Here is a 48,431-nt window from a genome sequence, read left to right as displayed (position 1 = left end):
AATCTGATGAAACAGCCTTTCCCATGAAGCACCTCCTGCTCACAGAGAATCAAACCGAACATCAAATGGGAACCCGTCGATTCAAATTATTCGCCGGATGCTCTAGCTGCCACAATTCGCATACCGATCCGTATAGTCGCGGAGCTTTCGAGGTCATGTCAGCTCACCACCTTGAGATTGACCGGGCAATCACGCCGGTTCGATCAAAGGGAAAATCAAGATGCAGACGATGAAACGCACGAGCGCCGCGATCCTCGGCACTGCCATGCTTTTGGGTGCCGGCAGTGCCGCAATGGCGGCCGATCACGGCAGTGGCGCCGAGACCAGGCTGGACCTTTCGAAGGTCACCAGCGCCAAGGTAAACCTCGCGCAGGCCATCGACGCGGCCCAGAAGGCCGCTGGCGGCAATGCGGTCGATGCTGGATTGACCGACGAGGCCGGCCAGAGCGGCTGGGAGATCGAGCTCGCCCAGGCCGACGGTACGATGAAGACGGTCCTTGTCGACATGACCAGCGGCACCGTCGACCAAAACCCCAAAATGGAAAACGAGAAGGACGAGCAGTCCGGCGCAGCCGACCGGGAGGAGTCCGAGGACGGCGAGGCAGGCGAGGGCGGCAAATAGGCCGGTCTACGCCTCGCCAACCACATGCGGCCCCCCGACGCGTTCGGGGGGCTTTCATTTGCGGGAGTCGGTCAATCCAAAATTGTGAACTATACGGAAGCGTATAGTTTCGGACATCTGACCACGAACACGGGTTGCTATCGAGGCCGGGATCGCGCCACGGCCGGCAGAACGCTAATGTGGGCGTCGGGATCGTGCCCCGTGCCCTGTCGCTCGAAGGGCCAGACCCGTCGTCGCCATGTCTTCTCGGTGGGCGAATTGTTTCATGGACCCGCGGGGTCCGTCCAAGCCGACCGGTGACGCAGACATGACGCAGACCATCGTCGATTTGATCTCCCAACACACGCAGACAGCGCTCGCGGTCGTCTTCTTCGTCAGTCTGGGCGAAGCCCTGTTCCTGATCGGCCTGTTCATTCCGAGCACCGTCGTCCTCGTGGCGGCCGGGGGGCTGGTGGGAGCCGGCAAACTTCCGTTCCTGCCGATCCTGCTGCTAGCCAGCGCCGGCGCCGTGGTCGGCGATGCGCTCTCCTTCTGGGTCGGCCACCACTTCAAGGGGCGGCTGCGTTCCGTCTGGCCGTTCAGCCGCTATGGCGCGCTGATCGACAAGGGCGAGGCATTCTTCGGGCGACATGGCGGCAAGAGCATCTTCATCGGCCGCTTCGTTCCCGGCGTGAAAGCGATCGTGCCGGGCATCGCCGGCATGGTGGGCATGAACTTTGGTTGGTTCAGCGTCATCAACGTCGTTTCGGCGATCGCCTGGGCCGGCGCTCACATCATTCCGGCCGCCGGTATCGGCCGCGGCCTGTCCCGGGTTCATAGCTTCGATCCACGTCTTGCGATCCTCGGCGTCGTTCTGCTGGCGACGCTCCTCGTCCTCTATTACCTAGGCAAAATCGCCTATGGCTTCGCTTACCCGGTCTTCGATCGATGGCGCCTTGGTCGGATCGAACGTCGTGGCCCGTCAGCGAGCCGGCTGGCGCGATACGAAACCCATATCCTCTCCAACCACCGCAACATCGTCGGATGGACCCTCGTCCTGATGGTCGCGGCATTGGCCGCCGGCGGCTTCCTGACGCTGCTCGGCAATCTCCTGTTCGATCCGGAATTGAAGCTGATTGACAAGGCCGTCTACAATTTCCTGCAATCCTTCCGCAGCGACGCGGGCACCCGCATCATCACGGCGGTCACCATGGCGGCGGACGGCTTCGTGCTGACCGGCCTGAGCCTGGCGCTCGTCGCCTGGCTGCTCATCCGGCGGCACTTCCGCGTCGCGGTAACGGCAGCGATGGCGGTCGCCACGTCGAGCCTGTTCGTCCCGCTCGTCAAGGGGATCATCCAACGGCCCCGTCCCACGATGCTCTATGCGGGTGCCGAATCCTTCTCCTTCCCCAGCGGCCACGCGACGCTCTCGATGACCGTGTTCGGTGTCCTGGCCGTGATTGTCGCTTCGCACCTCGCACCACGATGGCGTCCTCTGGCGATTGGGGCCGCCATTGGCGCTGCGCTGATCATTGCGTTCACCCGGCTGTATCTCGGTGCTCATTGGCTGAGCGACGTTGCCGCGGGCGTATCGTTCGGGTTGCTGGTGACGGCGATCTTCGCGTTCCTCACCCGGCGGCAGGATCGGGCCATCCGCCTGGGGCCGCTGCTGGCGGTTCTGCTGCCCGCCTATCTCGGGACCTACAGCTATCATCTGTGGAAGGACTACGATCGCTGGACCGTGAACTACGCGCCGGTGCCCATCGCGGAGCAGATCAGCCCGCAGGAATGGCTGGCCGACGGTTGGAGCAGGGTCGCCGAACGTCGTTTGACGATCGCCGGCGATCAGGCCGAGGTGTTGAGGATTCAGACCGATCTTTCACTATCCGGGCTGACCGCTCGCCTTGAGCCGTCCGGCTGGACTCCCCTTGCGGTCGGCGGTCTCCTGGAAACGCTCATGCCATCGCGCGTGCCTCTCGTCGAACGGCCAGCCGCACCGCTGCTTCACGACGGTCGCCGGCCCGTCGCGGCCTATACGAAGCCCGGGCCTGCATCCGATCAGCGCCTGGTTCTCACCTTCTGGCCATCGAGCTTCCAGCTCGGCCCCGGTGAGGACGGCCGTCCGGTTCTCGTCGGCGGCCTTTCCCTCGAGATGCTCGACCCGATCGCCGGCGGTTACGCGATCCTGGAGATCGCCGAAGATAGCCAGGTGCTTTCGAACGACCTCGACAGCCTGATCCAATCCCTCGCGCCGGGAGCCGCATCGACCGCTAATAGTGATATTCTCCTTCTGCCGAAGAACGGCGCTGCGATGATCGAGGCACCCGTGCTTGATGGACGCCGGCCGTGATCGGGTGGACCTCGAAGAAGGGGAGACAGTTACCCGATGCAGCCCCGCGGGCCGATGCGCATGAAATCGGCACACCGTTTCCGCTGCTGCGAACATTCCTACTCCTTCTCCTGCCGGTGATCATCGTCAGTTCGGTTGGCTTGGTGTTCACGTTGAACAACGCCATCTCCGCCAGCGCGGAAAAGCTCTTTGCCGAGCAGGAAATCCGGCTCGTCCAGACCATGCTTCTGGCGGACGGTCTTTTCGAGGGAGCGTCCCCGCCGTCGGCTTCAGTCCTTTCCGAATTGCGAAAGGAGATGGCCGAGACCGGGCTCACCTGCCTCTTGGTCCTCGACCAGTCCGGCGGACGCATCGCCGAGCTCGCCAATAACGCCGACTGCGGATCTTTGGACGCTGCGACGTTCGAGGGCCTGACGGCGACCGGGGCGGCGACCCTCAAGGAAAATATCGTTCTACCCGGCCACTGGACATCCCTGGGGGGCGTGGCTTTGCCGCGTTCGGGAAAAATCGTATCGCTGGCCGCGACGCGACGAAGCGGCGTGCTTGAATCTGCGATATCCCGATTGACGGGTTTCTGGACGAAGGTGTTTGCGAGCCTGCTCTTTGTCTCGGTGCTGGCGACCGGCGTGGTGATTGCCAAAGCCCAGAGGACGCTTGATCGCCAGGCGATCTACGTTCGTGGCGTTCACCTTCGACTGCAGCGTTTTCTGTCCGTTTCCGCGGTCCGCAATGCGATCAATGACGACACGTCAGCGACACGCTTCGAAGCGGTGGTCCTGTTTCTCGATCTTCGGGATTTTTCCAGTTTCGCGGAAGGCGCCCCGCCAAGCGACGTGGCTGATCTCATCGATGCCTTTGTTACGGCTGTCGCCGGGGCGGTGTCGCGGCACGATGGCGAGATCGACAAGATCGTCGGCGATGGGATCATGGCATTCTTTCAAGGCGACGATGCCGACGACCGCGCCGTGGCGGCCGCTGTGGAAAGCATAGAGGCCTGCCGGTCCCTGGCCCGCCGTCCCGGCGTCGGTCTTTACCGGGGCGAGGTCATCGCCGCCGCTCTTGGCGCCGGAAAGCGGGCGGACTTCACCATCCTTGGTCGGACGGTGAATCTGGCTGCGCGGCTCTGCGCTCTATCCGGCGAAAACGAGATCACCATGTCGGAAGACATGGCCGCCAAGCCGCGCCCCGCTCTCGATGAGGTTTCACGGGACGTCGTGAGACCCCGCCATCATAGCCGCGAAATGTCTGTCGTCCGGTTCAGACTGGTCGATGCCAGCGACGAGGTTCCCCAGTTCCAGACGGGACAAGGCCATCCAGCCTCAGTTGCGCGATCGACGGATTGATGTCTCGCTCGCTGCAAATGGCCCGCCCTGCGTGTGATCGGATCGCCGGCGCCATCGCGAGTGCAGCTGTCACAGCTTCCAAGGTTGCAAAACCGTATAGTTCCGGAAATGCCCCTGAAGACCCGTCCGATCTAGAAAGATTCTACATCGGCGGCGCAAGGGTCGCGCGCCGGAAAACCACCAGTTGAAATCGGAAGTGATCGGTTATGAATGCAAAGTCATCGCCCGCTGGCTGGAGCCGGCTCAACGTCGCCATGCACTGGTTGATCGTCGTTCTAATCATCGTCCAATATCTCGAAAGCGAGTTCATGGTCTCGCTTTGGGACGGAACGCTCGAGGGCAAGGCGGTTTCATCCACGACGACGATTCTCGGCTGGACCCATATCGTCCTCGGCTCGGCGATTCTCGTCGCGGCCTCCATCCGCTTGCTCGACCGCTTCTTCATCCATGGGCGTCCGTCGCATTCAGAGGGTGAACCCGATTGGGCGATGTGGCTCGCGAAGTTTACGCATGCATTGCTCTACGTCGTGCTGATCCTCATGCCAGTGGTCGGCCTCACGGCCTGGTTTACCGGCAATGACACGCTGGCCGGCTATCACACCGTCCTCTGGACGCCGCTGCTCGTCCTGATCGGCGTGCATATCGCCGGCGCGCTTGCCCAGCATTTCGTGTTCCGGTCGGACGCGTTGCGGCGCATGGTGCCGATGATGAAATCGCCGTCCTCGGTCGAATCGGCCGAATAGGGCGACAATTCGCGCGCAATACGACACAACGCTCGGGGTGACAGAGGCTCGTCCCGAGCGCACCGCGTTGGACTGCCGATCCTCCCGCTGCTTCCCCGAAGCGGCATTGACTGAACCGGCGCGGATCCTGCCGTCCACAAAGTTGAATGTCTCGCGAATTTTGTTCGCACAATACGGCGATGTCCCATGCTCCGCGGCATTCAAACTCTCGTCCTGCCGATCTTCGTGCTCGGACTTTTCATCCTCGTTTCGGCGGCCTTGCGACCGGTGCTGCCGCCGGACGAGACGCGCTATCTCACCGTCGCCTGGGAGATGATGGTCAATCGGGACTTCATCGTCCCCACTTTCAATTTCGCCGCTTATCACCACAAGCCGCCGCTGCTGTTCTGGTTGATCGATCTGTCATGGGCGGTCTTCGGCGTGTCGCGCGTCGCGGCGCTCGCGATGATTTTTACCGTGTCCGCCGCCGTCATGGTCCTCACGCGCCGCTTGGCCGCCGAGCTGTTTCCCAGCGATGACGTCCTCGTCGCGCGTGTCGGCTGGCTGACGCTGGGCAACGTCGTCTTCGTCATCTATGCCGGCTTGATCCTGTTCGATCTCCTGCTGACCGCCTGCATTCTCGGCGCGCTGATCGCACTTTTGATCCATGCCCGCTCACCGTCATGGCGCTGGATCGCCATCGCAGGCTTCGCCATCGGCTTGGGTGTTCTGGCCAAGGGGCCGGTGGTCTATCTCCATCTGTTCTGGCCAATTGCGGCCTATCCGCTCTGGCGGACCGAGCGTCAGGCGCTGGCGCCGAGGGCCTTTTGGCAAAGCGCTGGTCTCGCCGTTCTGGTCTCGCTGCTGCCGATAGCCGCCTGGGTCGTGCCCGCGCTGGTCGAAACCAATGGCGAGTTCGCCCGATCGCTGATCTGGGACCAGACCGCGGGTCGCATTTCCGGCTCGTTGTCGTCGAGCCATGCCCGACCATTCTGGTTTTACCTGCCGCTGCCGCCAATCTTCGCGATGCCGTGGATATTCTCACCTTATGTCTGGGCCGGCCACAAAGGCGCGATGAAGCGTCCGATGGCCGCGCTTCTGGGCGCCTGGAAATTCACGCCCGCGCTGCGCTTCGTGACACTCTGGTTCGTGCCGGTGGTCGCCAGCTTCAGCCTGATCGCCGGTAAGCAGCCGCATTATCTCGTGCCGTTGTTGCCGGCCGCGGCACTGGTCAGCGCCTATGTGATGCGCGGTATCAGCGTGAAGCTGATCGGGATCGGCGCCGGCATCGTCCTCGGTTTGACGATCCTTGGCCAAGCTGGTGCCGCGCTGTCGGTCTTCCCGAATTACGACCTTGCCCCGCTCGCGAGACTGGTCGCGGCGCGGGCGGGTCCGGTTGCCTTCGTCGGCGATTATCAGGGCGAGTTCGGGTTTCTCGGACGCCTGCGGCGGCCTATCGACGTGATCGACAGCGCCCAGGCGGAGCGCTGGCTCGGCGACCACCCAGACGGCATGGTCGTCGCCATTGGCCTAAGACAAGACGAGGGCCTGCCCGGTCGTCAACTCCTCGACGCACCGTTCGCGCTCGATCGGCACATGGTCGCCAGCGAGAGCGGGCTCCCGCCGGCCGCGCTGAACACCGGCCCGGCTGCCGATCGCGCTCGCTGACGCGGCGGTCACTTTTTTGCAAACCGTATAGTTTCGGCAATCTCGCCCCCATCGATGGAGCCTAAACCCACCGCCGAGTTCGGAGGGGTCATCTCGGGTCGGGTCCTCTGTTTAGAGCGTTCGGAGGACCCGGCATGCAACGCCGAATGCGTCAACTTTCCTGGAGAGAAAATATGAGATGGTTCCTGCTCGCTGCCCTCTCGGCGCCCTTTGTCACGCCCGCCGCGGCCGCGGATCTGATCGTTCCAAAACCACCGGCGCCGGCTCCTATCGAGATCGTGGCGCCGATCAACACTTGGTCCGGCCTCTATATCGGCGGACAGGTCGGCGGAGCCTTCGGTTTCGACGGCGCCGACACAGTTTATAATCCCCGGCCCGGCTATTCCGGCGCGTTCGCCGCCACGCCGTCCAGTAACAAATCGAGCTTCATCGGTGGTGGTCATATCGGCTACGACTATCAGACCGGCAACGTCGTCATCGGCGCGGTTGCGGACATCAACAAGATGAGCGGACCCTCCGAGCGCAGCTTCTCGGTCGGTGGCGTCAACTTCCCGGTCAAGGACAAGATCGATTACATGGGCACCGTGCGTGGCCGTCTCGGCTACGCCTACGATCGGTTCCTCGTCTATGGCACCGGCGGTCTCGCCTATGCCAAACGCAGCCAAAGCACGAGCTTTCCCACGACGACGTCAGGGCCGTTCACGGGCTACAATTTTTCCGAGAAGACCGACAAGACCGATACCGGCTACGCGGTCGGCGGCGGTATCGACTATCTCGTCTCGCGGAATATGTCGGTCGGTCTAGAATATCTTTATACAGACCTCGGCAAGAACGACTGGTCGGCGAAAGCGACCAACGGTGCCCAACTGGTCGACTTTACAGCGAACACGAAGGATCGGACGGATTTCCATACTGTCTGGGCCAAAATGTCCTATCGCTTCGACTGACGGCATCTGACGAGAATTTTTGGCTTTCCTTTCGCGCCCGCCACCCCGGCGGGCGCGTTTTCTCGTCGGGCGGATGGCACTGCCATATCGCCTTTTCTTCGCCGGATTACAAAACGGTATAGTTCTGGCCAAGGGCAGATCATCTGAGGTCGGCATTCTCTTCAGCGAAGGAGAATGAGACCGTGACGATCACTGCCCTCAACGACGCGATAGTGGCGGCGGCGCAATCCGCGCTGACAGCCATGTCCTGGCTTTCCGATCTGTCGGTCGCGACGGCCGACTGGGGAATTGGCATCCTGCCCGTCGTTCTCATCGTATTGTGGCTGCGCGGCGGGCCAGCGGGCAGACAGACGGCGATTACGGCGACGCTGGCGGCGGGTGTCGCACTGGCAATCGCCGGAGCCATCTCGTTCCTGTTCTACTTTCCCCGGCCTTTCGCGATCGGGCTCGCCCCCAATCTCCTCGCGCATGTCGCCGACAGTTCGCTTCCGAGCGACCACGCGGCGGTGATGAGTGCGGTGGCGATCGCTCTCCTGTTCGCCGCTCGCCGCTCGTTGGGGGTTTTGGTCACCGTCGCCACGCTCGCGGTCGGCGCCGCTCGGGTCGCGCTCGGCGTGCATTTTCCCAGCGATATCCTTGCCGGAATCCTCGTCGGAGGGGCAGCGGCGGCGGCTTTTCAGTTCAAGCCTTGCAACGACTTCGCCTGCTTCACCCGACGTCTCGCTGAGGCGCTTTACGCCGCGCTCGGCATCGAGGTGCTGGCGACGCGCCTTCACCTTCAAAAACAACAGGAGAACATCCGATGACCCACAATTCCGCGTTCGTCAGAACCGCGCTGTGGACGATGATGGCCGCAACCGCACTCGTCGCTCCGGCAAAGGTCTTTGCCCAATCCAGTCCCGCTACCCAACGCGAGACGGCCGTGGCCCCCGAGGTCAATCCACCCGGCGACATTCCCGATGATCAGGTCTTTATCACCTACAAGTCTGCGAGCGGGTTCTCGATGCAGGTTCCAGAAGGCTGGTCACGCAGCGACGCGGCGGATGGCGTCAGCTTCGCGGACAAATACGGTCGCATCGCCATCGACGTGACGAAGGCACCCGAAATGCCGACCTCCGCGAGTGTCAAGCAGAAGGAGGCCGCCGACCTCGTCGCCAGCGGCCACGCTGTCGATGTCAGGGACATTCGCACGATACCGTTGCCGGCGGGGGAGGCGGTCGCGGTCGATTACCTGTCGAATTCCGCGGTGAACCCGGTCACCGACCGTAAGATCCGCCTTGAGAACCGCCGCATCTACTTTTTCAAAGACGGCAAGGAAGCGGTCCTGACATTGTCCGCGCCCGCCGGCGCCGACAATGTCGACCAGTGGAAAATGATGGCCGAGTCGTTCCGGTGGTCGTCGTGACGCTTCTCGATGCGGAGGACCTGTTCCGCTTCTATCACATCGGCGATACGGAGATTCGCGCGCTGAAGGGCGTCAGCCTCGATGTGAGCGCCGGCGAGATCGTCGCCCTGACCGGCCCCTCGGGGAGTGGCAAGTCGACGCTTCTTTCGTGTCTATGCGGCCTCGATGAACCCGACGGCGGGACGGTCGATATCGGGGGGCGGCGGATGACCCGACGGCCGGAAGCGGAAAAAGCGGTGATCCGTGCCTCCACGCTCGGGATTCTCGCTCAGCGCGACAATCTGTTCCCGCATCTGACCGTCGCCGAAAATATCGCTTTCGCGTTGTGCCACCGAAGCGGCGGCGATCCCGTCGATATCGAGCAGATGCTTCACTCCGTCGGCTTGAGTGATCGCGCCCACGCCTATCCAGCCACGCTGTCGGGCGGTGAAATCGCCCGGGCGGGCTTGGCTGTCGCCCTGGCACTCGACGCGCCCCTGATCGTCGCGGACGAGCCGACCGCGGAAGTCGACGAGGCAACCGAGCGGATGATCCTCGCCATTCTGGTCGACAGAAGCCGGAAGGGGAAGGGAGCTTTGATCGCGACCCACAGCCGCGCCGTCGCGGCGATCGCCACGCGGACCCTGCATCTTCGGGACGGGCATCTCGTCGAAGGACCCTTCGTTGAAACCCTCGACGATGCCGAGCGTCTGTTTGAACGCACGGCTCATCCCGTGCTTCGCAACGATCGCGAGGCGCTGATCGAAGCGCGGGGTCTGGGCCGGAATTATGATCTAGGCGCTCTCTCGGTTCATGCGGTGGAAAATGCGGACATCGCCGTACGGCAGGGCGACCGCATCGCCGTCACGGGGCCGTCGGGAAGTGGCAAGTCCACACTGCTGAAAATGCTGGCCGGCATCGTGCGGCCGTCGTCGGGCCTCTTGTCGTGGTTCGGTACAGAGACCGCCACGGAGCTCCGTCCTGGCCGGATCGGAGTCGTGTTCCAGGAACCGAGCCTGATCCCGTCGCTGACCGTGCGGGAAAACGTGGCATTGCCGCTGCAATTGGCGGCCCGTTCACCTCAAGGTCGGGCGCATATGAGCGCTGACGAAGCCCTGGCGTTGCTGTCGCTTGCGGACCTGGCCGACAAGTTGCCGGACGAGCTCTCCGGCGGTCAGATGCAGCGTGTCGCCTTCGCCAGGGCCCTTGTCACCAATCCCGAGATCATCCTCGCCGACGAGCCGACCGGGCAGCTCGACCAGCCGACCGGACGAGCAGTGATGAAGGCGGTCCTCGATGCCCTCGGTGAGAACGAGACCGCGCTCCTGCTCACCACCCATGATGAGCGGTTAGCGGCGACCATGGCGACACAATTGCGCATGGACCACGGTCGGCTGGCCGAGGCCGCCTGAAAGGATTTCCATCATGTTCGGTCTTTGGATCAAAGGCATTTTCAAGCGTCGCGCCGTCCAGATCGTGCTGGCCTATTCCGGTGTCGCGATCGCCGTTGCGCTGATCGCGCTCATCGGCGTGTTCTCGGTGATCAGCGCGTCGACGATGACGCAGCGCGCCGTCGCGCAAGTCGTCGTCGACTGGCAGGTGCAGCCCAAGCCCGGCGCGGACTCCGGTGCGATCAAGACCGCGCTCGAGGCGCTGCATTCCATCCGCGCAGTCAGTCAGGTCGATTATGCGGACATGCGGGCGCTCCAGGCAACCACCGGCGGGACTGTCCAGACCACGGGGGCCGCGAAGGTTCTCGGCATCGATGCCGGTTACCGGTCTGCTTTCCCGGAACAGATGCGGCTTCTCCTCGGCAGCCTGGATGGCCCGGTGCTGGCGCAGCAGACCGCAGCGAATCTTCATGCCGGCATCGGCGACAGCATCCAGATCCTTCGGCGTGACGGCGCACCAAGCACGATCACCGTCGCCGGCATCGTCGAACTTCCCAATGCCGATGCCTTGTTCCAGTCGATCAGAGCGCCGGCCGGCGCCGGGCCGACGGCGCCCCCGGACAACGTCGTCATTCTGCCGGCGACGCAATGGTCGACGCTCTTCGCCGCTGATACGTCCCGGACGGTCCAGTTTCACGCCGCGTTTACCCGCGCCGCGCTGGCGAGCTATCCCGACACGGCCTTCATCGAGGAGGCGCGTCAGGTTCGAAACTTCGAGGCGTCCGTCGCCGGACAGGCTCTCGTCGGTGACAATCTCGGCGCCCGCCTCGATGCGGTTCGCGGCGACGCGATCTACGCCCGGGTTATCTTCCTGTTTCTCGGTCTGCCGGCGGCTGTGCTCGCCATCTTGCTGACCGTTTCGCTGCTCCTGGCCGACCGCGATCGCAAGAGCCGGAATGAAGCGCTGCTGCGGATACGCGGCTTCGATCGCTCGACGATACTGCGCCTGATCGCCTCCGAAGAAGCCATCGGAGCGGCTGGGGCCGCTATCGTTGGCTCACTGGCGGCGTTGATCCTGTCCGCCCTGCAATTCGGGACGGCCTCGCTGTCGTCGTCGGCACTTATGTGGATCGCCCTGTCAGGCATCGGCGGATTCGCCGTCGCGCTTCTCTGCGGCGTCCTGCCGGCGCTTCGGCGGTTGCGCGGGGAGACGGTGCTGCGCGGACGGACATCCATGAGCCGTAACAGCGACCCGCTGTGGCAGCGGCTTTGGCTCGATCTCATCTTCCTGGCCGGGGCCGCGGTGATCTTCCTGCAGTCGGCCAGTTCCAACTATCAGGTCGTGCTGGCGCCCGAGGGTGTGACCGCGACCGCCGTCGACTACACCGCCTTCCTGTCGCCGCTGTTGTTCTGGGTCGGCAGCGTGCTGCTGACGATCCGGCTGGCCTCCTGGTGGATCGGTCGTTCCGCCAAGACCCTGGAAGCGACGGCAACCCGTATCGGCCTGGCCAAGGCCACGGCGCCGAGCGTCGCTGCCGGCCTGTCACGGCAGCATCGGCGGATCGCCGGCGGCATCGCGCTGGTGTCTCTAGCCTTCTCCTTCGCTGTCGCCGCGTCCATCTTCAACCTGACCTACAACGGCCAGACGCGCGTCGACGCGATGCTGACCAACGGCGCTGACGTAACCGTCACCGGCTCCACCGCGACGCCGGTTGGTCCTGTTGTCCAGACGATTCAAGCGATGCCGGGCGTGGTGGCCGCCGTCCCGATACAGCATCGCTTTGCCTATGTCGGCAACGACCTCCAGGATATCTACGGCATCGATCCGACACGGATCGGCAAGGCGACGGCAGTCGAGGACGCCTATTTCGCCAACAAAAATGCAGCGGCGACGCTGAAAGCGCTGGAAACGAATCCAGACGGCGTGCTGGTCTCCCAGGAGACCGTCAACGATTTCCAGCTGGCAATCGGCGACCCGATCAAGTTGCGGCTTCAAAATGCCAAAACGCACCAATACGAGGCGATCTCGTTCAAGTTCGTCGGCGTGGCGCTGGAATTTCCGACCGCGCCGAAGGATTCCTTCCTCGTCGCCAATGCGAGCTACCTCGCAACGCAGACAGGCTCGTCGGCGCATGAGGTCTTGCTTGTTCGTTCGCTCGGCGACCCGAAAGCCTTGGCTGCGGCGATCCGCCAGGACCTTGGCTCGACGTCGGGCTATACGGTCACCGATCTGGAATCCGCCTTCCACATCATTGCCTCGAGCCTGACAGCCGTCGATCTCGGACGGCTCACCACGGTCGAAATCGCCTTCGCGGTCGTCCTGCTGGCCGCCGCGACCGGCCTGATGCTGTTCCTCGGCATTGCCGAGCGCAAACGCACCGCCGAAATTCTCGCCGCTCTTGGGGCTTCCAGCGCCGAAATCGGTGGCTTCCTGTGGAGCGAAGCGTTGCTGATCCTGGTGCCGGGCGCGGTCATCGGCTCGCTGATCGGCGTGCTGGCCGCCGACATGCTGGTGAAGCTCCTGTCCGGCATCTTCGATCCGCCGCCGGAGGCGCTCTCCTATCCGCTGATCCAGTTGATCGGCTTCGCTCTGGTCGGTGTTGTGGCGACGGTGGCGGCCGTTCAGATCGCCCGACTGCGGCTGGCGCGGGAGGTTGACGCCTAGCATGGATGGATTTCAACGCACCCCGGACTTTCCGCTTTGCGGGCAAGCCGCCCAAGACGTTTCAAACCTCGATGCCTCGACATCCACGGCGACCAACCAACCTGCGTCGACCGTGGCTCGGGAGGTCGGAACCGGCAGGGTCTTCGCTCTTGTGAGCATCGTCGTTCCGGCACGCAACGAGGCGGCAAATCTTGCCGTCTTGCTGCGCGAGATCGAGGCAGCTCTCGCCGCCCGCGGCCATGAGATCCTAGTCGTCGACGACGGCTCGACCGACGCGACGGCGGAAACCTTGGCGGGTCTTTTGGCTGAGGGCATCCCGCTTCGTCACATCCGCCACGATCGCCCTGCGGGGCAGAGCCGGGCCATTCGCAGTGGCGTTCTTGCCGCGAGCGGTGATCTCGTCGTCACCATCGATGGCGACGGCCAGAACGATCCCGCCTTCATTCCAGTGCTCGTTGCGGCGCTGGAGTCGGCCGGGCCAACGGTCGGCCTTGCCGCCGGCCAGCGCACTGGCCGGACCGACAGCAGGCTCAAGCAGCTTTCCTCGCGTTTTGCCAACCGCCTTCGCACGGCCATCCTGAAGGACGCGACCCGCGACACCGGTTGCGGGTTGAAGGCAATGCCCACCGAACTGTTCCGCCGGTTGCCCTATTTCGATGGCTGGCACCGCTATCTTCCGGCGCTGGTGCTCCGGGAGGGACTGACTGTCGTGCATATCGACGTCAAGGATCGCCAGCGCCGCTTCGGTCGCTCCAATTACGGCATTTTCGATCGCGGTCTTCGCGGAGTTCTCGATCTCTCCGGGGTCTGGTGGCTGCGTAAGCGGGCGCTGGTGCGGCCAGATGTCAGCGAAATCATCCCGGATCAACCGCTATGAACGACCTTATCACCTATCTCCGCCATGTCTTCGTCGACCAGTTCGACGTCTGGGTCGCGCTCGGCTTCGTCGCCCAATTGATGTTCACCGGCCGCTTCGTGGTCCAGTGGCTTGCCTCCGAGCGAGCCCGGCGAAGCGTGATCCCCGTCGCCTTCTGGATATTTTCCCTGGCAGGCGGGTCGTTGCTGCTGGTCTATGCGATCCAGCGGCGTGACCCGGTATTCATCTTGGGACAGGCGGCGGGCCTGTTCGTCTATACGCGCAATCTCGTCCTGATCTGGGGCGAGCGGAAGCGGGCCTCACCGGAGTTCGATTTGGCGGCCCCTTGAAACGGTGAGTGCAGCCATCGACTGCATTCCGTTTCGCCTGTGACGGGTTTGAAATGGGGTCGTCGGGTCAAGCCCGAAGCTGGCGCACGGCGGGACAAGGCTCGGCGTCTTCTCTGTCACAAGGGGCGAGAGGGCGCGTTGGATTGTAACGGCTTGCCCCGCCGCCCATGCCCTCGCGCGCGAACCAGCCCTCGGTGGCGAAATCCCACGCCAGCGTAACTGGTACAAAGGTGGCGGCGATCCCTTTCGTTCAAGCTTCCGCATACACCGCCAGGCTGACGGCTTGCGGAACGGGGCGGCCGTCCTCGGCGAGACCTTCGATATGAAAGCGGATGGCGTCGCGGATTTCGACCTCGGCGACCGTCGCACCGGTGGCGACACAGCCGGGAAGGTCCGGCACATAGGCGGAATAATTCTCTCCCGCCTTCTCGATCACCACTGCGTCGCGCATATTACTGAAAAAATTGGGGTTTTCTAAATTATCTTCCGCAGGCTAATTGCGGAAAATCGCGGACCTCAACGCTATCGCGTTCGGCAATATTGAGGGCAAGCGCGTAGGACTCAAGCTGATTTTCTTTGAAAGTTTCCGCACCTATCGAATTCATAGCCTCCTCAAGTGCGCAAGTAAGTGCTAAGAAATTTTTCTTATCCAATGAATATTTGGAGCGGAGGTTTCTTAGGTAGAAATTTTTAAATCCCTTGAGCTGAATTCCAATGGGACGACGGTCGCCAACCGAAATCATAAGCGTCAGCATTTCGTCTACCCGACGAAATATGCAGGGCCCATCTTCACTCACGTACTCGAGGCTATCGGAATCTTCAAAATACATAGCCGATGCCACAAATGGTCTTTGCCAATCGTGATCCTGGTCCATGGACGTTTACCACATTTTCCGACGATATCGATCCCCATGTCCGATTGGGAGCAAGGGATCAGTTGGATCACACTCAACTAATCCCCAATGGGTAATCATACCTTTAACCGGGAATTCCCGGAACTGTCGAGTCTTCTCATAAAGCTCGGCTCGTGCAGGCTGATCAAGCCTTACATACGTCACGAAAACTAAGTCCGGGGGAATGCGGTACGGTTCCGCAACACACACCATATTTGTCACAGCTTCGAATGTCCATTCCGGCTTCGTTATAAAGGCAAATGTGTCAAATCCCCGATCGTCTTCACCAATTGGTCTCTTGAGACCTCGAAAGCATGCGTGCGCCTTTGCGAACGGGGTCAAGGGGCGATAGATATCATCTCTGGTCCATCTTGAAATGTTGGGAACGCCCGGGGGCTGTCCAACAATCATGCACATGGCATCGAAAAGCGGTTGGCGCCGTCCCGATTCAAGAGCTTTTTTGATCGAAATTTGACCAAGCCGATAACCGACGAGCGTCGCCTTATCAAAGGGAGATCTCCCCGGAACAATTTGCGGCAATGTCTGCCACTTGCTGCCCTCAGATGGCGGCTCAAGGCCGCCGCCATCTATTACCTGATATCGGTATTTACGCTCTGCGCCGTCCATGGCTGACGCCCTTTCTACCCGTCAGCCTCAGCTACACCCGCTCGTCGAGCCACACGTGTCGCATTTCAGGCAGGTGCCGTTGCGGACCATCGAGTAGTTGCCGCACTCCGAGCAACTGTCGCCGGTGTAGCCCTTCATCATCGCCATGGCGCGACGCTCGGCGCTGGTCGCCTTCGCCCCGGCATCGGCCGAGACGTTGGCCGCGTCCCGGTCGCTGGCCGGGAAAGCCAGCGGCTGGTCGAACANTCGCCATGGCGCGACGCTCGGCGCTGGTCGCCTTCGCCCCGGCATCGGCCGAGACGTTGGCCGCGTCCCGGTCGCTGGCCGGGAAAGCCAGCGGCTGGTCGAACAGCCCCTGCGCCGGCGTGACGTCGGCGGTCGGGGCGGGAGTGGCGACCGGGGCCTCCTCGTAGTCGCGCTTGAAGGCGACGGCCGCGGCGGTTGCGGGCGCCCCCGACACCGCCGCCACGACGGCACTGCCGCCACGAGTGGAGACCGCGGTGGCCGCGACGCTGCCGCCGGGGCCGCTGGTGTTGGCGGCGGCGCGGGCCGAGGCCTTCACCACCGCCGCGCCTTTCGCGGGTTCGCTGCCGCCGCGATCGCCGGGGCCGGTGAGGGTGCCGCCGGCCGGCGATCCCGCCAGCGCGCCGGCCGGATCGTTCGAGACCAGCCGGAACTTCGCGGTCTGGCCGCGCACCATGCCGTGCGAGACCGGTGAGACCGGCTGCGGCTTATCGCCCTCGACGCCGCGGCCGAGGCCGGAGGCGCCGAACTCCTCCGGCTGGACATGGGCGAGATCGTGCCGGCCGAGATAGGAGACGGCGAGTTCCCGGAAAATATAGTCGAGGATCGACGTGGCGTTCTTGATCGCCTCGTTGCCCTGGACCATGCCGGCCGGCTCGAATCTCGTGAAGGTGAACGCCTCGACATACTCTTCCAGCGGCACGCCGAACTGCAGGCCGAGCGAGATGGCGATGGCGAAGTTGTTCATCATCGCGCGGAAGGCGGCGCCCTCCTTGTGCATGTCGATGAAGATCTCGCCGATGCGCCCGTCGTCGAACTCGCCGGTGCGAAGATAGACCTTGTGGCCGCCGACGATGGCCTTCTGGGTGTAGCCCTTGCGCCGGTTGGGCAGTTTTTCGCGGTCGCGCACCACCCGTTCGACGATGCGTTCGACGATGCGTTCGGCGACCTCGGCCGCGCGGGCCGGCGCGGCGGAGGCGATCAACGCCGCCGTCGCCTCCTCGATATCCTCGTCCTCGTCGTCATCGGCGATCAGCGAGGCGTTGAGCGGCTGCGAGAGCTTGGAGCCGTCGCGATAGAGCGCGTTGGCCTTCAGCGCCAGCTTCCACGACAGCATGTAGGCGGCGTTGCAATCCTCGACCGTCGCGTCGTTCGGCATGTTGATGGTCTTGGAGATCGCGCCGGAGATGAACGGCTGAGCCGCCGCCATCATGTGGATGTGCGACGCGACCGACAGATAGCGCTTGCCGATCCGCCCGCAGGGATTGGCGCAGTCGAATACCGGCAGGTGCTCGTCCTTCAGGAACGGCGCGCCCTCCAGCGTCATCGCCCCGCAGACATGCACGTTGGCCGCGTCGATGTCCTTCCGCGAAAAGCCGAGGAAGGGCAGGAGTTCGAAGGAGAAGTCGTTGAGCTGGGCGTCGGTGAGGCCGAGCGTCTCCTTGCAGAATTTTTCGCCGAGCGTGAACTTGTTGAACACGAACTTGATGTCGAAGGCCTGACCAAGCGCCGCGTTGAGCGCCGCGATCTCAGCCTCGCCGAAGCCCTTGGCGGCGAGCGAGCCCGGATTGATCGCCGGAGCCTGGTCGAGATTGCCGTGGCCGACGGCGTATGCCTCGATCTCGGCAATCTCATGCGGCGCGTAGCCGAGCGAGGTGAGGGCCTCCGGCACGGCGCGGTTGATAATCTTGAAATAGCCGCCGCCGGCGAGCTTCTTGAACTTCACCAGCGCGAAATCGGGCTCGATGCCGGTGGTGTCGCAGTCCATCACAAGGCCGATCGTGCCGGTGGGCGCGATCACCGAGACCTGGGCGTTGCGATAACCGTTCTCCGAGCCGAGTTCGACCGCCTCGGCCCAAGCCGCCTTGGCGCGGCCGGAGAGGCGCTTGTCGGTCAGCGAGGCGTGGTCGAGCGGCACCGGGTCGACCGACAGCGTTTCGTAACCGTCGGCAAGGCCGTGAGCGGCGCGGGCATGGTTGCGCATGACGCGCAGCATGGCGTCGGCGTTGCGCTCGTAGTCGGGGAAGGCGCCGAGATGACCGGCCATTTCGGCCGAGGTCCGGTAGGCGACGCCAGTCATCAGCGCCGAAATGGCGCCGCAGATCGACCGACCCTCGTCGGAATCATACGGAATGCCGGCGGTCATCAGCAGGCCGCCGATATTGGCGAAGCCGAGGCCGAGCGTGCGGTAGTCGTAGGAGAGCTGGGCGATCTCCTTCGACGGGAACTGCGCCATCATGACCGAAATTTCCAGGACGATCGTCCACAGTCGTGTGGCGTGCTCGAAGGCGGCGGTGTCGAAGCGCTTGATGCCGTCCGGCCCGTCCAGCCCTTCCTCACGGAACTGGATGAGGTTGAGCGAGGCGAGATTGCAGGCCGTGTCGTCGAGGAACATGTATTCCGAGCACGGGTTCGACGCGCGGATCGGGCCGGCTGCCGGGCAGGTGTGCCAGTCGTTCATCGTGGTGTTGAAGTGCAGGCCCGGATCCGCAGAGGCCCAGGCGGCATAGCCGATCTGCTCCCAAAGTTCGCGGGCCTTGAGGGTCTTCGATACCTTGCCGTCGGTGCGGCGGATGAGATCCCAGTTCCCATCCTCCTCGACCGCGCGTAAAAAGTCGTCCTTGAGCGAGACGGAATTGTTGGAGTTCTGACCGGAGACGGTGAGATAGGCCTCCGAATCCCAGTCGGTGTCGAAGACCGGGAATTCGAGGTCGGTATAGCCCTGGCGCGCGAACTGGATGATGCGCTTGGCGTAGTTCTCCGGCACCTGGGCGCGCTTGGCGTCCTTGACGGCGCGCTTCAGCGCCGGGTTCTTCATCGGGTCGAAGCAGTCGCCGTCCGGCCCCTCGCAATTGACGCAGGCCGACAGGATCGCCTTGAGATGCTTGGAGACCGTCTTGGAGCCGGTGACGAGGGCGGCGACCTTCTCCTCCTCGCGCACCTTCCAGGAAATGTACTTCTCGATGTCGGGATGGTCGATGTCGACGACGACCATCTTGGCGGCCCGCCGGGTGGTGCCGCCGGACTTGATCGCGCCTGCCGCCCGGTCGCCGATCTTGAGGAAGCTCATCAGACCGGACGACTTGCCGCCGCCGGCGAGCGTTTCGCCTTCGCCGCGCAGATAGGAGAAGTTGGAGCCGGTGCCCGAGCCGTATTTGAACAGCCGCGCCTCGCGCACCCACAGATCCATGATGCCGCCGTCATTGACGAGATCGTCGGCGACGGACTGGATGAAGCAGGCGTGCGGCTGCGGGTGCTCGTAGGAGGATGTCGAGCGGGTCAGTTCGCCGGAGCGGTAGTCGACGTAGTAATGGCCTTGGCCGGGACCGTCGATGCCGTAGGCCCAGTGGAGGCCGGTATTGAACCATTGCGGCGAATTGGGCGCGACCTTCTGGGTCGCGAGCATGTAGGCGAGCTCGTCGCGGAAGGCGGCCGCGTCCTTTTCCGAGGCGAAATAGCCGCCCTTCCAGCCCCAGTAGGTCCAGGTACCGGCGAGCCGGTCGAAGACCTGCCGGGCGTCCATTTCCGAGCCGGTGCGCTCGTCCTCGGGCAGCTTGGCGAGCGCGGCCTCGTCCGCGACCGAACGCCACAGGAACGAAGGGACGTCGTTTTCCTCGACCTTCTTCAGCCGGGCCGGCACGCCAGCTTTGCGGAAATACTTCTGCGCCAGAATGTCGGACGCCACCTGGCTGAACTGCGCCGGCACGTCGATGTCGGCGAGGCGGAAGACCACCGAACCGTCCGGGTTGCGGATCTCGCTGGTCGCCTTGCGAAACGTGATCGCGTCATACGCGTTCTTGCCGGCCTCGGTGTATCGGCGATCGATCTTCATGCCCATGACGGTCCCATCCTCGTCTAAAATTTTCTTGCCGCAAAGAATCGCCCGCCAGCGAAGTTCCCCCTCCGCCCGGTGCGTATCCCCCAATTGTCGTGAATCGCCCATCTTGTGCGAGGGCCGTTCAGCGACACTAGATATAGTGTATTTGAGGTGGTTAAGCGACCCTTAATTCTGGGTCACACCGATTTGTCGTGATCGGATTTCCGCTTTTTTTCGCCCTGTGGGCGGAAGGACACGGCCTGCGTTATGCCCTCATAAGGCGGGCCAGCATCGACGATACAAGGCTAGAGTGAGTCCGGCCGGATGGTCAACGGGCTTCGGGATCGCCACGCGATTATCGCCGGTCGGTAGCCGCCGTCACGAGGATAGCGGGGATAAGTCTCGCCTTCCGCTTTCGCCTGTAGCAGAAGGGCCGAATCGGATCTGTGTCTTGCGACTGTGGTCAAAATGCCGCATCTACGGGCGGTCTTGTGAAGACCGCGTTGGTTTTCGGGCGGCGTACCGTCCGATTTGAAGACGATAGCGTTCATTGCGTCGAGGAATATTGTGGTCATGACGAATCTGGTGGGCGCAACGACTGACGAGGGGCGTCGATTGGAAGCCATTGTGGAACCACACAGCGACTCGCGTATCAGGTTGACCGCGGCCGACCTCTTGGACACCGAGCCGGAGGTCGCCTTCGATCGAATCACACGGCTGGCCGCGCGTATCATCGGCGTGCCGGTATCGCTGGTCTCGATCCTCGACACCGACCGGCAATTCTTCAAAAGTCAGGTGGGCCTCCCCGACATCTGGGCCGAGCGGCGCGAGACCCCGCTCAGCCATTCCTTCTGCCAGTATGTTGTCGCCAGCGGCGAACCCCTGGTCGTCGACGATGCGCGGTCGCATCCGCTGGTGTGCGGAAACCTCGCCATCGAAGACCTTGGCGTGGAAGCTTATCTCGGAGTGCCGATTCGCACCCCTGACGGAGCTGTCATCGGCTCGCTTTGCGCGATCGATCATGCGCCGCGCCACTGGACGTCAGAGGATCGGCGGGCGATCGAGGATCTGGTGGCGATGCTCGGCACGGAACTGGTGCTGCGCGAGGAGGTGCGGTTCCGCCGCGAGGCGGAGGAGCAGGCGCAGCTCTTGGCCCGCGAGATGGCCCATCGGGTGAAGAATTCGCTGGCAACGGTTCAGGCGATCGTGTCGTTGTCGCTGCGCTCCAGGCAGCCGGCCGAAGCGATCCGCCCGGTGCTTCTCGAACGCCTCGGCTCACTGGCCAAAACGCAGTCTCTGGTGATGGTGGCCGACTGGAGGGGCGCGTCGTTCGCCGCGATCGTGGCATCGGAAATCGAGCACTATGACGTCGGAACCCGTATTCGCACTGCAGGCCCCGAGGTCTGGATCGCCCCAGGCGATGCGGTGACCATTGGAATGATCCTGCACGAGCTGGCGACGAACGCGGCGAAATACGGCGCCCTGGCGCCGGGCAGGGAAGGGACCATCGATATCGATTGGCAGGAGGCGACGTCGGAAGGCGAGGGACGAAGACTGCGTCTGACCTGGCGCGAGGATGGTCGACCCGGCACATCGGCGGCACCGGAATCCGACGACACCGAGCCCTCAGGTTTCGGCAGCGAGCTTCTCGATAAGCTGATCGTCCGGCAGCTTGCGGGACGGATCGATCGTGACTGGTCAGACCGCGGGCTCGTCTTCACAGCCGACTTCGCCATTTCGGAGCCGATGTCGGCTTAGGTATTCCTCGGTCGATCGATGTCAGCCCTTGGTGGCCTTGCCGATCGGCGCCTGGAAGGTCAGGCCGAGATCCCAGGGAAAGAAGATCCAGGTGTCCTGGCTGACCTCGGTGATGAAGGTGTCGACCAGCGGACGGCCTTTCGGCTTGGCGTAGACGGTCGCGAAATGCGCCTTCGGCAGCATCGCCCGGACAAGCCCGGCGGTCTTGCCGGTATCGGTCAGGTCGTCGACGATCAGAATACCCTCGCCGTCGTCCTCGAGAAGAGCCGGGGAGATCTCCTTGAGGACCTTCAACTCACCCTGCTCGCTGTAGTCGTGATAGGAGGCGATGCAGACCGTATCGATCATCCGCGTGCCGATCTCGCGCGCAATGATCGCCGCCGGCACCAGGCCCCCGCGGGTGATGCAGACGATCGCCTTCCAGTCCGACCGCATTCCGGCGAGCCGCCAGGCCAGTGCCCTGGCATCGCGGTGGAACTGGTCCCAGGAGACGGGGAAGGATTTGTCGACCGTGGACATGATCGCGGCTCTCCGGCTGGCGCGGCAAAGCGGATGCGATAAAGGGAAGGGGCTGGCGAGGCAAGGCCGAGGAGCGAAGACACGGACCTTCGCGCGGGCCAGCAGGATAGACGCACCCATGTTCGCTCCTTTGCTGCCGCGGGAGAGTGGCTGCGGAATAGAGCGCGATGACAATGCGACCATGTTGCCGAACTTAATCGTCCTCCGGCTCACATCGCCATGCTGAGGCCGGGTGTCGCCATCTGCCCCATCATGCCGAACTGCATATGATAGGGAAACATGCACATGAACATCCAGGCTCCAGGTTCCGCGATGCGCATGGTCACCTCGAAGCTTTGGCCGGGCAGGACTAGGGAGCGCTCGTAGGGCGCCGCGTGTTCCAGAAGGTTCCAGTCCGCCCGCTCGAGCCGGTAGGCGATCGCCTGCATGTTCGCCATCGGCATGAACATGAACTCATGCGGGATATTGCCGTCGTTGCGGATGTTCAACCGGATGCGCTCACCGGGCTGCACTTCCAGCTGGCTCAGTGAATAGCCCCATTCCCGCATCGATATCTCGACTTTGCGATCGAACGAAGCATCGGCGGCCAGAATGACCAACCCGTCATCGCCTGCGGTTTCCGCTTCTACGTCGTGATTTTCTTCGACTTTTACTCCCATGCCCGGCATAGCGGCCATGCCGTTGTCGGTTGGCTGCGGCGTCTGTTCGGTTGCCATCTCCGTCGGCGCATCGGCGGGGGTGGAGGCGCTGTCGGCAGCGTCGTTGTTCATGCCCGGCATAGCGGCCATATCGTTATCGGCGGCCTGTGTCGTTTGCTCCTCGTTCACCGAAGCGGCACCGTCTCCGGCCATGTCCATTGGCTCGTCGCCGCCCATCTGCATGCCGCTCATTCCCGGCATGGCGCCCATCGCCTCTCGTGCGGCGGCAATTCTCACCTCGTCCTCGGCGGGCTCCTCGAAGACGCCATGGCCGACCTCTTCGTTCTCCGACAGGTTTTTGGGATCCGGGAACAGACCGGCTTCGACGTATCCGGCCAGCGCCGACTTATCTGGAACCCCCTGGAACGCCACCGGCCCGATACCCTGTGGGAGCACGAGATAAAGCGCCCCGAACACCGCGACCACACCGAGCAGCGTGAACAATCTGAGGATCATTTCCGGGTCTCCTTATTCGGCCGGAACTGTGGCCGGGTGGACCGGTGCCTCGTCGGCGACGGGCCAGGGATCGCCGACCGCCAACGGGCCGCGCGTGGCGCTCCAGACGATGTTGAAGACGAAGACGAGGAAGCCGAGGCCGATCAGATAGGCCGCGCCGGTCAGCATCATCTGAGCGCCCGTCCACTCGGCCAGCGGCAGGTAGTCGACGACCCAGCGGGGGAAGTAGGCATAGCCGAGCGCATACATCAGCATGACCTTGGCGAAGATTCCGCCTTGCCAGATCCAGAAATGGACGTCAGCGAGCGCCCGATTGTACATACGGCCGGTGAAGTAGGGATACAGGAAATAGACGCCGGCGATCGCCATCTGGCCGGCAAAGCCGAGGAACATGGCGTGGAAATGCGCCGGCACCCAATAGGTATTGTGGATGAAGTCGCTGTCGACCGAAATCTGGGCGTTCAGGAATCCGGTGACGCCGCCGATGATCAGAAAGAAAATCGCGCCCATCATGAAGCGGAACGGCGCCGCCGCCATCGCCGAGGACGGAATCCTGTCACTCCAGAGCGTCGCGATCCAGTTGAATACATGCAGCGTGCTGGGAATGAATATGAGCAGTGTCAGCACCTGGGTCGCCCGCTGCAGGAAGCCATGCACGGTGGATGCCGGCTGGAAATGATGCGGGAACACCACGAAGGACAGCACGGCCAGCAACAGGAAGGCGACAACGCCAGAGGTGTAGCTCCACATCGGTCGGCCCAGGAACCGCGGCAGCAGCGTGTAGATGATTGCGATCGCCGGCACCAGCGGCAGGTAGACGGCCGGATGTCCATAGAACCAGAACACGTACATGAAGGTCATCACGTCGCCGCCCCGACCTGGGTCGAACAGCGCGGTCGCGCCCAGCCAGTCGGTGAGCAGGACGACCCCGGTCAGGCCCAGAAGAGGCGTCGAGACCATCAAGAGGCTGGCCTCGGATATCATCGCCCAGGCCAGAAGCGGCTTGCGGGTCCAGGGCGCCGGGCAGGCGAGCGCATTGCGCAGCAGCACCATCCCGGCCAGAAATTCCGAGACCGCGACCAGAACCACGGCGACATAACCCATCCAGACCAGCTCACCGCCGACCCGCAGCGACATCGGCGGATAGAGCGTCCAGGTGAAATCGGGTCGGCCGATGATCAAGAGTACCGCCGCGGCGATCAGGGTCCAATAGCTCGCCTGGGCCATCCCGGCCCAGAGAAGCCGGCCCGTGCCGAGAACCTTGGGCATCAGGAAATAGCAGATCGAGATGACGATCGGGATGACGAAGCCGAAGACCATCAGCATGCCGTGTAGCGTCATCAGTGTCATGTAGGGCCGCGCGCCCATGAACTGGATATCCGGGGCCGCCAGTTCCGTGCGGAACGCCAGAGCGAAGGCCCCGCCCAGCGCCAGCATCAGGAACGATGTCAGGATGCCCTTGACCGCGATGATTCTGTAATCGTTGGAGAACAGAAAGTCGCGGAGCCCCATCCCGCCGATCAGGTTCTCGGGCTGCCAATGCGGCTTTTCGCCCATACGCTCGATGTCCAGTGCGTTGGCCATGCCGGGTCGCCTCCGTTCAAGCCATGTCGGCGTTTGAGCCGCCGACGACCAGCCATGCCTTCATCTGCGCGTGGCCGACGCCGCAATAATTCACGCACTGGATGAGGTATTTGCCGGGTTTGCTGGGTGTCCGGATCCACACTTCGCGAGCGGCGCCCGGGTCGAATTCAGTGGTCAGGCCGGCGACCGGAACGTTGAAGCCGTGGATCACGTCATTGCTGAGGATGCGGAACAGCACCTTCTGGTCCGGTTCGACGCGCACCGCATTGCGGCTGATCTCGCCGCCCTCTGTCGTGAAGGCGAAGCCCCACTGAAAGGCCAGGACGGTGATCTGCTGATCGAACGCGGCCCGCGCTGCGGGATCGACGATCTGACCGGAAACTCCGCCGTTGCGCAGATCGACCTCATAGGCCTTGTAGGTCGCAGTGCTTCGCTGATCGGCAAAAAACACCAGTCCGACCAGAAGTATGACGAAGCCGATCTCCATCCGGTATTTCATCCGCCAGCGTCGCGGCCAGAACAGCGCGAGAAACAGTGCGGTAATGCCGGCGATGCCCAACGCGAGCGCTATAGCGACCATCAGCGCCTGGTCGCCCATCAAACCCAACGCGTTCTGCATGATCGTCCTCCCACGCCACGGACGACGGGAGTTTCACACCCGATTGCCCTCAAACTCCGTAGCTGACGGACATTTGAGTGCGACAATTTTTCTCGGTCAAGTTAATTTGTGGCAATAATGCGTTGGAATTTCGCCGTAAGCCGGAACGAAGAAGCACTTTTCGCCTCTGCGAATATTTGAAAATGTATAACCTGAGCTCGTGCTTGGTACGGGCGATATGCTCGGGCGGTTGACATAATAATCGTCAAAATAAAATCGACTGGATGGTGTTATGTTTCTGCGTCGTCGCTGCGGAAATGGGTCGCCATCTGAGGCGCGTGGCGGTCGCGGCACAGTGACCTTGCGGGGTCTATCGAGACTACGCGGGCGCCCCTACGCCGCGCCGCCCATCTTGATCTTGAACGGGGAAATCAGCGGGCCTGGAGCACTCCACTTTCCATCTTGCCCAACATCGCCTGGACCGCCGTCGCCGCCGCGTCGAGAGCCGCGCGATCACGTGAGCGGACGACGATTTCGGTCGAATATGTGTTGCCGTCGAATTTGGGGTAGGAGCCGATGGCAACGCCCGGATGCTCCTTCGCCAGTGCACGCAGCGGATCGCCGATGTCGCCTTCGCCGTATGGACAACCGAAAGCGGCGGATTCGATTGCCTGACCGGCCGGTAGGGTGTCGATCACCTGTCCGAGCATCGCCTGAAACACGGCCGGGACACCGGCCATGACGAAGACATTGTCGAGACGAAAGCCGGGCGCGACAGAGACGGGATTGTCGATCAGGCTGGCGCCGTCCGGCGTCCGCGCCATGCGTCGCCGCGCCTCGGTGAACTCCATGCCGCGTTCCGCGTAGTTCTCCGCCAGCCTCCGGAGCGCTTCCGGATGCTCGCCGACCGTCAGCCCGAACGCAGCGCCGACGGCGTCGGCGGTGATGTCGTCATGGGTCGGACCGATGCCGCCCGAGGTGAAGACGTAGTCGTAGCTGCGGCGCAGCGTGTTGAGCGTGTCGGCGATGATGTGCGGTTCGTCGCCGACGATGCGCACTTCCTTCAGGTCGATTCCGGCGACGGTCAGGACTTCGGCGAGATACCCGATATTGCGGTCCTTGGTCCGCCCCGACAGGAGTTCGTCGCCGATCGCCAGCATTGCGGCGGTGGCGGGTGTGGGCGTCATGGCGGAACTCCGGGCGAACGGCGGGGAGCGAATAAAAAGGGGCGCTCCGCGACGATGGCAAGGGTTTGGCCGTCCGATCCCATGAAAACGTTGGCGCAAGCCTGCGTCGCCGTTTCGGTGACGGTGCGTCGCGGCGGCCGGCCGATCTTTCCAATGCCCTTTGCGTTATGCCCTCCCGAGGCCAACGAGCCGACAATTGCTCAATCAACGCGAAGGAGACGAGACATGACGAAGGTCCTGATCCTCTACTATTCCAGCTACGGACATATCGAGACGATGGCCAAGGCCGTCGCGGAGGGCGCGGAAAGCGCCGGCGCCAGCGTCGATATCAAACGCGCGCCCGAGACCGCGCCACAGGAGGTCGTCGAGGCGGCGCATTTCAAGACCGACCATCCGTATCCCGAATGCGATCCGATGGAACTCCTGAACTACGACGCGATCATCGTCGGCGTGCCGACCCGCTACGGCAACATGTGCTCGCAGATGCAGGCGTTCTGGGATCGCACCGGTCCGCTTTGGGCCAAGGGCGCTTTGGTCGGCAAGGTCGGCGGTGCTTTTGCGTCCTCCGCGACACAGCACGGCGGCAACGAGGCGACGCTTCTGTCAGCGCACAAGACGCTGCTTCACCAGGGCCTTGTCATCGTCGGCCTGCCTTATGCCTTTGCCGGGCAGATGAACATGGATGAGATCGTCGGCGGCTCGCCCTATGGCGCGACGACGATCGCCGGAGGCGATGGCTCGCGCATGCCGAGCCAGATCGAGCTCGACGGCGCGCGCTTCCAGGGCAAGCACATCGCCGAGATCGCGGCGAAACTCGCGGCCTGACCGCAAGGTCGAATGTGTCCGGGCAAGGTCCGGTTACAGAGTGGCGGGTGGCGGCGTTGTCGCTGCCCGCCGCTCCGGACCGGCGCTGAAGGATAGCGACATCCTCGCTCGGTGGAAGCTTTAGCCGATCGCGTAGATGGCCGAATTACCGCCGTGCTCGCACACCTCGACACTTTCGAGCCAAACCCGGTCGCCGGTCTCCGCCCGCAGGAATGTCGCGACGTGGTCGAAGACGTATTTCGCCGTCGCCTCGCAGCCTACCGCCGGCAGCACGCGCAGGTCGACCAGATCTGCTTCCGCGAGCGCTTGGAAGCGCGGCAGTTCCGGGTCGTCCTCGGCGACGATCATCGTATGGTCAAACATCTCCTTCAGCCACCCCTTGACCGGTTTCAAACCGCCGAAGTCGAAGCACCAATTGTGCTGATCGAGTTCGAAGGTGGCGAAGACGAAGCGGAAGGCGAGGGCGTAGCCGTGTATCAGCCGGCAGTGAGAGTGTGTCGCCCGCCATTGGCGAAAGCAGCACGAGAGCCCTTCGCTGTGGTCATAAGCCTTGGTCGAACGGTAGATCGCCCGCGAATCGCGCATCGAAGAGACTGTCCGGACTGGCTGGTTCATCGATATCTCCCGAACCGGGGCGTCGAGGTGGCGAGCCGGTTCAGTCGCCCGCGCCGCGCTCCAACGCAAGGCATTCCTGCAGGAACTCACTTTTGAGCGAGGGATCGCTCTTCATTTCGCCGAAATAGCAACAGCTGACCATACGGCTGCGGTGGGATGCTTTGATCCCGCGGTGGGTCTTGCACATGTGTACGGCGCTCACCCGGACGGCGAGACCCCTCGGGTTGGTCCGCTCGCAGATGAACTGGCCGATCTGATTGACCAGCTCTTCCTGGATCTGCAGCCGCGCCGAGAAATAATCGACGATCCGATCGTATTTCGACAGGCCGATGAGCTTGCCGCCGGCGGCCGGCAGGATGCCGATATAGGCTTGACCGTAGATCGGCATCAGATGGTGGGCGCATGTGGACCGCACGTCGATCGGCCCGGTCACGATGAGTTGGTCGTAGCCGTCGGCATTGTCGAATTCGGTGATCTCCGGCGGAGCCGTGTAGCGGCCGCGCAGAATCTCCTCGACATACATCTTGGCCACGCGCTCGGGCGTGTCGCGGGTATTATGGTCGCTTTGGTGGTCGATCTGGAGGATGTCGAAGAGTTCGCCGATCTTGGCGGCGACCAAGGCTCTCATCGCCTCCCGCCCGGAAGGATCAATGTCCTCGACCTGCTCGTTGCAAAGTTGGGGATGTATCGATTTCGCTGGGTGGAAGTTCATGAGCGCCCGACCTCTCCAATTAGCCCGATGACGCATAATATGTATTCTTTACCGTTTTAATAAAATGCGAACAGGGTCAGGCCCACGCCTGCCTCCCGCGCGAGATGCGCCGCATTCACCACCGGTTAGCATTTGTCTGACAAGATTCGTCCGCTTCAGACGGGAGGACATGACGTCCGCCTCAGATGGAAGGACATGATATGCCTCGGCCAAGCGCAAAGCAGGCCATCGCCATGGTACTGGCCGGGCTTTACATTTTCCTCACCGGTTTGGCTTTTGCGGGAGAGCTGGCAACCCCGACCGGTAAGGTGATTTTGACCATTTCCGGTGAAATCGCTGTTACCAATGCCGGCGACAGCGCCGAATTCGATCGGGCGATGCTGGAATCGCTCGGGATGGTGTCCTTCCGGACCAGGACCCCTTGGTACGACAAGCCGGTCACGTTTGAAGGTGTCAGCTTGGACAAGCTGATGACGCTTGTCGGCGCCACCGGCGATCGGGTGCGAGCCATTGCATTGAACGATTACATGACGGAAATCCCCATCGAGGATTTCGCAAGGCACGGCACCATCATCGCCCTCAAGCGGGATGGCGAATATATGCCGGTTCGGGACAAGGGGCCGCTGTTCATCGTCTACCCCTATGACAGCGACGCAGCGCTGCAGAGCCAGACCTATTACGGCCGCTCGGCATGGCAGCTCTCCAAGCTGATCGTTGAATAACATTTCCGCTCGCGAGAAACCCGCAATGGCGATGCGACTGGTCCAACTGCTGCTGGCGGTAACCGTGGGCTGCTTCGTCCTGGCGACGGCTTACATTTCTAACTTGATCGTCGAACGCCAACAGGCGCTTCGGCAGGTGGCCAGCTACAATACGACCTGGGCGGTTAGCCAAGCGCTGGTGGAATTCACGCGCTTGCAGCAGCGCGTCGCCGCCATTGCTGTCCCCGGCAGCGGCGTCGACGGCGATGAGGTCATGCTTCGCTTCGATATCCTGCTGAATCGGGTCAACATCCTCAAGCAGGGCGAGGCAGCCGAATTCATCGAGAAGAATTCGCATGCTCGCCGGATCGTTCAGCGTCTGGAAGAGGTCCTCGCCTCGGTCGAACCGCTGTTGCCGCGGGCCGACGAACCGGTGATTGCTCGCCAACTCGATCGGTTGCTGTATCCCTTCGAAACGGAGCTTGCCTCGCTCGCATCCTTTGCGACGCAACTCGGGGCGGAGCGCGTCGCGCAAGATCAGAAGGCACTGTTGCGCCTTCATTACGTTTTCACCGGACTGGCTGCCGGCCTGATCGTTTGCGGCGTCGCGCTGATCCTGCTGCTGGTCTGGAACAACCGGTTACTTGGCCGGGCGCACGACGACCTCCACGACCTCGCCGACGACCTGAGAGCGACCTCGGCGGCGCTGCAGACCCAAAATCGCCGGTTCAGGGCGGCCTTGAGCAACATGTCCCAAGGCCTCTGCATGTTCGACGCGAAAGGACATCTGGTCGTCTGGAACGAGCGGTTTGGCGCGATGTTCGGTCTATCCTACGCTGCACTGCAGCCGGGAGTGCCGCTCGATAAACTGGTGAGCGGAGCCGGTGAGGCGGATAGCTCGGCGGCCCTGAGGCAGATTTACTTCCAGCAACACGAACTTATACACGATCACCGGAGTTCGGTTTTTGTCCAGGAGTGCTTCGACGGGCGTTCCCTTTCCGTCACGCACGCGGCGCTAGGCGACGGCGGCTGGATCGCAACCTACGAAGACATTACCGACCTGCGCCGGGTGGAGCACCAGATCGTCCACATGGCGCATTTCGACTCGTTGACCGACCTTGCCAACCGGGTCCTGTTCGGCGAGAAATTGGATCAAGCGCTGTCCCGCGCCCGGCAAAACCAGAGTTTCCTCGCCATCATGTGTCTCGATCTCGATCGGTTCAAGGATGTCAACGATACCCTGGGCCATCAGCGCGGCGACGAACTGTTGAAATGCGTGGCCGACCGGCTGCGTTGTAATGTTCGCGAGAAGGATTTGGTCGCGCGAGTCGGGGGCGACGAGTTCACGCTGCTTCTCCTGCCGTCGGACGAGCCTCGCGACCTCGACGCGATCGCTTCCCGACTGATCGAAGCGGTCAGCGCGCCCTACGAAATCGACGGCCAGGAAGTGCTGATCGGTCTGAGCATTGGTATCGCCGAATTCAAGGGGAATTCGGAAGACGCGGATGTCCTTCTCAAGCAAGCCGATCTCGCGCTCTACGAAGCCAAGACCAGCGGCAAACGAACGTTCTGCTTCTTCGAGCCTCAGATGGATGACCAACTCCAGGCGCGCAAAGGGCTGGAGGCCGATCTTCGCAAGGCTCTTCCCAACAACGAGCTGGATGTCTTCTATCAGCCGGTCATGAATGCCGCGCGCGAGGAAATCTGTGGTTTCGAGGCACTGGTCCGCTGGTGCCATCCGATACGGGGGATGATACCGCCGGACGAGTTTATTCCGGTCGCCGAGGATATCGGACTGATCGTCGATCTCGGCGAGTGGGTCCTGCGGCAGGCCTGTGAGCAAGCGATCCGATGGCCGGCGGATATCCGGATCGCGGTCAATCTCTCTCCAGCGCAGTTTCGTAGCCAGGCGCTCGTGCAGGCGGTGGTCAATGCCCTGGCCGCTTCGGGCCTTTCCGCCGATCGCCTTGAACTCGAAATCACCGAATCGGTGCTGCTTGAAGACAGCGAGCACACCTTGACGATCCTGCACCAATTGCGCGAACTGGGCGTGAGGGTCGCCCTGGACGATTTCGGCACGGGTTACTCGTCGCTTAGCTATCTGCGCAGCTTTCCCTTCGACAAGATCAAGATCGACCAGTCCTTCATCCGGGACATGTCCGATAACTCCGACCATCTGCCGATCGTCGAACTGGTCATTGCGCTCGGCCGGGATCTCGGTTTGACGACGACCGCCGAAGGGGTGGAGACGGAAGACCAGTTTCGCAAATTGCAGGCGCTCGGATGTACCGAGTTGCAGGGATACTTCTTCGGCCGGCCCAAACCTGCCTCGGAAATTCCCTTGCCCGTTGGGAAAGCCAAGAGGCGCGGTCTGACGGCCGCCTGAAACCTAGGTGTGCGGTCGGCTCCAACGCGTTCGCGCTGTGCGCGACGATCGCAAGCCTGATCCGTTGCTTCGCCCTGCCGGTTGCAGAGGTCGGGACTCCGGCCACACGGCCCTCAAGGCGCAGCGGCCGAAACCATTCGACACGCGCAACGCCAATATCGAGCCATGCGGGCCTTCGGCATTCAGGCTTTGGAGAGCAGGCGCCTTCGCGGGACGCATCCGCGGGCCGGCGATGCCAATTCGTTCTCCAAGGCATGCCGAAGGCGTTCCAGCGCCAGATTCTGTCGCTTCAGGCATGTGAGCAGACCGGAGGCGTAGAGGCCCTCGAATGTGTCGAGCACAGGCACTCCGCACGAATATGCGGTCATGTCGGGACGGTCGAAATCATTCCTCATGCCACCCCCTTTTTCGCGCTCGCTGCAACGAAACATCATCGCAAGTGAGACGGTACCCCATTTTCGCCGAACACGTCAGTGGAATTTTCGTGAACTGTGGCAATGATGCACAAATCTTGACACCGCTCGCGGCATGGCGTTGTGCTCCGCCCGGAGCGGGCGTGGCGGAATGGTAGACGCAAGGGACTTAAAATCCCTCGGGCTTCGTCCCGTGCGGGTTCGAGTCCCGCCGCCCGCACCATTGAGTAGAAGAGGTTGCGGATGTTTCCTCGACCACTTTATGCGAACAATCGCAACAGTTGTGGAACAAGAGCGGTGTGCCATCTCCCTCGATGGGCCTCCCGCTACCTTGTCAGATTCGATTTTCAGAAATCGCGTAGGGGTGTGGATAACTCATGAGCATGGACCGTCCGGAGCCATTCGACAGCGTCGCGCCTCAACTCGTCGATGTCGCCATGGGGCGTACCCAGGCCGACCTTGTCGTCCGCAACGCGCGCTGGGTGAATGTCCACTCCGGCGAAATCATTCCCGCTACCGACATTGCGGTAAAGGCGGGACGTTTCGCCTATTGCGGCCCCGATGCCGCCCATACGATCGGGGAGGGAACGCGGGTTGTCGACGCCGCCGGGCGTTATGTGATGCCAGGGCTCTGCGACGCGCACATGCATGTTGAAAGCGGCATGGTGACGGTGACCGAGTTCTGCCGCGCGGTGATTCCGCACGGCACTACCTCGATGTTCATCGACCCGCACGAAATAGCCAATGTCCTCGGCCTTCCGGGCGTCAAGCTGATGCATGACGAGGCGGTGGTCCAGCCGGTCAACGTCTGGGTGCAGATGCCGTCCTGCGTGCCCTCGGCGCCGGGGCTGGAGGAGGGCGGTGCCGTGCTCGGCCCGGCCGATGTCGCCGAGGCGATGGACTGGCCAGCGATCATCGGGCTCGGCGAGGTGATGAACTTTCCCGGCGTCGCGGCGAATGACGCCACGATGGTCGGCGAGATCGCCGCGACCCGGAGAGCCGGCAAGACCGTCGGCGGGCACTACGCCTCGCCGGATCTCGGGCGGGCCTTCCACGGCTATGTCGCCGGCGGGCCGGAGGACGACCACGAGGGCACTCGCATGGAGGACGCGGCCGCGCGGGTGCGCCAGGGCATGAAGGCGATGCTGCGCCTCGGCTCGGCCTGGTACGACGTCGCCGCTCAAGTCCGAGCGATCACGGAGATGGGGCTCGATTCGCGCCACTTCATCCTGTGCACCGACGACTGCCATTCCGGCACGCTGCTGCGCGAGGGACATATGGACCGAGTGGTTCGCCATGCCATTTCACGCGGCTTGAAGCCGATGACGGCGATTCAGATGGCGACGATCAACACCGCCGAGCACTTCAAGCTGGAGCGCGAGATCGGTTCGGTGACGCCGGGCCGGCGCGCCGATTTCCTGATCGTCTCCGATCTGACCGAGCTGACCATCGACGAAGTCTATGGCCGCGGCGTGCGTCTGGCGGCGGCAGGGACGCTCGAAGCCGACATGCCGGCCTATGCCTATCCGGCCTCGGCCAAGGCGACGGTAAAGCTTGTCCGGCCTCTGACGGCCGAGGACTTTTGCGTGGCGGCGCCGGCGGGCGCAGGCGGCACGGCGAAGGTTCGGGTCATCGGCGTCGTCGAGAACCAGGCGCCGACCAAGGCGCTGACGGCGACGATTCCTGTCGTGGACGGCGTGGCGATGCCCGATGTCGCCAATGACGTCTGCCGCATCGCATTGGTGGAACGCCACCGGGCGAGCGGCGAGGTGGTCAATGGCTTCGTCTCCGGTTTCGGCTATCGCGGCCGCTGCGCCATGGCCTCGACGGTGGCGCATGACAGTCACCACATGATCGTCGTCGGCACGTCCGAGGCGGACATGGCGCTCGCCGCCAACCGGCTGGGCGAGGTCGGCGGCGGCGTGACCTTCTTCGCCGATGGCGAGGAGCGGGCGCTGATCGAAATGCCGATCGCCGGGTTGATGTCGGACGAGCGGGCGGAGATCGTCGCCGCCAAGGCCGACCGGCTGATCGCGGCGATGCGCGACGCCGGCTGTACGCTCAATAACGCCTATATGCAGCACTCACTGCTCGCGCTGGTGGTGATTCCGTCCTTGCGGATCTCGGACAAGGGCATCGTTGACGTCGAGACGTTCGAGCTGGTTGATCTGTTCGTGTGAACGGGGCGGTCGCGGCGCCTCGATTCGCGTGCCGCCGTATTGATATCTAAGCAAATTTTTTCGCGCCCGCGACACAAGCGACCACGGCGAGGCTGACGGCCGCCATCGGCCAGCTGACATCTTCGTGGAGCAACGTCGCTGCGAGCATCAACCCCATAAATGGCTGAAGCAGTTGCAGTTGCCCGACGGCGGCGACGCCCCCTTGGGCGAGCCCGCGATACCAGAACACGAAGCCGATGAGCATGCTGAACAAGGAGACGTAGGCGAGCGCGATCCAGGCCGGCTGGCTGACCTCCGAGAAGGTCGCGGGCATCGTATAGGCAGCCAAGGGAGCCATCACCGGCAGGGACAGAACGAGCGCCCAAGAGATCACCTGCCAACCGCCGAGTTTGCGAGACAGCTTGCCCCCCTCCGCGTAGCCCATGCCGCACACGACGATGGCCGCGAGCATCAACAGATCGCCGGTCCATGAGGCTGAAAAATCTTGTGTCAGGGCAAAGCCGGCGACGAGCGAGCTGCCGGCAATCGAGAACAGCCAGAATACGGGACGCGGGCGATCGCCAGCCCGAAGCACGCCGAAAGTTGCGGTCGCGAGAGGCAGGAGGCCGATAAAAACGATCGAGTGGGCGGAGGTGATGTGTTCCAGAGCCAGCGCTGTCAGCAAGGGAAAGCCGACCACCACCCCGAGCGCGACGATGAACAAGGATGCAAGATCGCTCCGGTCCGGGCGTTTCTGGGGAAGGAGAACAAGAAGGGCAAGCGCCAGAAAGCCCGCGATCGCAGCGCGGACAATCGTCAGAAACACCGGGTCGAAATCAGCGACCGCCACCCGCGTCGCTGGCAGCGATCCGCTGAAAATCGCAACTCCGATGAAGCCGTAGAACCAGCCGCTCTTCGTCTCGTCCATCCGATCCCCCTTTTTCCAGGTGGAACATGGCGGGAGGGATATGGCGCTTCCAGAGACAGTCCATTACAATATTTAGAAACTGTAGTGGCGGGCGAGGCAATACAGATGAGCGCACGGGACCGGGGCCGGTTGGCGGGCTGCACACTTGTCGAGCAGGTGATGGCGACCGTGCGAAAGCAGATTGCGAGCCGCCAGACAGCACCGGGCGTCAGGTTGCCGTCGATCCGGGGTCTGGCGCAGAAGATGCAGGTATCAAAATCAACTGTCGTCGATGCGTATGACCGCCTCGCGGCCGAGGGGGTGATCCTGTCGCGGCGCGGCTCCGGCTTCTACGTCGCGGGGCACCTGCCGCCCTTTTCCCTTTCCGATATCGGACCGCGCCTCGACCGCGAGGTCGATCCGATCTGGATGACGCGGCAATCGCTGGATGCGGGAAGCAGCCTGTTGAAGCCCGGCTGCGGCTGGCTGCCCGCGTCCTGGATGCCGGATGCGGATATTCGCCGCGCCTTGCGCCTGTTGGCACGAGAAGGCCAGGCCAGCCTGACGGACTACAGCACCCCTCACGGTTTGCCCGCGCTAAGACAGCTGCTGTCGCGGCGCCTGGCGGATCGTGGGATCGAGGCACCTCCCCATCAGATCATGCTGACGGAATCCGGCACCCAGGCCATCGACCTGCTGTGCCGGTTTCTGGTCGAGCCCGGCGATACGGTCCTGCTCGACGATCCCTGCTATTTCAACTTCCACGCCATGCTGCGCGTCCATCGTGTCAAGGTCGTCAGCGTACCCTATACGCATACGGGCCCGGACCTGGAGCTGTTCGAAAAGGCTCTGACGGAGCACGCGCCTCGCCTCTACATAACCAATTCGGCGCTTCACAATCCCACCGGGGCGACCCTGTCGCCCGTCGTCGCGCACCGCGTCTTGAAACTCGCCGAACAGCACGATTTGCTCATCGTCGAGGATGACATTTTTGCGGATTTCGAGCAGGAGCCCGCGCCGCGTCTGGCGGCATTCGACGGGCTCGATCGCGTCATTCATATTGGCAGCTTCTCCAAGACCTTGTCGGCGGCGGTTCGGTGCGGCTTCGTTGCGGCACGTCAGGACTGGATTGAAGAGTTGGTGGATCTCAAGCTCGCCACCTCCTTCGGTGGCGGCTCTTTCTCGGCGGAGCTGGTGCTGGCTTTGCTGAAGGATGGAGCCTATCGCAAACATACCGGCGGCCTGCGCACCCGCCTTGCCGACGCGATGGGGCAGGTCAGCGCCAGACTGAAAAGCCTCGGTCTGACCCCGTGGATCGAACCCAATGCGGGCATGTTCCTCTGGTGCCAACTCCCCGCGGGTCTGGATGCCGCCGATGTGGCACGATCCGCGCTCGCGGAAGGTGTCGTTCTGGCTCCCGGCAATGCCTTCAGTCTCACCCAGGCCGCGAGCGGATTCCTGCGCTTCAATGTCGCGCAGTCTCTCGTCCCAGCCACCTTTTCAGTGCTGGAACGGGCCATGCGGCGAGCTGAGCCGCGACAGAACGCCGGAATCAGGCCCGGCCACGGCAGCGATGCCGCCAAATTAGACATACGCTGAGCGACCATCTTCAGCTATCCAAGAGCGACCAATTCCTTGAAGTCGGTTTCGCGAATGATGCGGAGCTGCAGGCCGGATGCCACCAGTTCCTCAGCTTTGCGATGTTTGGAACTTTTACTGTGACCAGCCAGTTTCTGCACGTCCATATCACCGACCACGAGCAGCGTTGTATTCTTCGTTACGCTAGCGGCTACCGCACATCCAACGGATGCTGCGATGTCTGCGGCTACCCGACGGGGCATATTTAGGGCACCAGTGAACACGATCACCTCACCTGCAAGCGGACCATAAGGGTTGCCTTCGCGCTTGATTGAAGCCGTGCTGCTTGACGTTAGGTCGATGGGTTGCTGCACACGCGCGAGCATGGCCTCTAAGTCGAGACCGCTCTCCTGCATCGCGGCAAGCATAACCTGGCCGGATGCCTTTGCGTCTTCGAGGGCATTATGGTGTTTGAATGGGTAGCCGATCTGCCTACAAACGTCGGCCAGCCCGTAGCCCGACCGGGCACATTCTGCCCAAGTTCTACGAGCGACGCGGGCTGAGTCGAGCCAGGTGCAGTTCGGAGGCGAGATCGAGTGCCTACCTACTGCTTGGTGCACCGCAACTCGGTCGAAGTGTGTGTGTGTTACCACCACCTGATCACCGACCAGACGGGTGATTTCCGGCGCCGCCTGCTGAAAGGTCGGCGCACCTTGAATGTCGGCTTGATCGATCCCGTGAATTGATACGTTGATAGGGTCAAAATAGTCGCTGGGATCGATGAGCGAATACCATTCGGAGACGAGTGCATTTCCATCAAATTCGGCGACACCGACAGAGCATATGGATGCCATGTCAGCATTCGCTGTCTCGACGTCGATAGCAACAAATCTCACCGGCAGAACGCCTATTCGTAAATTTTCAACTACAGTAACAAAAGGGCCGGCGTTCAACAAGTTGAACGCTATCGAACTATCCCATTTTCATCGAAGATCGTAGCTCGGACGCTGCATGGACTGCATGGGAAGAGGCGATATAAATGTCTTTCATGGGCGCGATCCGGCCATTGAACGTCCGTTGCCGAGACGCCTTGGGGCCGCCTCGCAGCTGGCGACAGAGACGCAAGAATCGCCGCGTTCACCCCGGGTGCGAAGGTTGAATCGACGTTAGCAAAACGGCCGGCCGACTTTACAAAACCGCCGCGATGGCCGATGGCTGAGCGCAACGGCAACCGATGCGGGAAAGGGGCGTGCGATGGTATTGGATATCTCGATCGGCGGAGCCGCGATCCTGATTATCGGCGCCGGCGCGTCCGATCCCCGTGCCGCCTCGCGGTGTGGTGCGGAATGGACCCGTCCGGCTCGCGGTGGTCGGCCCGACAGCACTATCGCTTCCTGATCGCCGGGACGCCCCGTCGATCCGCACATCTCCCGGGAACGCCACGCCGCGCGCCCCAAAATCCAAGAACCGTCTCATGTCCACTTCCGAATTCCGCTCCCGCGTCGCCAGCGCGGAGGACGCGCTCCGCGCGTTGTTCCCCGAAACGCCGCTGCAACTCAACGAGCATCTGTCGGCCCGCTATGGCGCCCGGATTTTCCTCAAGCGCGAGGATCTGACGCCGGTCCGCTCCTACAAGATCCGCGGCGCCTTCAACTTCATGCGCAAGCGCATCGCGGCCGGCTCGGCAACCAGCAAGTTCTGCTGCGCCTCGGCCGGCAATCACGCGCAAGGGTTCGCTTTCGCCTGTCGGCATTTCGGGCTCAAGGGCCGCATCTTCATGCCGGTGACGACGCCGCAGCAGAAGATCGACAAGACCCGCATCTTCGGCGGCGACGCGGTGGAAATCGAACTGATCGGCGACTTCTTCGACGACTGCTACGCCGCGGCCAAGGCCTATTCCGCCGAGACCGGCGCGCCGATGGTGCCGCCCTTCGATCATGAGGACATCGTCGAGGGCCAGGCCAGCGTCGGGCTCGAGATCGAGCGCCAGCTCGACGGCGAGAGGCCGGACATGCTGATCCTGCCGGTGGGGGGAGGCGGGCTTGCCTCGGGGCTCACCCGCTATTTCGAGGGCGACGGGTCGCCCGATTTTCATTTCGTCGAACCGCTCGGCGCCCCCAGCCTGCGCACCAGTCTCGTCGAAGGCAAACTGGTTCGCCTGCCGCAGCTCGACGGCTTCGTCGACGGGGCGGCAGTCGCCGAAATCGGCAAGCTGCCCTTCGAGACGCTGCGTGGTTTCGGGGCGGAGCGGGTGATCCTGTCGCCGGAGGGGCGGCTATGCCAGACCATGCTGGAGATGCTGAATGTCGAGGGCATCGTTTTGGAGCCGGCCGGCGCGCTGGCGATCGACGCGCTGCGCAGCCTGGGCGAGAGTGTGCGCGGCAAGACCGTCGTGCTGGTCGTTTCCGGCGGCAATTTCGATTTCGAGCGGTTGCCCGACGTCAAGGAGCGGGCGCTGCGCTTTGAGGGCCTGAAAAAATACTTCATCCTGCGGCTTGCCCAGCGGCCCGGCGCGCTGAAGGATTTTCTCGACTATCTCGGACCCGACGACGATATCGCGCGTTTTGAGTATCTGAAGAAATCGGCCCGCGATTTCGCCTCGATCCTGATCGGCATCGAGACCAAGGATTCGACGAATTTCGCCGGTCTCCTGAATCGGTTCGAGGAGGGCGGGGTCAGCTACCAGGATATCACCGACAACCATATCCTCGCCGATCTCCTGATTTGATAGGGTCGGCGCCAGTCGTCGTTCCAGCATCGAAGGAAACCGCCGATGACCGGCGTCGTCATTCTCGCCGTCACCTACATCCTCTCGCAGTTCTTCCGCTCCTTTCTCGCAGTTCTCGCACCGGAGCTGACGCGGGATCTGGGGATCGGCGAGGTGGCGCTGTCGAGCGCGGCGGGGCTGTGGTTCATCGCCTTCGCGCTGATGCAGTTTCCGGTCGGATTCGCCCTCGATCGGTATGGTCCGCGTCGTACGGTGGCGCTGTTTCTTCTCGCCGCTGCCGCCGGCTCGACACTGTTCGCATTGGCCAACGGGGCGGTTGCGATCATCGTCGCGATGACTCTGATCGGGGCCGGCTGCGCGCCGATCCTGATGGCGGCGTTCTTTATCTTCGCGCGGACCTTTCACCCGCGCCGCTTCGCGATGTTTGCGTCCTGGTTCGTCGCTTTCGGTCTTGGTGGTGGCGTGCTCGGCTCGGCGCCGCTGGCGCTCGCGGTGGAGGCGGTCGGCTGGCGCCAGGTGATGGCCGGGCTCGCCGTCGTGACCCTGCTTCTGGCCTTGATCATCATGTGGGTGCTGCGCGATCCGCCCGTGCCGACGGCTGAAAACGCGACGGATCGCGGCTCGCTCCTCGATCTTTTACGGATGCGCGAACTCTGGCCCTTGATGGCCATGGCCTTCGTCGCCTATGCGCCGGCGGCAAACCTCCGCGGCCTGTGGGCCGGCCCCTATCTCGCCGACGTCTACGGTTTCGACCTGGCAGGGGTCGGCAACGCGACCTTGCTGATGGCCATCGCCCTGATCGTGGGGACGGTCGCCCACGGGCCGCTCGATGTCATCTTCCGGACCCGCAAATGGATCCCCATTGTCGGCTCGTCGGTGAACGCAATCCTGCTGGCGGGGTTGGCCGTCCTCGGCTCCGGTTCCGCACCGACTGCCGTCATTCTGCTCACCGCGATCACGCTGTTTGGCGCCAACTACGCCCTGATCATGGCTCATGCGCGCAGCTTTATGCAGCCGCATTTGCTGGGGCGCGGCATCACCTTGCTGAACTTTTTCTCGATCGGCGGCGCTGGCGCCATCCAGTTCCTCTCGGGTGGCGTCTTCGCCCTCGCCGATCCCGAGATCTCCTCCGAATCGGCCTACGCCACCGTTTTCGCCTTCTACGCCGTGCTGCTGGTGGCGGGTCTGGTCGCCTACGCCTTCAGCCGTGACCGGCCACCGGAACCCGTGGAGCGGTAGACGGGCTCACGCTGACGCAAGCGCTTGGAATTCGATAGTAATCGGATCGGCAATGCATCGATCGACGCCTTGCATCACATAGCTGGCGTGTTAGGGTAATCACCCCGGACAGGGCTCCCGGAGGGATAGCGGGCGTGGCGCCACCTGATCGCCAGCAAACGGACCGTATCCCGGCCATTTCATTTGAGGACCGCAGAGTTTTCGTGGAGATCTCCGCGGAGCTTGAGCGTGGGAATTGATGTTTCGCCGATATCCGCGAAACGGGGGAGCCGAATTATGCTTGACCAACCGGCCGCGCGAATGCCGCGCAAACGCGACGGCGCCAAGCCAAAAGGACGCCAGCTCGACGAGGGCGCGCACCGCGAGGTTCACGATCTGCTCGGAGATCGGCCGCGGCGGCGCGACCTCTTGATCGAGCACCTTCATTTGATTCAGGATCAATTTGGCTGCCTACAGGCCAAGCATATCCGGGCCTTGGCCGAGGAAATGCGGCTGAGCCAGGTCGAGATCTACGAAGTCGCCTCCTTCTACGACCACTTCGACGTGGTGAAGGAAGGGGAGCCGACGCCCGCGCCGCTGACCATCCGGGTCTGTGATTCGGTGACCTGCATGTGCATGGGCGCCGAGGATGTGATCGCCGGACTGGAGGCGGAAGTCGATCCTGCGAAAGTCCGTGTCATGCGCGCACCCTGCATGGGCGGCTGCGATGTCGCGCCGGCCGCCCGAATCGGCGACCGCGAGGTCGGCCACGCCAGCGCGGCGGGGCTGATTAAGATGGCCGAGGCCGGCGAAACCGGCGTCCTGAAGCCCGACTACGAAGGGCTGGCGGCCTACCGCGCCAAGGGCGGATACGGAATTTGGGAGCAGGTGCGCACCGGCGCGCTCGCCGCCGATACCGTCCTCGAGAAGCTGACCGATGCGTCGCTGCGCGGGCTTGGCGGCGCGGGCTTCCCGGCCGGCAAGAAATGGGGCTTCGTGCGCGGTTATCCTGGCCCGCGCCTGATGACGATCAACGGTGACGAGGGCGAGCCGGGCACCTTCAAGGACCGCTACTATCTCGAACGCAACCCGCATCCGATGTTCGAGGGCGCCCTGATCGGCGCGCATGTCGTCGAGGCGGAGCGGATCTACCTCTACATGCGCGACGAATATCCCGCTGTATTGGAAATCCTGCGAACCGAGATCGCCGCGCTGGAGGCGGCCGGACTGGTCGCGCCGGGCTTCATCGAACTGCGGCGCGGGGCAGGGGCCTACATCTGCGGCGAAGAGAGCGCGATGATCGAGTCGATCGAGGGCAAGCGTGGCCTGCCGCGTCACCGCCCGCCCTATATCGCCGAGGTCGGCGTGTTCGGCCGTCCGACGCTCAACAACAATGTCGAGACGCTCTACTGGGTACCGAAAATCCTGGAGCACGGCGCCGAATGGTTCCGCGCGCAGGGCAAGCCCGACCATCCGGGCATGCGCTCCTGGTCGGTCTCCGGCAGAGTGAAAGATCCCGGCGTCAAGGTTGCGCCGGCGGGTGTGACGATCCGCGAACTGATCGAGGAACATTGCGGCGGCATGGCCGACGGCCACAGCTTCAAGGCCTATCTGCCGGGCGGGGCGTCAGGCGGGATTTTGCCGGCGAGCCTTGATGACGTGCCACTCGATTTCGGCGGCAAGCTCGCGGAACTGGGTTCGTTCGTCGGCAGCCACGCGATCGTGGTGTTTTCCGATGCCGACAATATCAAGGACGTGGCGTTGAACCTCGTCGATTTCTTCACCCATGAGAGCTGCGGCCAGTGCACCCCGTGCCGGGGCGGCACCGAGAAGATGGGCAAGCTCTTGAGGACCGAAGGCAAGCTCGACGAGGCGACGATCCGCGATCTCGAACAGGTCATGCGCGATGCCTCGATCTGCGGGCTCGGGCAGGCGGCACCGAACCCGGTGAACCATCTGCTGCAATATTTCCGGGGGGATTTGTGATGAGCGGCTCCGATCAGAACAACAGCAACGAAAGCCCAGCCGATATGAGCAATGTATCGCCTGACAACGCAGTGGGACGTGCGGCCTCCGCCGACGGTGGCCGCGTCGCCGGCGACCATGCGGACAGGCTCGAGACGCAAGCCGAGCTGATTAGCTTCACCTTGGACGGCCAGTCGGTTTCCGCCGGCAAGGACGAAACCATCTGGCAAGTCGCCAAGCGCGAGGGCAACCGGATTCCGCATCTGTGTTATCTCGACAAGCCCGGCTATCGCGCGGACGGCAATTGCCGGGCCTGCATGGTCGAGGTCGAGGGTGAGCGCGTGCTGGCGGCGTCGTGCCAGCGCAAGGTGGCCGCCGGCATGGTCGTGAAGACGGCCAGCGAGCGCGCCAAGAAATCGCGCGAGATGGTCTTCGAGATGCTGGCCGCCGACATGCGCCCGCCCGAGGAAAGCCCGGACAGCCAATCGTCCTTCTGGAATTGGGCGGCGGATTTCGGGATCACCGGTTCCAAGCGCTTGCCCTCGAAATTCGACGGCAAGAACCCGTCGCTGAACGGCGAGGCCGGGCCGAACAGCGTTGCGGCGTCAACCACCCACGGAATGCCGGACAACACCCCCGGCATCCACGATATTTCCAACCCGGCGATCGCCGTCAATCTCGATGCCTGCATCGCCTGCAATCTGTGCGTTCGCGCCTGTCGCGAAGTGCAGGTCAACGACGTGCTCGGCATGGCCGATCGGGGCCATCACGCGGTGCCGGTGTTCGACATTCACGACCCGATGGGTTTTTCGACCTGCGTGACCTGCGGCGAGTGCGTTCAGGTCTGTCCGACCGGCGCATTGTACGAAAAGACGCTGATGGACACGGACGGCCGCAAGCGCGTCGTCAAGGAATTCGACAAGGTGACGGATTCGGTCTGCCCGTTCTGCGGCGTCGGCTGCCAGACGACGGTCTATTCCAAGGACAACAAGATCGTGCTGGTCGACGGCCGCGATGGGCCGTCCAACGAAAACCGGCTCTGCGTCAAGGGCCGCTTCGGCTTCGACTACGCCATGTCGAAGGACCGGCTGACCAAGCCGTTGATCCGCCGCGACGACGCGCCGAAGCACGGCGATATCGACATGCGCTTCATGGACGTCTCCGACGTCTTCCGGGAAGCTTCCTGGGAAGAGGCGATGGAGCGCGCTGCCTCCGGCCTCACCAAGATTCGCGATGCGGATGGCGGCAATGCGATCGCCGGTTTCGGTTCGGCCAAGGGCTCCAACGAGGAAGCCTATCTGTTCCAGAAGCTCATCCGGCAGGGCTTCGGCACCAACAATGTCGACCACTGCACGCGGCTGTGCCACGCCTCCTCGGTGGCGGCGCTGCTCGAGGGCGTCGGATCGGGCGCGGTTTCCGCGCCGTTCATGGATGCCTTGAAGGCCGATTGCGTCATCGTGATCGGCGCACGGCCGGGTCAGAACCATCCGGTCGCCGCGACCTATCTCAAGCAGGCGGCGAAAAATGGCACCAAGCTGATCGTGATAGACCCGCGCGGCCAAGAACTGATGCGCCACGCCTCACATGGGCTGCGCTTCAAGCCGGGCACCGACGTGGCGCTGCTCAACGCGATGCTGCATGTCATCATTGAGGAGAAGCTCTACGACCAGCAATATATCCAGGCCAATGTCAGCGGCTTCGAGGCGCTGAAGGAGAAGGTCAAGGATTTCGCGCCGGAGGCGATGTCAGAGGTCTGCGGCATCGCGGCGGAGGTGATCCGCGACGTCGCCCGCATCTATGCGACGTCGGAACGCTCGATCATCTTCTGGGGCATGGGCATTTCGCAGCACACTCACGGCACCGACAATTCGCGCTGCCTGATCGCGTTGGCGCTGATCACCGGCCATGTCGGGCGTCCGGGCACCGGGCTGCACCCGCTGCGCGGTCAGAACAACGTGCAAGGCGCGTCGGACGCCGGGCTGATCCCGATGTTCTTCCCGGACTACCGGTCCGTCGAGAATGTCGATATCCGCGGCGAGATGGAGGATTTCTGGGGCCGGACGCTCGATCCGAAAAAGGGCCTCACCGTCGTCGAGATCATCGACGCGATCCATGAGGGGTCGATCAAGGGCATGTATGTCATGGGCGAGAATCCGGCGATGTCGGACCCCGACCAGATCCATGCGCGCGCCGCACTGGCCAAGCTCGATCATCTCGTGGTGCAGGACATCTTCCTTACCGAGACGGCCTGGCATGCCGACGTCATCCTGCCGGCGTCCGCCCATGCCGAAAAGCTCGGGACCTATTCCAACACCAATCGGCAGGTGCAGATCGGACGACCCGCGATCGATATGCCGGGCGAGGCGCGGCAGGACTGGGAATTGATCGTCGATCTCGCCAATCGCTCAGGGCTCGACTGGTCCTATGACGGGGTGCCGGCGGTCTATGAGGAAATGCGGCAGGTGATGGCCTCGCTGAACTACATCTCCTGGGACCGGCTGGAGGCGAATGAGAGCGTCACCTATCCGTCGAAGCCCGACGGCGAGGAGCAATGGGTGGTCTTTGACGACAGGTTCCCGACCGCCGACGGCCGTGGCCGCATCGTGCCGGCGGATCTGCGCGCGCCGGACGAGGTGCCCGACGCGGAGTTCCCGATGGTGCTGACCACCGGGCGGCTGCTGGAGCATTGGCACACTGGGTCGATGACCCGGCGCGCCGAGGTGCTCGACGCGATCGAGCCCGAGGGTATCGCCGCGATGAATCCGCGCGAGATCGCCAAGCACGGCCTACGGGCCGGCGAGATGATCGCGGTGGAGACGCGCCGCGGCACGATCGAGGCCGTGCTGCGGGCCGATCGCGAGGTCGCCGACGGCATGGTGTTCATCCCGTTCTGCTTCAACGAATCGCCGGCGAACCGTCTGACCAATCCGATGCTCGACCCCTACGGGAAGATCCCGGAGTTCAAGTTCTGCGCGGCGAAAGTGTCGGCCGCGTCGATTCGTGAGGCCGCGGAATAGGGCAGGGTTTCGGCCGCCGGGCGACGCGGCGGCCGAACAGCAAAACGCCGACGAAGCGACCCTGTCGTTTCGTCGGCGTTGTCGTTTTCGGGCAGGTCCGCGGAGCGTTACGGCGTCAGCAGGATCTTGCCGCGATGGGTGGCCGCTTCCATCATCTTATGCGCCTCGGCCGCTTGCTCGAACGGCAGCACCGCATGGGTGTTGGTCTTCAGCGTACCGTCGGCGAATAGCGGCCAGACTTTTTCTTTGAGATCCGCCGCCACCGCCGCCTTGAACGCGTCGGGACGGCTACGCAGCGTCGAGCCGGTATAGGTCAGACGCTTGAGCATAACGGGCATCAGGTCGATTTCGACCTTCGAACCGGCGTTGAAGGCGAGTTGCACGATATGGCCGTCGGCCTTGGCGGCCTTGATGTTGCGGGCGATGTAAGGCCCGCCGATGATATCCAGGATTAGGTTCGCACCGCCTGCCGCGCGGACGACTTCGACGAAATCTTCCTCCGTGTAGTCGATCGCCCGTTCTGCGCCGTTGGCGACACAGAATGCCGCGTCGTCAGCGGTAGCGCAGGTGACGAAGACGTGCATGCCGAGCGCCGCACCCAACTGGGTGGCGGTTGAGCCGATGCCGCCGGCGCCACCATGAACCAGGAAGATTTGACCCTTGCTGGATTCGCGGCCGAGGAAGCAATTGCTCCAGACGGTGAAGAACGTTTCGCACAGGCCGGCGGCGTTGATGTCGCTGACGCCCTCCGGTATCGGCAGGCAATGGCCGGCGTCGATCGTCACATATTCGGCGTAGCCACCGCCATTGGTCAGTCCGCAGACCTTGTCGCCGACGGACCAGGCCGTCACGTCCGCGCCGAGCGCGGAAATTTCGCCCGAGACTTCGAGCCCCAACAGATCGGACGCGCCCTTGGGGGGCGGGTAGTGGCCGCGCCGCTGCACCAGATCCGGACCGTTGATACCGGCGGCGGTGACCTTGACCAGAACCTCGTGAGCGGCGGGAACCGGAAGCGGACGCGAGCCGATTTCCAGGACATCCGGTTCGCCGGCCTCGCGCATTTCGATTGTTTTCATCGCCTCGGGCATCGCGGCTGTCTCCTCGGTTGTTGAACCACGCATGATGGCCCCGCGTGGGGGCCATCTCGTCGTTGGATGCTTTAAAGGGGAAAGGGACGCGGTATCAAATCGCGAGATCGCGCCCAACCGAGTGGAGGGCCGCCCCGTCGTCAGCCTTTGAGGAGTTCGACGAGGGTCTTGCCGAGCTGGGCCGGGGAGGGCGAGACGCGGATGCCGGCGTCTTCCATCGCCGCGATCTTGTCCTCCGCGCCGCCCTTGCCGCCGGAGACCACCGCCCCGGCATGGCCCATGGTGCGGCCCTTCGGCGCCGTCCGCCCGGCAATGAAGCCGACCGTCGGCTTCGAGCGGCCTTTCTTCGCCTCGTCCTTGAGGAACTGCGCCGCCTCTTCCTCGGCCGCACCGCCAATCTCGCCGATCATGATGATCGACTGGGTTGCGTCGTCGGCCAGGAACAGCTCCAGCATGTCGATGAACTCGGTGCCCTTCACCGGATCGCCGCCGATGCCCACCGCCGTCGTCTGGCCGAGCCCCTCGCTGGTGGTCTGGAACACCGCCTCGTAGGTCAACGTGCCGGAGCGCGAGACGATGCCGACATTGCCCTTCTTGAAGATGTTGCCCGGCATGATGCCGATCTTGCATTCGTTGGGGGTCAGGACGCCGGGGCAGTTCGGCCCGAGCAGCCGCGATTTGGATGTGTCGAGCCTGGCCTTGACCTTGACCATGTCCATCACCGGGATGCCTTCGGTGATGCAGACGATCAGGCCGATCTCGGCGGCGATCGCCTCCTCGATCGCGGCGGCCGCGCCCGCCGGCGGCACGTAGATCACGCTGGCGTCGGCGCCGGTCTTGGCTTTCGCTTCGGCGACCGAGGCGAAGATCGGCAGCTCGACGGCGCGGCCGTCGGCGCTGCCCTGCCAGGTCTCGCCGCCCTTCTTGGGATGCGTGCCGGCGACCATCTTTGTGCCGTGATAAGCCAGCGCCTGTTCGGTATGGAACGAGCCGGTCTTGCCGGTCAGACCTTGGACGATGATCTTGGTGTTCTTGTCGACGAGGATGGACATGGTTTTCGCGAGACTCCGTTAGGGTCGGTCAGCAGAAAGGAAAAAGAAAGGCGGTGGGCAGCGAGAGGAGGCCACCCACCGCGAAAAGGGTCAGCCCACGGCCTTGACGATTTTCTGCGCCGCGTCGTCGAGATCGTCGGCGGCGGTGATGGCGAGGCCGCTGTCGTTGAGGATCGCCTTGCCCTTGTCGACATTGGTGCCTTCCAGCCGCACCACCAGCGGCACTTTCAACCCGACTTCCTTGACCGCCGCGACGACGCCCTCGGCGATCACGTCGCAGCGCATGATGCCGCCGAAGATATTGACCAATATGCCTTTGACGTTCGGGTCCGAGGTGATGATCTTGAACGCCTCGGTAACCTTTTCCTTGGTGGCGCCGCCGCCGACGTCGAGGAAGTTCGCCGGCTCCT

The 48,431-nt window shown here is 63.2% G+C and carries 36 protein-coding genes, 1 tRNA gene and 2 pseudogenes; 23 read left to right on the top strand and 16 right to left on the bottom strand.

What is annotated here, in order from left to right; genetic code table 11:
- The first annotated feature begins 220 nt into the window (after window positions 1-220).
- The 12 genes from VSX60_RS16200 (at window position 221) to VSX60_RS16145 (ending at window position 14,277) form a co-directional block, all read left to right on the top strand.
- On the top strand, window positions 221-622 hold the full coding sequence (locus tag VSX60_RS16200) for a PepSY domain-containing protein (RefSeq protein WP_327625296.1): 402 nt from the start codon (window positions 221-223) through the stop codon (window positions 620-622).
- A 307-nt stretch (window positions 623-929) separates the two neighbouring features.
- A complete protein-coding gene (locus tag VSX60_RS16195) occupies window positions 930-2,951 on the top strand; it encodes a bifunctional DedA family/phosphatase PAP2 family protein (RefSeq protein ID WP_327625295.1) in 2,022 nt (673 codons plus the stop codon).
- Window positions 2,948-4,294: an adenylate/guanylate cyclase domain-containing protein gene (locus VSX60_RS16190; RefSeq protein ID WP_327625294.1), complete on the top strand. Its 1,347-nt coding sequence runs from the start codon at window positions 2,948-2,950 to the stop codon at window positions 4,292-4,294. The genes VSX60_RS16195 and VSX60_RS16190 overlap by 4 nt, the downstream gene beginning before the upstream one ends.
- A 206-nt stretch (window positions 4,295-4,500) precedes the next feature.
- Complete coding sequence (locus tag VSX60_RS16185; RefSeq protein ID WP_327625293.1) at window positions 4,501-5,037, top strand: cytochrome b; 537 nt, start codon at window positions 4,501-4,503, stop codon at window positions 5,035-5,037.
- Between the two features lie 186 nt (window positions 5,038-5,223).
- Window positions 5,224-6,684, top strand: coding sequence for an ArnT family glycosyltransferase (locus VSX60_RS16180; RefSeq protein ID WP_327625292.1), 1,461 nt, complete (start codon window positions 5,224-5,226; stop codon window positions 6,682-6,684).
- 173 nt (window positions 6,685-6,857) lie between these two features.
- Entirely contained in the window at window positions 6,858-7,631 is a 774-nt protein-coding gene (locus tag VSX60_RS16175) for an outer membrane protein (protein ID WP_327625291.1), read from the top strand.
- Between the two features lie 182 nt (window positions 7,632-7,813).
- On the top strand, window positions 7,814-8,437 hold the full coding sequence (locus VSX60_RS16170) for an undecaprenyl-diphosphatase (protein ID WP_327625290.1): 624 nt from the start codon (window positions 7,814-7,816) through the stop codon (window positions 8,435-8,437).
- Entirely contained in the window at window positions 8,434-9,036 is a 603-nt protein-coding gene (locus tag VSX60_RS16165; protein WP_327625289.1) for a hypothetical protein, read from the top strand. The genes VSX60_RS16170 and VSX60_RS16165 overlap by 4 nt, the downstream gene beginning before the upstream one ends.
- Window positions 9,033-10,427 carry an ABC transporter ATP-binding protein gene (locus tag VSX60_RS16160; RefSeq protein WP_327625288.1) on the top strand — a complete coding sequence of 465 codons (1,395 nt, stop codon included), beginning with the start codon at window positions 9,033-9,035 and terminating at the stop codon, window positions 10,425-10,427. The genes VSX60_RS16165 and VSX60_RS16160 overlap by 4 nt, the downstream gene beginning before the upstream one ends.
- 13 nt (window positions 10,428-10,440) lie before the next feature.
- Window positions 10,441-13,071, top strand: coding sequence for an ABC transporter permease (locus VSX60_RS16155; protein WP_327625287.1), 2,631 nt, complete (start codon window positions 10,441-10,443; stop codon window positions 13,069-13,071).
- Window position 13,072: 1 nt separating this feature from the next.
- Window positions 13,073-13,948 (top strand): glycosyltransferase family 2 protein, encoded by an 876-nt coding sequence (locus VSX60_RS16150; RefSeq protein ID WP_327625285.1) that lies wholly within the window; start codon window positions 13,073-13,075, stop codon window positions 13,946-13,948.
- Entirely contained in the window at window positions 13,945-14,277 is a 333-nt protein-coding gene (locus tag VSX60_RS16145; protein WP_327625284.1) for a lipid-A-disaccharide synthase N-terminal domain-containing protein, read from the top strand. Before VSX60_RS16150 ends, VSX60_RS16145 begins: the two co-directional genes overlap by 4 nt.
- A gap of 250 nt (window positions 14,278-14,527) precedes the next feature.
- Here the strand turns inward: VSX60_RS16145 and VSX60_RS16140 are convergent, their stop codons facing one another.
- The 4 genes and pseudogenes from VSX60_RS16140 to VSX60_RS16125 form a co-directional block, all read right to left on the bottom strand.
- Entirely contained in the window at window positions 14,528-14,728 is a 201-nt protein-coding gene (locus VSX60_RS16140; RefSeq protein WP_327625283.1) for a type II toxin-antitoxin system HicB family antitoxin, read from the bottom strand.
- Between the two features lie 28 nt (window positions 14,729-14,756).
- On the bottom strand, window positions 14,757-15,152 hold the full coding sequence (locus VSX60_RS16135) for a hypothetical protein (RefSeq protein WP_327625282.1): 396 nt from the start codon (window positions 15,150-15,152) through the stop codon (window positions 14,757-14,759).
- Window positions 15,153-15,158: 6 nt separating this feature from the next.
- Window positions 15,159-15,797: a hypothetical protein gene (locus tag VSX60_RS16130; RefSeq protein ID WP_327625281.1), complete on the bottom strand. Its 639-nt coding sequence runs from the start codon at window positions 15,795-15,797 to the stop codon at window positions 15,159-15,161.
- 27 nt (window positions 15,798-15,824) lie between these two features.
- A pseudogene (locus VSX60_RS16125) lies at window positions 15,825-19,878 on the bottom strand (vitamin B12-dependent ribonucleotide reductase).
- Between the two features lie 552 nt (window positions 19,879-20,430).
- Here VSX60_RS16125 and VSX60_RS16120 point away from each other — a divergent pair.
- Entirely contained in the window at window positions 20,431-21,615 is a 1,185-nt protein-coding gene (locus VSX60_RS16120; protein WP_327625280.1) for a sensor histidine kinase, read from the top strand.
- A gap of 21 nt (window positions 21,616-21,636) precedes the next feature.
- On the opposite strand, the gene gpt is transcribed toward VSX60_RS16120, so the two are convergent.
- The 5 genes from gpt to VSX60_RS16095 all read right to left on the bottom strand — a co-directional run bounded on the left by gpt (window position 21,637) and on the right by VSX60_RS16095 (window position 26,657).
- Window positions 21,637-22,134 carry a xanthine phosphoribosyltransferase gene (gene gpt, locus VSX60_RS16115; protein WP_327625279.1) on the bottom strand — a complete coding sequence of 166 codons (498 nt, stop codon included), beginning with the start codon at window positions 22,132-22,134 and terminating at the stop codon, window positions 21,637-21,639.
- 209 nt (window positions 22,135-22,343) lie between these two features.
- Window positions 22,344-23,288, bottom strand: coding sequence for a multicopper oxidase domain-containing protein (locus tag VSX60_RS16110; RefSeq protein WP_327625278.1), 945 nt, complete (start codon window positions 23,286-23,288; stop codon window positions 22,344-22,346).
- 12 nt (window positions 23,289-23,300) lie between these two features.
- Complete coding sequence (locus VSX60_RS16105) at window positions 23,301-24,872, bottom strand: cytochrome c oxidase subunit I (RefSeq protein ID WP_327625277.1); 1,572 nt, start codon at window positions 24,870-24,872, stop codon at window positions 23,301-23,303.
- 16 nt (window positions 24,873-24,888) lie between these two features.
- The gene (locus VSX60_RS16100; RefSeq protein WP_327625276.1) at window positions 24,889-25,491 is read right to left on the bottom strand and encodes a hypothetical protein; all 603 of its coding nucleotides are present in this window, start codon (window positions 25,489-25,491) and stop codon (window positions 24,889-24,891) included.
- Window positions 25,492-25,901: 410 nt separating this feature from the next.
- Complete coding sequence (locus tag VSX60_RS16095) at window positions 25,902-26,657, bottom strand: competence/damage-inducible protein A (protein WP_327625275.1); 756 nt, start codon at window positions 26,655-26,657, stop codon at window positions 25,902-25,904.
- A 225-nt stretch (window positions 26,658-26,882) separates the two neighbouring features.
- Between VSX60_RS16095 and wrbA the strand changes: the two genes are divergently transcribed.
- A complete protein-coding gene (gene wrbA, locus VSX60_RS16090; protein WP_327625274.1) occupies window positions 26,883-27,482 on the top strand; it encodes an NAD(P)H:quinone oxidoreductase in 600 nt (199 codons plus the stop codon).
- A gap of 120 nt (window positions 27,483-27,602) precedes the next feature.
- Here the strand turns inward: wrbA and VSX60_RS16085 are convergent, their stop codons facing one another.
- Complete coding sequence (locus VSX60_RS16085; RefSeq protein ID WP_327625273.1) at window positions 27,603-28,097, bottom strand: 6-pyruvoyl trahydropterin synthase family protein; 495 nt, start codon at window positions 28,095-28,097, stop codon at window positions 27,603-27,605.
- A 40-nt stretch (window positions 28,098-28,137) separates the two neighbouring features.
- Window positions 28,138-28,725, bottom strand: coding sequence for a GTP cyclohydrolase I (gene folE, locus VSX60_RS16080; RefSeq protein ID WP_327625272.1), 588 nt, complete (start codon window positions 28,723-28,725; stop codon window positions 28,138-28,140).
- Between the two features lie 284 nt (window positions 28,726-29,009).
- Here folE and VSX60_RS16075 point away from each other — a divergent pair, with 284 nt between their 5' ends.
- From VSX60_RS16075 to ade, 4 genes are all read left to right on the top strand, one after another.
- Complete coding sequence (locus VSX60_RS16075; protein ID WP_442873114.1) at window positions 29,010-29,531, top strand: oxidoreductase; 522 nt, start codon at window positions 29,010-29,012, stop codon at window positions 29,529-29,531.
- A gap of 25 nt (window positions 29,532-29,556) precedes the next feature.
- Window positions 29,557-31,896, top strand: coding sequence for a putative bifunctional diguanylate cyclase/phosphodiesterase (locus tag VSX60_RS16070; protein WP_327625271.1), 2,340 nt, complete (start codon window positions 29,557-29,559; stop codon window positions 31,894-31,896).
- Between the two features lie 550 nt (window positions 31,897-32,446).
- Window positions 32,447-32,532 (top strand) — tRNA-Leu (locus tag VSX60_RS16065).
- Window positions 32,533-32,686: 154 nt separating this feature from the next.
- Window positions 32,687-34,489, top strand: a complete 1,803-nt coding sequence (ade, locus tag VSX60_RS16060; protein ID WP_327625270.1) for an adenine deaminase — start codon at window positions 32,687-32,689, stop codon at window positions 34,487-34,489.
- A 46-nt stretch (window positions 34,490-34,535) separates the two neighbouring features.
- Here the strand turns inward: ade and VSX60_RS16055 are convergent, their stop codons facing one another.
- Window positions 34,536-35,396 carry a DMT family transporter gene (locus VSX60_RS16055; protein ID WP_327625269.1) on the bottom strand — a complete coding sequence of 287 codons (861 nt, stop codon included), beginning with the start codon at window positions 35,394-35,396 and terminating at the stop codon, window positions 34,536-34,538.
- A 105-nt stretch (window positions 35,397-35,501) separates the two neighbouring features.
- Here VSX60_RS16055 and VSX60_RS16050 point away from each other — a divergent pair, with 105 nt between their 5' ends.
- The gene (locus VSX60_RS16050; RefSeq protein WP_327625268.1) at window positions 35,502-36,974 is read left to right on the top strand and encodes an aminotransferase-like domain-containing protein; all 1,473 of its coding nucleotides are present in this window, start codon (window positions 35,502-35,504) and stop codon (window positions 36,972-36,974) included.
- Between the two features lie 14 nt (window positions 36,975-36,988).
- Here VSX60_RS16050 and VSX60_RS16045 read toward each other — a convergent pair whose 3' ends face one another.
- Window positions 36,989-37,909 (bottom strand): exonuclease domain-containing protein, encoded by a 921-nt coding sequence (locus tag VSX60_RS16045; RefSeq protein WP_327625267.1) that lies wholly within the window; start codon window positions 37,907-37,909, stop codon window positions 36,989-36,991.
- A 518-nt stretch (window positions 37,910-38,427) separates the two neighbouring features.
- On the opposite strand from VSX60_RS16045, the gene ilvA reads away from it, so the two are divergent.
- From ilvA to fdhF, 4 genes are all read left to right on the top strand, one after another.
- Window positions 38,428-39,681 carry a threonine ammonia-lyase IlvA gene (gene ilvA / locus VSX60_RS16040; RefSeq protein WP_327625266.1) on the top strand — a complete coding sequence of 418 codons (1,254 nt, stop codon included), beginning with the start codon at window positions 38,428-38,430 and terminating at the stop codon, window positions 39,679-39,681.
- Window positions 39,682-39,726: 45 nt separating this feature from the next.
- A complete protein-coding gene (locus tag VSX60_RS16035; RefSeq protein ID WP_327625265.1) occupies window positions 39,727-40,920 on the top strand; it encodes an MFS transporter in 1,194 nt (397 codons plus the stop codon).
- A 276-nt stretch (window positions 40,921-41,196) separates the two neighbouring features.
- Window positions 41,197-42,885 carry an NAD(P)H-dependent oxidoreductase subunit E gene (locus VSX60_RS16030; RefSeq protein ID WP_327625264.1) on the top strand — a complete coding sequence of 563 codons (1,689 nt, stop codon included), beginning with the start codon at window positions 41,197-41,199 and terminating at the stop codon, window positions 42,883-42,885.
- Window positions 42,885-45,881: a formate dehydrogenase subunit alpha gene (fdhF, locus tag VSX60_RS16025; RefSeq protein ID WP_327625263.1), complete on the top strand. Its 2,997-nt coding sequence runs from the start codon at window positions 42,885-42,887 to the stop codon at window positions 45,879-45,881. Before VSX60_RS16030 ends, fdhF begins: the two co-directional genes overlap by 1 nt.
- A 107-nt stretch (window positions 45,882-45,988) precedes the next feature.
- Here fdhF and VSX60_RS16020 read toward each other — a convergent pair whose 3' ends face one another.
- The 3 genes and pseudogenes from VSX60_RS16020 to sucC all read right to left on the bottom strand — a co-directional run.
- Entirely contained in the window at window positions 45,989-47,002 is a 1,014-nt protein-coding gene (locus VSX60_RS16020) for an NAD(P)H-quinone oxidoreductase (RefSeq protein ID WP_327625262.1), read from the bottom strand.
- A gap of 107 nt (window positions 47,003-47,109) precedes the next feature.
- Window positions 47,110-48,021, bottom strand: coding sequence for a succinate--CoA ligase subunit alpha (gene sucD, locus VSX60_RS16015; RefSeq protein WP_327625261.1), 912 nt, complete (start codon window positions 48,019-48,021; stop codon window positions 47,110-47,112).
- Window positions 48,022-48,111: 90 nt separating this feature from the next.
- A pseudogene (sucC, locus tag VSX60_RS16010) lies at window positions 48,112-48,431 on the bottom strand (succinate--CoA ligase subunit beta); the annotation flags it as partial.

The organism is Aurantimonas sp. A3-2-R12, assembly GCF_036016755.1.
GTDB classification, from domain to species: Bacteria; Pseudomonadota; Alphaproteobacteria; order Rhizobiales; family Rhizobiaceae; genus Aurantimonas; species Aurantimonas coralicida_A.
This window is presented reverse-complemented; position numbering and strand designations above follow the sequence as displayed.

What these genes read in the sequence shown, in the direction of transcription:
- wrbA (WP_327625274.1), top strand. Translation starts at nt 26,883, where the DNA reads ATGACGAAGGTCCTGATCCTCTACTATTCCAGCTACGGACATATCGAG.
- VSX60_RS16175 (WP_327625291.1), top strand. Translation starts at nt 6,858, where the DNA reads ATGAGATGGTTCCTGCTCGCTGCCCTCTCGGCGCCCTTTGTCACGCCC.
- VSX60_RS16120 (WP_327625280.1), top strand. Translation starts at nt 20,431, where the DNA reads ATGACGAATCTGGTGGGCGCAACGACTGACGAGGGGCGTCGATTGGAA.
- VSX60_RS16180 (WP_327625292.1), top strand. Translation starts at nt 5,224, where the DNA reads ATGCTCCGCGGCATTCAAACTCTCGTCCTGCCGATCTTCGTGCTCGGA.
- ade (WP_327625270.1), top strand. Translation starts at nt 32,687, where the DNA reads ATGAGCATGGACCGTCCGGAGCCATTCGACAGCGTCGCGCCTCAACTC.
- VSX60_RS16140 (WP_327625283.1), bottom strand. Translation starts at nt 14,728, where the DNA reads ATGCGCGACGCAGTGGTGATCGAGAAGGCGGGAGAGAATTATTCCGCC.
- VSX60_RS16195 (WP_327625295.1), top strand. Translation starts at nt 930, where the DNA reads ATGACGCAGACCATCGTCGATTTGATCTCCCAACACACGCAGACAGCG.
- VSX60_RS16030 (WP_327625264.1), top strand. Translation starts at nt 41,197, where the DNA reads ATGCTTGACCAACCGGCCGCGCGAATGCCGCGCAAACGCGACGGCGCC.
- VSX60_RS16105 (WP_327625277.1), bottom strand. Translation starts at nt 24,872, where the DNA reads ATGGCCAACGCACTGGACATCGAGCGTATGGGCGAAAAGCCGCATTGG.
- VSX60_RS16055 (WP_327625269.1), bottom strand. Translation starts at nt 35,396, where the DNA reads ATGGACGAGACGAAGAGCGGCTGGTTCTACGGCTTCATCGGAGTTGCG.
- ilvA (WP_327625266.1), top strand. Translation starts at nt 38,428, where the DNA reads ATGTCCACTTCCGAATTCCGCTCCCGCGTCGCCAGCGCGGAGGACGCG.
- sucD (WP_327625261.1), bottom strand. Translation starts at nt 48,021, where the DNA reads ATGTCCATCCTCGTCGACAAGAACACCAAGATCATCGTCCAAGGTCTG.
- VSX60_RS16150 (WP_327625285.1), top strand. Translation starts at nt 13,073, where the DNA reads ATGGATGGATTTCAACGCACCCCGGACTTTCCGCTTTGCGGGCAAGCC.
- VSX60_RS16075 (WP_442873114.1), top strand. Translation starts at nt 29,010, where the DNA reads ATGCCTCGGCCAAGCGCAAAGCAGGCCATCGCCATGGTACTGGCCGGG.
- VSX60_RS16165 (WP_327625289.1), top strand. Translation starts at nt 8,434, where the DNA reads ATGACCCACAATTCCGCGTTCGTCAGAACCGCGCTGTGGACGATGATG.
- VSX60_RS16050 (WP_327625268.1), top strand. Translation starts at nt 35,502, where the DNA reads ATGAGCGCACGGGACCGGGGCCGGTTGGCGGGCTGCACACTTGTCGAG.
- VSX60_RS16095 (WP_327625275.1), bottom strand. Translation starts at nt 26,657, where the DNA reads ATGACGCCCACACCCGCCACCGCCGCAATGCTGGCGATCGGCGACGAA.
- VSX60_RS16135 (WP_327625282.1), bottom strand. Translation starts at nt 15,152, where the DNA reads ATGGACCAGGATCACGATTGGCAAAGACCATTTGTGGCATCGGCTATG.
- VSX60_RS16185 (WP_327625293.1), top strand. Translation starts at nt 4,501, where the DNA reads ATGAATGCAAAGTCATCGCCCGCTGGCTGGAGCCGGCTCAACGTCGCC.
- VSX60_RS16110 (WP_327625278.1), bottom strand. Translation starts at nt 23,288, where the DNA reads ATGATCCTCAGATTGTTCACGCTGCTCGGTGTGGTCGCGGTGTTCGGG.
- VSX60_RS16035 (WP_327625265.1), top strand. Translation starts at nt 39,727, where the DNA reads ATGACCGGCGTCGTCATTCTCGCCGTCACCTACATCCTCTCGCAGTTC.
- VSX60_RS16155 (WP_327625287.1), top strand. Translation starts at nt 10,441, where the DNA reads ATGTTCGGTCTTTGGATCAAAGGCATTTTCAAGCGTCGCGCCGTCCAG.
- VSX60_RS16020 (WP_327625262.1), bottom strand. Translation starts at nt 47,002, where the DNA reads ATGCGTGGTTCAACAACCGAGGAGACAGCCGCGATGCCCGAGGCGATG.
- VSX60_RS16130 (WP_327625281.1), bottom strand. Translation starts at nt 15,797, where the DNA reads ATGGACGGCGCAGAGCGTAAATACCGATATCAGGTAATAGATGGCGGC.
- gpt (WP_327625279.1), bottom strand. Translation starts at nt 22,134, where the DNA reads ATGTCCACGGTCGACAAATCCTTCCCCGTCTCCTGGGACCAGTTCCAC.
- VSX60_RS16145 (WP_327625284.1), top strand. Translation starts at nt 13,945, where the DNA reads ATGAACGACCTTATCACCTATCTCCGCCATGTCTTCGTCGACCAGTTC.
- VSX60_RS16070 (WP_327625271.1), top strand. Translation starts at nt 29,557, where the DNA reads ATGGCGATGCGACTGGTCCAACTGCTGCTGGCGGTAACCGTGGGCTGC.
- folE (WP_327625272.1), bottom strand. Translation starts at nt 28,725, where the DNA reads ATGAGAGCCTTGGTCGCCGCCAAGATCGGCGAACTCTTCGACATCCTC.
- VSX60_RS16085 (WP_327625273.1), bottom strand. Translation starts at nt 28,097, where the DNA reads ATGAACCAGCCAGTCCGGACAGTCTCTTCGATGCGCGATTCGCGGGCG.
- VSX60_RS16100 (WP_327625276.1), bottom strand. Translation starts at nt 25,491, where the DNA reads ATGCAGAACGCGTTGGGTTTGATGGGCGACCAGGCGCTGATGGTCGCT.
- VSX60_RS16200 (WP_327625296.1), top strand. Translation starts at nt 221, where the DNA reads ATGCAGACGATGAAACGCACGAGCGCCGCGATCCTCGGCACTGCCATG.
- fdhF (WP_327625263.1), top strand. Translation starts at nt 42,885, where the DNA reads ATGAGCGGCTCCGATCAGAACAACAGCAACGAAAGCCCAGCCGATATG.